The sequence below is a fragment of the Pseudomonas wadenswilerensis genome (assembly GCF_024749185.1).
Taxonomy (GTDB): Bacteria; Pseudomonadota; Gammaproteobacteria; order Pseudomonadales; family Pseudomonadaceae; genus Aquipseudomonas; species Aquipseudomonas wadenswilerensis.
Map to the genome: position 1 here is coordinate 2,989,487 of NZ_CP087191.1, position 56,458 is coordinate 3,045,944.

The following is a 56,458-nucleotide window of genomic DNA, read 5'->3' on the forward strand; positions in this document are numbered from 1 at the left end:
TCGTAGAAGCCCAGGTCCAGGGCGATGGCACTTAACGGCTGGCCGGCCAGCACCCTGGGCAAGGCCCGTTCCAGGCGCAGTTGGGTCAGCCATTGCTGCGGTGGCAGGCCGCAATGGTTGCGAAAGCGGCGCAGCAACTGCCAGGGGCTGAGGTCGGCGAAAGCGGCCATCTCTTCCAGGCTTGGCGGCAGGTCCAGGCGCGACTCCAGCCATTCGCGCAGTTGCCGCCAAAGCAGCGGATCGAAGCCCTGCCCGTGTTCGCTGACCTTGAGGGTCGAGCCCAGCCCGAGCAACAGCGCCAGGGTTTCCCACAATTGGCTCTGGAACGCCAGCGGGTCGCGTTGCCGGTGCAGGCCATCGAGCAACTGCTGCAACTGCGGATGGCGCAGCTGCAGGGCATTGAGGTTGGGCAAACCTTGTCGGCCGTCGCTCAGATCGCGACTCACCTCGGCCAGCCAGGCCGGGTCGAGGGTCAGGATGCGGATGCCGTAGCCCTGGTCATCGGCACTGGCACCGTCGTGCACATGCTCCGGGGCCATCAGCAGGATGTCCCCGGCCCCGGCCAGCTGGCGCGTGCCACCGGCGGCGTAGCGCTGCTGGCCGGTGACGATCAGGCCGATGTGGTACTCCAGGTGAAAATGCCGGGGAAAGGCAAATTGCTGGTAGCGGGCATCGATCAGGCGCACGCCTGGATGCCCGGGGGCCTGATGGACGACGCTATCCAACTAGCAGGCCGCCCGCCATTGGCGGATCTGGTCGAGGGTTGCGGTCACGCCACCACATACGATCACCAGCACTTTCTGGTGGCGCTTGAGTTCGGCCGTCGGTGCGTAAGCCAGGGCCAAAGCCGCACCACAGGCGGGCTCAACCAGGATGCGCTGGTCCAGCAGGAACTGCTCGCAGGCATCCAGCGCCGCCTGATCACTGACCACATGGCTGTACACCGGCCGCTGCTGACTCCACTCGAAGGCCCGCTGGCACACCTGTTTGGCCGCCAGCGAAGTAGCCACGGTGTTGACGCCGTCCAGCGCCACCAACTGCTTTTTCGCCATGGAAGCTGCCAGCGACGCGGCGCCGGCGGTCTCGACGGCGAATACCGGCACCTGGCCCCAGCCATTGCGCGCCAAGCCTTCGCAAACCCCGGACAACAAACCACCGCCACCGACCGCGACCACCACCGCATCAGGCTTGAAACCCGTGGCGGCGACTTCATCGATCATGGTCGCGTGGCCCTGCCACAGCAGCGGGTCATCGAAGGGATGGATATAGGCGTCGTCCTCGCCCATCAGCGACAGCGCCAGGGCGTTGGCCTCGTGCCAGGCCTTGCCATGCACGATTACCTCGGCCTGTTCCTGACGGATCAGCTGCTTGGCCCGCTCGGTGGTGGTCTCTGGCACCACCACGGTTACCGGCAGGCCCAGAATGCGCCCGGCAACGGCCACGGCAATCCCGGCATTACCGCCAGACGAGGAGACGAAACGGCGCTTGCCCTGCCTGGCATAGGCTTCACAGGCGGCCCCGATGCCGCGCAGCTTGAACGAACCGGACGGCTGCAGCGCGTCGAGTTTGAGCCAGATGTCCAGGCCACTGGCCAGGCTCAACGGGCGTGACGCCACCAGCGGGGTTTCGATGTGCAGGCTCATAAGGTTTCTCCACTGGTCAATTCAACGATCAGTTCTATTTCGACACAGGCGCCCAGCGGGATCTGGCTGGCACCGAAAGCGCTACGGGCATGCTTGCCACGCTCGCCGAAGACTTCTTCGAACAGTTCCGAGCAGCCGTTGGCGACCAGGTGCTGTTCGGTGTACTCACTGCTGCTGTTGACCAGGCACAGCAGCTTGACCACTTTGGCGATGCGGTTCAAGTCACCCGTGGCCGCAAGCAAGGTGCCGAGCAAGTCGAGGCCGACCCTGCGCGCGGCCATGTGCCCGGTGGCGGTGTCCAGTTCGCGGCCGAGCTGGCCGACCCAGGGGGCACCGTTGTGCTTGGCGATATGGCCGGAGATGAACAACAGATTGCCGCTCTGCACCCAGGGCAGATAGGCGGCGGCCGGTGGGCTGGGCGGCGTGAGGGTGATGCCCAGTTGTTCGAGGCGCTGATGAGGGGATACGGACATGGCAGGTGGCCTTGAGAAGGGAACCTGGCCAGCCTACTGCTACTGGGCTGTGGGAATCTTGTATGAAATTGCGCTCGATCGCTGGCAGGTCCGGCGTGCACAGATCCCCTGTGGGAGCCGGCCTTGCCGGCGAAAATCTCAGCCGCGCTGCCGCGCCCGCAGCTGCTGCTTCAACCTGCGCAGCGGCGGCGCGTAGAGAAAGCCGAACGACACGTTGTTGTCCCGCCCCTTCAACGCATGGTGGAGCATATGCGCGCGGTACAGACGCTTGAGGTAGCGGTTGCGCGGCCGTGGCCGGAACGGCCAGTGCCGGTGGACGATGCCGTCATGGACGATCACGTAGATCACCCCGAACGCCGCCACTCCCGCCCCCACCCACTGCAACGGCGCATGCCCGGCCCGGCCCAGCGCCACCAGGGCCAAGGCGATCAGGGCCAAGGCCAGCAGGTAGACATCGTTGGTTTCCAGCGCCCCCAGGTGCGGCTCATGGTGCGAGCGATGCAGGAACCAGCCCCAGCCGTGCATGATGTAACGATGCGCCAGGTAGCCGATGCCCTCCATGGCCGTCAGGGTGCAGAGAAATACAGCGAGGTTGAGGATCATGCGTCGAGGTTCGCGTGGCTGGGCAGAAACGCCACAAAGCCTACCACCTCGCCCCTATTCGCGCACCGTCACCGTGGCCGTGGTACCGGCACGCAGGTTGGCCTTGCCGGCATAGTCCGGGTCGATCTCGATGCGCACCGGGATGCGCTGGGCCAGTTTTACCCAGGTGTAACTGGGGTTGATATTGGCCAGCAGGCGGTTGCCGGGGGCGTTTTCGCGGTCGGTAATGGCATAGGCGATGCTCTGCACCGTGCCCTGGAAGCGTTCGCCGCTCATCAGGGCGATATCCACCTTGCCGCCGGGGTGAATGCGCGGCAGCTTGGTTTCCTCGAAATAACCGCTGATATGGAACGAGCCGCTATCGACCAGCGCCAGCAGCGGCCCGCCGGCAGTGGCGTAATCCCCCTGACGGGTCAGCAGATTGGTCACATATCCGCTGACCGGCGCGTAGATCCGCGTGCGTTGCAGGTCCAGCTCGGCCTGGGTCAAGGCGGCGCTGGCCAGTTGCACGTTTGCCGTTGCCAGGCTCAGGTTGGCCTGGCCGCGCATCAATTCGGCCTGGGCCACGGCAACGTCGGTGCTGGATTTCTCCCATTCTTCACCGGAGATGGCAAAGCCCTGCTTCAAGGTACGCCGCCGTTGCTCTTCGCTCTGGCGCTGCTTGAGCAGGGCCTGGCTGGAGATGATCGCAGCCTGGGCCAGGCCTTCGCTGGCCCGCGCCACCTCGATGGCGCGGCGCGCATGCTCGACCGCCAGGGCGTAACGTTCGGGGTCGATCTCCAGCAGCAGCTCGCCCTTGTCCACGTGCTGGTTGTCCGCCACCTTGAGGCTGACGATGCGCCCGGCGACATCTGCCGACAGCGTCACTACATCGGCGCGCACCCGCGCATCGCGGGTCCACGGCGCACGGGTGTAATGCTCCCAGGCAAACCAGCCGAGCACCAGCGCCAGCACCACCACAACCAGGGTCGAGACCTGGGCTACACGTTCGTTCAAGGTTCAGCTCCCCATGTACAGGATGATCAACGCGCACAGGCAGGCGTACAGCGCGCCTTCAAACAGGGCCGGATGCCAGACCCGCTGTATGACCCCCAGCTTTTGCAGCAGCCAAAGCACGGCAATCAACAGCGGCACCGCCAGCAACAAGGCCTGGGCAATAGGCGGCAGGTAGACGCCGCCAATCTCGAAATCAATGGGCAAGGGCCGGGGCTCCTTCTGCAGCAGGTTCAAGATAGGGGCTGTAGTGGCGCAAGAAGCCGGCAATCACCAGCAAGGCGACACGGATACGGAACAGCGAGCGTAGCTGCTCGGCAGGCGCCTGCAGCTGTTCTCCGTGCAGGTTGTCGAGGCTTTCACCCAGCGCCTGCAGGGTCTGCAGCAAGCTCGGCAGCACCACCGAGGTGCGCCCGGCGATGTATCGGCCGGCATTGCGCAGCACCTGCTCAAGCTGCACGCGCAATGCCTCTGGCAGCAACGGGTTGGCCCTGCCCTGCTCCTGCAACTGGCGCATGGCAACGCCCAGGGCCATGCAACCCAGGTTGACCTCGAACAGTGCCCGCGAGCGTTCGTCGCGGGTCGCCGGCAGCAGGCCGATAATCAGGGTCAGGCGGTCGACCATGCGGCTTTCAAAGGCGAACTGGCGTTCATCCGACGCCGGGCCCTTGAGCAAGGCATACACCTGTTCACGGGTTTCGCGAAACAGGCGCTCGATGCGTAATTGTGGGTTAAACGGGAAAATCCAGGCATACACCATCAGCGACAGCGCCGCGCCACAGACATACGCGCCAGCGAACTCGAACCACTGGATGGCGGTGTTTTGCCAGGCGCCGATGTTCTGCGGGCCGAACAGCAAAAAGCTCGACAGCCCCAGGCCCATGCCGATCCCTGCGGTCATCGGCCCCGACAACCCCACCGCCACCACATACAGCAAAGGCAACAACAGCAGTGCGAGCATTTCGAAGTCGACTACCTGGGGGATCAGCCAGAACTGGTACAGCGCCGACACCACCAATGCCAACCCCAGGCCGCGGGCATAGTTCTGCGCGGCCATCAGCGGGCGCGGAAAGGTCGCCATCAGCGAGCACAGAATCCCCACCAGGATCATTCCGGCGCGGGCACCGTCCCAGGCGGTCTCTATCCAGATCAGCCCGGCAGCGACCAGGGCGATAAAGGCGCGGCTGGCGTTCATTGCCGCCAGACGCCAGTCCAGGTGCAAGGGATTGGTGCGCCCTTGGCGGTACAGGCAGTCTCCGGGCCGGCCTTCCTGGATGGCATCGCTGAGCTCGAGCATTTCGCCCAGCTGTTCAAGCAGGCGCGCCTGCTCCCAGCGCAAGGCCCAGGCCAGCGAGCGCAGCGGGGTTGGCAGGTCGCTTTGCAGTTGCTCGGCTTGCAGCGCGGCCTGGTCGAAGCGCCGCTGCAAGGCGCTGAAGTGCTCGCGGGCCTCCGCTGGCAAGGCCCGGCCCTGTTGCGCCAGCAGGTCAAGGAAGGCCAGCTCATCGGCCAGCAGGCGGCGGATGAACTGCGGGTAATCACCTTGCCAGCGCTCGGCGATCATCAGCTTCTGGTTACGCAGCACCGTCAGCCGCGAGCTGAGCAGCACCAGCTGGTTGCCCAGCAGTTGCACCAGGCCATTGGCCCCGCGCAAATGCGGCGCGTCGAAGTACAGGTGCCGACGCAAGCCTTCCAGGGCGCTGATCTCGCCGAGGATCTGCATCTGCCGCTGGCTGAACTCGGCAGCGCTCTCTTCGCCGCGAATCGCCGCCGCGGCATGGCTGGCCATGAGCTTGATCAGGTTGTCGACCTTGGCAAAGTACCCGCTGGCCACCGCCTGCGGCCGCGCACTGAGCAGGCTGACCGCACATACGCAGGCCACTGCCAGCAGGGTTTCAGTGACCCGGGTAATCGCCAGCATCAGGGTGTTGTCCTGTTCCGGGATCGCCAGCATCGCGACCACTACGGCGGTAAAACCGCTGAGCACGAAGGCATGCGAACTGGTGTAGCGCAGCAAGGTGCCGCCGGCGGTACACAGGGCCAGCCACAGCGCCAGGGTAATGATGAACGGCAACGGCGCCTGCGGGAACAACGCCATGATCAGCACCGCCACCGCCGCCCCCAGGGTAGTGCCGACCACCTGGGCGAAGCTGCGCTGCAAGGTCATGCCGCCCAGGGGCTGACTGACGATGAACACCGCCATGATCGACCACTTGGGTTGGTCCAGGTCAAAGATGAACGCCAGGTACAGGGTCAACAGGCAGGCGACGATGGTCCGCAGGGCGAAGCGCAAGGTGTCTGCGCCTGGGTGCAGCACCAGTCGCCAGTAATTGATCAAAGGTTGCACACAGGTCTCTCGAAAGTCCTTTGAGGGAAACAGTAGCTATTGAAGCCCATCAGGGAAAGACAACGAGATGACCCTCAGCGTTGCATATCTGGAACGATCCGCTGCGGATGCAAAAATTGTCATGCTTTTAACCTTGACCCTGCGCTGCCCGAGAGTTAGTTTCTCGCCCGCATTTTTGCATGCCTACACAGGAGTCCTGCATTGGACAGTAGCTCTAGTCGATTGCGACAGGTCCACACGGCGCGCTAGTTCAGCAGGTTCCTTCTGCCACTGGCACGCCGAACACGGCGGTTAGTGGCGATTCGCATCCCTTGCGGATGACAAATCCTCATTCTCCCTCCCGCACACCTTGCACCTTCAATGGTGATGAAGGTTCGTGGCCCTGCGCATTCTCTTTTTTCACGTGCATCACCCCCGGGGTTCGGTGCCAAAGCGGCGTATTGCCGTGGATTCGAGGTTTGCTATGGATTGGAAAGTATTTCTGCTGCGCGTCACCGTCGCGCTGGTACTCGGGGCGCTGATCGGCGCCGAACGTCAACTGCGCCAGCGCCTGACCGGCCTGCGCACCAACGCCCTGGTCAGCACCGGCGCCTGCCTGTTCGTGCTGATGACCCAGGCGGTGCCGGGCATGGCCGCGACCGACGCCTCGCGCGTCGCTGCCTATGTGGTCTCGGGCATCGGCTTTCTCGGTGGCGGCGTGATCATGCGCGACGGCCTCAACGTGCGCGGCCTGAACACCGCCGCCACCCTCTGGTGCACCGCCGCCATCGGCGTGCTGTGCAGCCTGGGGCTGCTGCTGGAGGCGGCGCTGGGCAGCTGCGTGGTGCTGTGCGCCAACATCCTGCTGCGCGACATCGCCCAGCGCCTGAATCATCAGGACGTGCTGCCGGCCAACGAGGCCGAGCAACGTTTCGAAGTGCGTATTACCTGCCGTGCCGAGGACGAGATCCAGGTGCGCAGCCTGATGCTGCACAGCTTCGGCAACGACGGCCTGCGCCTGCAGTCGTTGCACAGCGAAGACCTGGCCAACCCGGCCAAGCTGGAAGTGCGCGCCGAGCTGATGGGCAGCCCCGATGCACCCACCCAGCTGGAACGCCTGGTCAGCCGGGTGAGCCTGGAGAAAGGTGTCAGCTCGGTGCGCTGGCAAGTGCAGGAGCTGACGGCGGACTAACGGCGTTCGTCCGACAGCGGCGTGGGCTGATCCGGCTCGGGCAAGCGGCCATCCTGGTCCGGAGCATCGGGCAGGCGCTCGATGTCCTGGGGCTGGTCGCGCCGCTGCGGCTCGCCGGGAACATTCGGGTCGGTGACCGGATCATGTTCACGTTGCGGGTTGTTAAGCGGATCTTTCCAGAGCGGATCATCTTCGGGACGTGGCTGACTCATGACAACTACCTCGCAAAAGCGGCGCAAGCAAATGCGCGCCGTACAGTTTCGAGGTTTGGCACTGGCCCGCAGTGCCTTCCAGGCGATCAACGGTACACCCGCGAAAATATGCTCAATGGCCAGCAAAATCCGCTGCAGCACCCAGCCGCTCAAGGGGTATCGTGTAGCAAAATAATCAGCCAGAGGTGCACTGTGGCGTCCTATACCTTGCGACAACTGAAGTATTTCGTCACCACCGTAGAATGCGGCAGCGTCGCCGAGGCATCGCGCAAGCTGTACATTGCCCAGCCGTCGATTTCCACGGCGATCAAAGGCCTGGAAGACAGCTTCGGCGTACAGCTGTTCATCCGCCATCACGCCCAGGGCGTGTCGCTGACACCCGGTGGCGCGCGTTTTTACCGCAAGGCCCAGGAGCTGCTGCGCATGGCCCGCGAGTTCGAGCAGAACGCCCTGGCCGACAACGACGTGGTCTGCGGCCAGATCGACATCGGCTGCTTCGAAACCGTCGCCCCGCTCTACCTGCCGCGCCTGATCGCCGGCTTTCGCGAGCGCTTCCCGGGCGTGGAGATCCGCCTGCAGGACGGCGAGCAGCAGGAACTGGTGCAAGGCCTTACGGGTGGGCGTTTTGACCTGGCGATCTTCTACGAACACGACCTCGACAGCACCATCGAGACCGAAGCCCTGACCGCACCGCAGCGCCCCTATGCGCTGGTGCCGGCCGGCCATCGCTTTGCCGGACAGGCCCAGGTGTCGATCCGTGACCTGGCCCTGGAGCCGATGATCCTGCTGGATGTGCAGCCGAGCCGGACGTATTTCGTGAGTATTTTCGAAGAGCTGCAACTGAGCCCGAACATCGTCTTCAGCTCGCCATCGATCGAGATGGTGCGCGGCATGGTGGGTCAGGGCTTTGGCTTTGCCCTGCTGGTGACCAAGCCCCATGGCCACAGCACCTATGACGGCCAGGAAGTGGTCTGTGTGGAGATTGCCGAGGATGTCACCGGATCGGCACTGGTGGCCGGCTGGCTCAAGCGTGCGCAGCTGACCAAGCCTGCGCAGCTGTTTGTCGATTACTGCAAGGAGCAGTTTGCCGCCTGGCTGGCTTAGGGTTCAACAGCATCGCGGGGCAAGCCCGCTCCCACAAGGGATCGGTGTACACCTGACCTGTGGGAGCTGGCTTTGCCGGCGATGCAAGGCAAAGCCTTGCCAATCAGCCTCAGCGCGCAGCCCAGGCGTTAAAGCGCTGCTCCAGCTCCTCGCCATGGTCCACCCAGAACCCGGCATCCACCGCCCGCGCCCCGGCCAGGTTGGCTTCGGCGGTCGGCAACTGCTGCTGGACAGTCGCCGGTAGCAGCTTCAATGCCTCGCGGTGTACCGGCCCGTAGGGGATCTGCTCGGAGAACACCTTCTGGGTCTGTGGCTGGCTGGCAAAGGCGATGAAGTCCTCGGCCAGGGCCTTGTTCGGCGTGCCCTTGACCACCGCCCAGTATTCCGGATCGTACAGGCTCTGCGGCCAGACGATACTGAGCTTCATGCCCTCCTTCTGCGCCGAGGCAATCCGGCCGTTGTAGGCCGCGCTCATGACCACGTCTCCGGCGATCAGCCACTGCGCCGGTTGTGCGCCGGCCTCCCACCACTGGATATTGCCCTTGATCTGGTCCAGCTTGGCAAAGGCGCGGCTGACGCCCTCGGCGGTGCCCAGCACTTCATACAACTGCTCGGGTTTGACGCCGTCGGCGAGCAAGGCGATTTCCAGGGTGTACTTGGCGCCCTTGCGCAAGCCGCGCTTGCCGGGGAAGTCGGCGACGTTCCAGAAGTCCGCCCAGGAACTCGGCGCCCTGGCCAGCTTGCCGTTGTCATACGCCATGACCATCGACCACACGTAGGTGGCCACCCCGCACTCGCTGAGGGTGCCCGGGACGAACTGCGCCGGGTCGCCGAAGCGCGCCGGATCGAGGCGCTCGAACAGACCCTCGTCACAGCCGCGCAGCAGCTCCGGGCTTTCGACTTCGACCACGTCCCAACTGGTATGGCCGACATCGACCATGGCCTTGATTTTCGACAGTTCACCGTTGTACTCGCCGGCAACCACGCGTCCTGCGCCGCTGGCGTTGAAAGGTTGGAAGTAGGCCTTGTCCTGGGCCTGCTTGGTGGCACCGCCAAAGGAGATGACAGTGAGGTTCTGCGGCGCAGCCGACACCGCGCTGCACAGCAAAACCAGGGCAAAGGGAACACAGCAACGCAAGGATCTGGACATGAAGCGGTTCCTCTAATAGGCCGGCACGCCCGCGCGCGCCGGCCGCTTTTGGGCTTACAGGCGACCGAATTCGCGGGCGGTACGGTCTACGGCGGTACGGGTCTTGTCGACCAGTTCATCGATGTCGGCGTGGCTGGCCACCAGGGCCGGGGCCATGATCATTCGGCCCAGGGTCGAGCGGATGATCAGGCCTTCTTCAAAGCCGAGGGTGCGGCAACGCCAGGCCATGTCGTTCTCGTTGGCAAAACGCTTGCGGCTGGCCTTGTCTTCGGCGAACTGCAAGGCGGCAACCAGGCCGGTGCCCTGCACCTCGCCAATCAACGGATGGTTGCCGAACACTTCGCGCAGGCAGCGCTGCAGGTACGGGCCGGTCTCGTGCTTGACCCGGCTGACGATGCCTTCGTCGCGCAAGGCCTTGAGGTTGGCAATCGCCACCGCCGCCGCCACCGGGTGGCCGGAATAGGTCAGGCCGTGGGCGAACACCCCGCCCTGCTCCACCAGCACTTGCGCCATGCGTTTGGACAGGATCAGGCCGCCCATGGGGATGTAGCCGCTGGTCAGGCCCTTGGCGATCGACAGGGTGTCGGGCTCGAAACCGAAGTGCTGGTGGGCGAACCACTCGCCGGTACGGCCAAAGCCTCCGATCACTTCATCAGCGCACAGCAGCACGTCGTACTGGCGGCAGATACGCTGGATTTCCGGCCAGTAGCTTTCTGGCGGGAAGATCATGCCGCCAGCGCCCTGGAATGGTTCGGCAACGAAAGCAGCAACGTTCTCGGCGCCAAGTTCGAGGATCTTTTCTTCCAGCTGGCGCGCCGCGCGCAGGCCAAACTCGGCCGGGGTCAGGTCGCCTTCGTGGGCGAACCAGTACGGCTCGTCGATGTGCGCGACATCGGGGATCACCCCGCCCATGTCGTGCATGAATTTCATCCCGCCCAGCGCCGTGGCGCCCAGGGTCGAGCCGTGGTAGCCGTTCCAGCGGCCGATCATGATCTTCTTCTGCGGCTTGCCGAGGATCTGCCAGTAGCGGCGCACGGTACGGATCAGCACCTCGTTGGCTTCGGAGCCGGAGTTGGTGTAGATCGCGTGGCTGTAGTGCGCGGGCAACAGGCTGAACAGCAGCTCGGACAGCTCGACCACCGCCGGGTGGGTGGTGTGGAAGAACATGTTGTAGTACGGCAGCTGCTCAAGCTGCTGGCTGGCAGCCGCGGCCAGGTCCTTGCGGCCATAGCCGAGGTTGGTGCACCACAGCCCCGACATGCCGTCCAGGTAGCGCTTGCCGTCGTTGTCCCACAAGGCCAGGCCTTCGCCACGGACGATCACCCGCGGGCCTTCGGCGTTCAGCGCTTTCTGGTCGAGGAAGGCATGAATGTGGTGCGCGGCATCCGCTGCCTGGTAATCGCCGGTGCTACGGACAGGTTTCACTTGAGCGGTCATTGCGAGTCTCCTTGCGGGTTTTTATCGTTTTGAGTGCCCAGCACGCTTTCCAGCGGCTCGGGCTTGAACAGCGGCTTGCCCATCACGCCCTTGATCCACAGCACGGCGATGATCGAGACGATCAGCAGCACCAGGCCGGCGTAGGCAAAAATCGAAAAGGTCATGTCCGGGCTGGGCGAGACGTTCCAGATCGCAAACAGCATGCCGGCGATGCCGAACAGCTGCGGCAACGGGTAGAACGGCGTACGGAACGGCCGCGCCACCTGCGGGTAACGCCGGCGCAGGGCAATGACGTTGACATGGGTGATGATGTACGCCAGCAACCAGGCCAGGGCGGCGGACAGCAGCAGCTGGTTGATCGCATCGGCATGGTCGTGCATCAGCAGCAACGGCAGGCCGGTGACCGCAGCGATGAACAGCACCGCCACCCACGGCGCGCCGGTGCGCTTGCCCTGACGCTTGAAGATGCCGAAGGCCTGGCCGTTGCGCGCCATGCCGAAGAGCATGCGCGGGATGGCGGCCAGCGAGCTGTTGAGGGTGCTGCAGGTGGCGGTAATCGCGGCGGTGACCAGGAACACCTTGCCGGCCTCACCGAAAACGGTGGTGGCGAACAGGTAATGTGGCAGGCCGTTACTGGCCAGTTCCGCCTGCGGCACGGTGAGCAAGGCGCCCAGCCCGTACAGGCTGATGATCACGAAGATGATGGTCAGGCCGAGCATCATCGAGCCCGGGATGTTGCGCTCCGGACGGCGGGTTTCTTCTACCAGCGGGCAGACGAACTCGGCGCCGACAAAACCCCACACCGCCATCGCCGTCAGGGCAATCACCCCCAGGCCCAACGGGTTCCAGTGGGCACTGTCGAACAGGGCCGGGTTGGGCGCGACAATATCGCTGTTCATCGCGCTCAGGCCCATCACCAGCAACACCACGGTCATCACCACCGCCAGCACCGTTTGCAGGCGGGCGAAGATGTCGATGTTGAACAGGTTGAGCACCGTGAACAGCGCCAGTACCGCCAAGGCCACGGTCAACGGCGGCATCGAGTGCGGGTAGACCTTGTCGATGATGAACTCCATCAGCAACAGTTCGGCCGACAGCGCGAACATCGCCACCACGATGTAGCCGGAAAAGGTCGCGAGGATCGCCGGGAACTGGCCGATGGCAACTTCGGTGTAGGTGCTCAGGCTGCCGGCGCGGGGGATCATCAGCGCCAGTTCCGAGAACGAACAGGCGTAACTCAGGGCCAGCAGGTAGGCCAGGCCCAGGGGCACGATAAAGCCCAGGCCGGCGATGCCGACGCCCTGCAGCATCAGCACCATCACGCCCTGGGACACCACCAGGCCGATGGCCACCGCCAACAGCGCAGTGAGGCCGAGTTTCTTGCGACTTGCAGGCGGCGCCAGGGCGCCGGTTTGCACGCTTGCATTGCTGTTCATCGGTTGCTCCGAGTTGTTGTTATTGGAAGAACAGAGTTGTTGCCTGTGCTGGCCTCATCGCGGGTCAAGCCCGCTCCCACAGGCCCTCAGCCACGCAACTGAATCCAGGTCGTCTTCAACTGCGTGTACTTGTCGAACGAATGCAGCGACAGATCCCGCCCAAAGCCCGACTGCTTGCCGCCGCCAAAGGGCACGGTCACATCCAGGGCATCGACGGTATTCACCGACACCGTGCCAGCATTCAGCCGCCGGGCGACGCGGTGGGCGCGGTTGAGGTCGTCGCTCCACAGCGAAGCCGCCAAGCCATAGATATGGTCATTGGCCATGGCCACCGCCTGGTCTTCGTCATCGAACACGCTGACCGCCAGCACCGGGCCGAATACCTCTTCGCGGGCCAGGGTCATGTCGGCTGTGACACCAGTAAAAATCGTCGGCTCGATGAAGTTGCTCGAGCCGTCGAAGCTCAGTTGCCGTCCGCCACAGACCAATTGGGCGCCCTCGGCCTGGGCCTGCGCGATGTAGTGCATGATCCGCTGCGCCTGGCGAGAGTCGACAATGGCCCCGGCCCGGCTCGCCGGGTTCAGCGGATTGCCCGGTAGCCACTGGCGCGCCTTGTCGATCAGGCGCTGAATGAACTCATCGGCAATCGAGCGCTGCACCAGCAGGCGCGAGTTGGCCGAGCAGACTTCGCCCTGGTTGAAGAAGATGCCGAACGCGGCTTTCTCGGCCGCCAGGTCCAGGTCCTGGCAATCGGCGAACACCAGGTTCGGGCTCTTGCCGCCGCATTCCAGCCACACCTGCTTGAGGTTCGACTGCGCGGCGTACTGCATGAAGTACTTGCCAACCTCGGTGGAGCCGGTAAACACCAGGGCATCGACGTCCATGTGCAGGCCCAGGGCGCGACCGGCCTCTTCACCCAGGCCCGGCACGACGTTGAGCACGCCCTTGGGAATGCCCGCTTCAATCGCCAGCTCGGCCAGGCGCAGCGCCGAGAACGGCGATTGCTCGGCGGGCTTGAGCACCACGCTATTGCCCGCAGCCAATGCCGGGGCGAGCTTCCAGGCGGCCATGTCCAGCGGGAAATTCCACGGCACCACCGCACCGATCACCCCCAGCGGCACCCGGGTGATGGTCGCCAGGGCATTGCTGGCGGTCGGCGCCACCTGGTCGTAGAGCTTGTCGAGGCTTTCGCCGTACCAGGCAAACACATGGGCGGCGCCCGGCACGTCGATGTTCCAGGCATCCATCACCGGCTTGCCCATGCTCAGCGAGTCGAGCAAGGCCAGCTCGTCGCGGTGCTCCAGCATCAGTTGCGCCAGGCGCAGCAGCACGGCCTTGCGCTCGGCCGGTGCCCGCTTCGCCCAGGAGCCTTGCTCGAACGCCTGGCGAGCACTGTGCACGGCCTGGTCGACCTCGATCTGGCCGCAGGCGGCGACCTGGGCCAGCAGCTTGCCGGTGGCCGGGTTGATGACATCGAATCGCGCCCCGCTTGCGGCCTGACAGGCCTCGCCTTCGATAAACGCGCTGTCGATCAGGCGCTGCTGTTGCGCCAGGGTTGTCCACTCGTTGAAATGCTTCACCGCAGACTCCTTGTTGTTATCCGTTGTTGGAGAGGTATTCGGCCAGGCGGTCCATCAAGCGGTCACAGGCCGCCATCTGCTCGACGCTGACAAATTCATCCGGCTTGTGGCCCTGGTCCATGCTGCCCGGCCCGCACACCACGGCCGGAATCCCGGCCTGGTCGAACAAGCCGCCTTCGGTACCAAAGGCCACGGTGCTGAAGGCGTCGCTGCCGCACAGCTGCGCCACCAGTCGCGCCGCCGCGCTTTCAGGCGCGGTGGCCAGGCCCGGATAGGCCGAAATCGCTTCGAAGCGAATCGCCGTGTCGGCCTTGACCGCTTGCATGGCCGGCAGCAGCGTTTGCTCTGCGTAGGCTTGCAGCTCGTCCACCACCGCCTGCGGCGCGAAGGCCGGCAAGGCACGCACTTCAAAGTCGAAGCGGCAATCGGCCGGGACAATGTTCAGCGCCGTGCCGCCGTGGATCACCCCGACCTGCACGGTCGAGAACGCCGGATCAAAGCGCGCATCGTGATGCTCCGGCGCCGCCAGGCGCTGGCCGATCTCGCCCAGGCGCCCGATCAGCCGCGCCGCCTGCTCGATGGCGTTGACGCCATAAGGCGCATAGGCCGAATGGCACGGCGCACCGTGCACATGGCAACGCATGGCCAGCTTGCCCTTGTGGCCGAGCACCGGTTTGAGCTCGGTGGGTTCGCCGATCAGGCACAGCGCCGGTTGCGGGATGCGCTGGGGCAGCACGTCCAGCAGGCTGCGCACGCCCAGGCAACCGACCTCCTCGTCATAGGAGAACGCCAGGTGCACCGGCCGGCGCAGGGGGCTGGCGAGAAACACCGGCACTGCCGCCAGCACCGAGGCCAGGTAGCCTTTCATGTCGGCGGCGCCACGGCCGTACAGCTTGCCGTCGTGCTCGGTGAGGCTGAACGGCTCGAGCGTCCACGGCTGACCGTCGACCGGCACCACGTCGGTATGCCCCGACAACACCACACCGCCCACCACTGCCGGGCCAATGCTGGCCAGCAGGTTGGCCTTGGTCCGCTCCGTGTTGTAGATCAGCTCGCAGCTCACGCCCAGGCCGTGCAGGTAGTCGCGGACGAACTCGATCAGGGCCAGGTTCGAATCGCGGCTGACCGTGGCAAAGCCAATCAGCCTGGCCAGCAATGCACGGCTGCGCAGCTCACTCATCGCCCGGCACTCCGTAGCTCGGCGCCAGGGTCGGGTTGAGGGCGCGGGTCAGGTAGTCCTGCAACTGCGGCTGATAAGCGGCCCAGAGTTTGTTCAGCTCGCCAATGGGGTTTTCCTCGGCCCAGTCCACGCGCAGGTCAACGATCGGCCAGATCAGCTCGCCGACCACCGACAGCGCCGCCGAATGCACCGCCCCGGCTTCGCCGCCGGCGTCCTGGCCGGCCTGCAGCGCGCTCAGCAAGCGGGCGGCCAGGCAGCCCTCGCTGTTTTCGAAGGCCTCGACCATGCGCTCGATCACCGCGCTGTTGGCCAGCAGGTTGCCCGCGGCCACGCATTGCTCACCGGCCACGGCGTTATTGATGCCCAGCGCATGGTTGCCGCTGAACAGCGCCGTGCGGCCCTGGGCATCGACCACCGCCACCTGGCGGTACTGGCTGTAGCCGTTGCGCGTCAAAGCGCGGTCCAGGGCCTGGTGTGGCGCCAGGCCTTCGTCGAGGCCGTCGAGTATTTGCGGGCCGAGGGCCGGCAAGGTGATGTTCTGACTCGACACCGCACCCACGCCGGTGCGCAGCCACGGGCAGCGGGCGCCGACGGCGATGCTGGATGAGCTGATGGCAATGCCCAGCTGGCCGGTTTCGGCGCAGCGCCCAACGATGGAGAAGGTCATGGCACGCTCCTTATTCGGGGATGACCGCAATCACGTCGATTTCCATCAACCACTGCGGCTGGCCGAGAGCGCTGACCACCAATCCCGTAGAGATCGGGAACACGCCCTTGAGCCATTTGCCGACCTCCTGGTACACCGGCTCGCGGTAGCGCGGGTCGATCAGGTAGGTGGTGGTCTTGACGATATGACTGAGGTCGCTGCCAGCTTCCTCCAGCAGTTGCTTGACATTGCGCATGGCCTGCTCGGCCTGGGCCCGTGGGTCGCCGAGGCCGACCAGTTGGCCGTTGAAATCGGTGCCCACCTGACCCCGTACATACACGGTGTTGCCGGCACGCACGGCCTGGCACAGGTCGTTGTCCAGGGTCTGGTTGGGGTAGGTGTCTTTAGTGTTGAACATGCGAATACGGGTATGAGTAGGCATCAACGGGCTCCCATGAGGCTGACAGGTTGGCTGGACGCTTGGTGCTCGGCTTGGCGCTGCGAAGCGTCGCGATAATTGAGGTAGGTGCGCTGTTTTACGATGTGGTCGGCGATGTGCTTGGCGTCGTGCCACACCCCCCAGATAAAGGCCGAGCCGCGTCGCGACAGCCAAGGCAGGCCGACGAAATAGACCCCTGGCTCGCTGGACACGCCGCGCTGGTGCTTGGGTTTGCCGTTGTCCTTGAAGGCGTCGACCTGCAGCCAGCTGTAGTCCACCGAATAGCCGGTGGCCCAGATGATGGTGCTGACGCCGGCCTTGGCCAGGTCGAGTTCCAGCAGCGGCTGGGTCAGGCACTGCGGGTCGGGAAGAATCTCCCGTGCCTGCGGTTCTTCCGGCAGGTTCAGGCCATTGCGGGCGATGTAAGCGTCGGCCGCATCGAGCAACGCCAGGTAGTTTTCGTCACCGCGGGCGATGTTCTCGGCCAGGTTGGCCTCGAAGCTGACCACCCCGTTGTCGAAGCCCTTGGTCAGGCCGACCAGGGTCATGCCCTGCTGGGCCAGCTTGCGAAAATCGACGGTGTGGCCGCCACGGGCGCCGCTGACGGCGATGGTCACATGCTCCTTGCCCGGCTGCATGGTCTCGGCATCCCACTCGCCGAGCACGCCCAGCCACCAGCAGAAATCACGGTTGCGATAAGCCCGTGGCGGCCGGTCGTGGGCACCGACCGAGAGGTATACCTGCTTGCCGGCGCGCTGCAGTTCATCGGCGATCTGCACGCCCGAGGAACCGGCACCCACCACCAGCACCGCGCCTTCAGGCAGCTGCTGCGGGTTGCGGTAAGCGGCCGAGTGCATCTGTTGCACGCTCGACGCTTGCACGGCAATCGGCGGGATCACCGGGCGCTGGAACGGGCCGGTGGCGACCACCACCTGCTGCGCTTCGATCACCCCGTCGCTGGTTTGCACAGTGAAACCCGGGCGATCGCTGTTGCGCACCACCTGGGTGACATCGACGCCGGTGCGGATCGGCGCATTGAACTTACGGGCGTAGGCTTCGAAGTAGTCGGCGACCTGGTCCTTGCCAGCGAAGGCGTCCGGGTCCAGGCCCTCGAATTCCAGGCCCGGGAAGCGGTCGTGCCAGGCCGGGCCGTTGGCCACCAGCGAATCCCAGCGGCCGGTGCGCCAGGCTTCGGCAATGCGCTTGCGCTCCAGCACCAGGTGCGGCACGCCCAGGCGGCTCAGGTGTTCACTCATGGCCACACCGGCTTGCCCGGCGCCAACTACAAGCGTATCGATTTTGGTTTTATTGGTTGTCATGTCTGCGCCCTACTGAGTTGTCCCACGCGGGTGGCCGTGGGAGGGTGTAGGTCGCATTCTGGGAGCGCGCGGGAAAACGCGAAATTATGATTTTTATGGTTGTTAGAGAGTAAAAAACTGGGGCGGCTTTGCAGCCCATCGCTGGCAAGCCAGCTCCCACAGAGATGTTGCACACCACAACTCCTGTGGGAGCTGGCTTGCCAGCGATCGAGCGCGGTTGCGGACCGGCCGACGATTGACGACACTGCAGCTTTACCCTGCACAGTTGCCGTCATGTCCCTGAACATCCGCCTTTCCCGCGCTGAAGACGCACCTTTACTACCCGCAGTCGAACGTTCGGCAGCGCAGGCCTTTGCCTGTCATCCAGGACTGGAATGGATTGCCGAAGGACCGCTGCTCAGTAGCGCCGAGCACATGCCATTCATCACCTCAAACCAGGAGTGGGTGGTGGTCGATCAACAGGATGAGCCCCAAGGATTCATTTGTACGAAAGCCATGGGGCACAACCTGCACATCGTTGAATTGTCAGTGGCTCAGGCTTATCAAGGGTTGGGCTACGGTCGGCGACTGATCGCTGCCGTGGGCGACTGGGCCGGCACTCAAGGCTTTGTTGCACTGACGCTCACGACCTTTACCGACGTCCCTTGGAACGCCCCCTTTTATGCACGCTTAGGCTTTACGCGCCTCGCTGATGGCGACCTGGACGGCGCGCTTGCGCAGCTACTGGAAGTGGAAGTCGCTCAGCATTCGAGTGCGCGCTGCGCCATGTCGCTTGCCCTTCGCTAATACCGAGCCAGACTAGCGTGGCATCGGGATATCGGGAACATTGACAGCGATGATATCCAGCACCAAGTCGACTGTTTGCCCTCGGCCAACGCTGGCATAAAGATTATGCGTGTTGTGAACCGCAGGGCCTTTTTGTTGTTTGTCTACCCTAATGGCTTTTTTTCCTTCCGGCACAAGGCTGACGGGCGATAGTGCTCCGCGTTGAGCCTCGACCTCTTTGCCATTGCTGAGCAAGCTCCAGAATTGCCCTTTGCCATAGGCTAATGGCGTGCGGTAAAGCCCCAGATAGTCATTGGTGCTGATATCTACTGACCAGCCGTGGAAGGCGCTTGCAGGATTGTCAACGCAGATCTGGTAGAGAAGTTTTTGTTCTTCAGGGTTAAAAAAGCACGCAAAGAGAAAGCCCATGGGGGCCGCAGCGTCCCGTGGCAGATTGAAGGTCAGCCAACCGTCACTTTGCTTGAGGCGCTTTTCGGGATTTACATTGCGGTAATCCTCCTGATATTCCCAAGTGTCCAATGTGCCCGCGTGCCCCTCTGTAGTGGAACGGACATAGGCAACAAATGAGCGCTCGGGTTGGTAATCATACGTCGGCATTGGCAATTTCCTCTGTTCTTCAGTTTGATCTAAGCGCAAAGCGCGCCCCATCAAGCTAATCTCAGGTTCCAATCGCTGAGAATGAGGAAAAGTCCCCACCGCGCACCTGCCTGGCGGGTGAAACTCATCCAGCGTCCCGATGTTGCTCAATTTTTTTCTCTAACTGGCGCAGCTGCGCTTCCTGCTTGCCGATCAGCTGCAACTGGCGGCGCAGTTCCGAGACTCGCTCGGCCAGGCTCAAGGCCAGGTCCTTGTTCTGTTTCTCCAGTTCGTCACGTGATCCGCTGAGCTGCGCAAGCTTCACCTCCAATCCGTGGATTTGCGCCTGCTGACGTTCGCCCTGGGTCTTGAAGCCGCGCTGGGCATCCTTGAGCGCGCGGATCTGTACCAGCAAGCCTTCGTTGTCGCGGTTGAGCCGGGTCAGCTCGTCCTGTTTGACGATCAGGGTCTGCTGCAACTGGCGCACTTCCACTTGCAGCAGCTGCACCTGCGCCTCATGGCGACGCTGATCCTGATCGCGCTGTTCGCGACTGGCGTTGCGGTAATGCTCCAGGGCGTCACGGGCATGCTGATGCTTGTCTTCCAGCGAGCGGATCTGCTCGTCCTTGTCCGCCAGGCGCAGGTTCAGCTCGCCCACGGCCTGGTTGAGCGTGGCGTTACGTGTCTGCTCGCTTTGCAGGGTGCTGCGAGTAGTGGCCAAAGCTTCTGATTCGCTGGCCAGTGCCGCGGCCTGGATCTCATGCTGCTGTTGCAGCGCCGCCAATGCCTGCTGGCTGATCTGTACCTGGGCCAGCAGCGTCTGGCGCTCGTGTTCGAAGGCGCTACGGGCTTGCTCGATGCGCGCCTCGCCCTCCTGCTGCAGCTGCTCAGCCAGTTGCTCGACCAGCGTCGCCAGAGCCTCGCTGAGGTTTGGCGCGGTGGTAGGCGCGGCTGGCTGCAGGCTTTCCAGTTCTTTCAGATAGCGGTGAATGGTGGTTTTCGAGCCGGTATTGCCCAGTTCGATACGTACCGCATCGATACTTGGATGCTCGCCACGGGCCAGCAGCGCCTGCCGCGCCTTGTGCACTAATGCTTTATTGATACCGCCACGGGCCATGTGAGCTCCTACTATTTCATACTGTGTTACGTACCATGTATTTACATACTATCTCATTCATTGATTCTGTGATCGATGAACCTGCTGCTAAGATGAAATAATCACGGCTTATCGCATGTTAAGGGTTAAAATGTCGGCCTGAAGTGCCGAGGTCGGTACGTTTGGCCAGGAGCACCGCCATGAACCCCATCGAACGCTATCTGCAGGCCGCCACCCGGGAGAACACCCGGCGCAGTTATCAGGCCGCCGTTGAGCACTTCGAAGTGAGCTGGGGAGGCTTTTTGCCGGCGACAGCAGACAGCATCGCCCGCTACCTCGCCGACCACGCCCAGACCCACTCGATCAGCACCCTCAAGCAGCGCCTGGCAGCGCTCGGGCAATGGCATGTCAGCCAGGGCTTTCCCGACCCGACCAAGGCGCCGATGGTGCGCCAACTGCTGAAGGGCATCCGCACGCTCCACCCTGGCGAACCGAAGCAGGCAGCGCCGCTGCTGATACAGCATCTGCAAACAGCCGTTGCGGCAATTGAGCATGACGCTGTCCAGGCCCGCGCCCGGCACGACCTGCCTGCGCTGCTGCGCGCCAGTCGTGACAAGGCCTTGCTGTTGATCGGTTTCTGGCGTGGGTTCCGCGGCGATGAGCTGGCGCGTCTGCAGGTCGAGCATATCCAGGCGCAGGCAGGCGTCGGCATGACGATCTACCTGCCCCGCAGCAAGGGCGACCGCCAGGCGCTGGGCGTGCGTCACCGGGCGCCGGCGCTGAAGGTGCTGTGCCCGGTACAGGCTTACCTGCAATGGCTAGAGGTGGCGGGCATTGCCCATGGGCCGGTGTTTCGCAAGCTCGACCGCTGGGGCAACCTGAGCGAACAGGCGCTCAACAGCAACAGCCTGATCGGCCTGTTGCGGCGCATCCTTGAGCGCGCGGGTGTACCGGCGGCTTTATATACCGGTCACTCACTGCGCCGCGGTTTTGCTACCTGGGCGACCAGCAATGGCTGGGAGCTCAAGGCCCTGATGAGTTATGTCGGCTGGAAGGATGCCAAGTCGGCACTGCGCTATATCGATGCGTCGGTGTCGTTTGGCGAACTGGCGCTGCTCGAAGGTGGCAGCAGCGCTGGGCTACTGACGGATCAGGCTTGACACAAATAGTGAAGGTGCTGGCCTCATCGCGGGGCAAGCCCGCTCCCACAGGTCTGGCGGGCGCAATTCCACAGGCGGGCAATGTCGCGAGCACGCGCCTGGAGCAAGGCTGGTGCGTTGGCACAGGCCGATTCCAGGCTCATCGGGCCGCTGGTCAAGGCAAACGCGGCGTCGATGCCATGGGCATACAGCTGCTCATAGCCCTCGCCCAGGGTGCCGGCAATCACTACCACGGGTACGGCGTGACGCCGCGCTACCCGGGCCACGCCGAACGGCGTCTTGCCGCGCAGGGTCTGGGCATCGAAGCGGCCTTCGCCGGTAATCACCAGGTCAGCGCCCTGCACCGCCGCCTCGAGACCGGCCAGTTCGGCCACGACCTCAATCCCGGGACGGAAGGCGGCCTGCAGGAAGGCTTTGGCGGCGAACCCCATACCGCCCGCCGCGCCACATCCGGGAAAATCACGCACATCAGTGCCCAACAGTTGCGCGCAGTGATCGGCAAAGTGACCCAGGGCCTGGTCGAGGGCTTGTACCTGCTCGGGGCTGGCGCCTTTTTGCGGACCGAAGATGGCCGAGGCCCCATTGCTGCCACACAGGGGGTTGTCGACATCGGCGGCGACTTCCAGCTGCACCTCTGCCAGGCGCGAGTCCAGCGCGCTGGCATCGATGCGGGCTAGCCGGGACAACGCCAGCCCGCCTTCAGCCAGCGGCTGATTCTCAGCATCAAACAACTGCAGGCCAAGCGCACGCAGCATACCGCTGCCCGCATCATTGGTCGCACTGCCGCCAATGGCCAGAATGATCCGCCGGGCGCCGGCGTCCAGCGCCGCGCTGATCAGTTGCCCGGTCCCGTAGGTGCTGCTGCGGCAGGCATCGCGCTGGCCCAGCGTGAGCAACTGCAGGCCACTGGCAGTGGCCATTTCGATAATCGCCGTGTGACTGTCGCCCAGCCACCCCCAACCGGCCTCGACCGCCTCCCCCAGTGGCCCGCGCACGCGCTGGCTGCGCAGCTCGCCAGCACAGGCGGCAACGATGGCCTCCATGGTGCCCTCGCCACCGTCGGCCATCGGGCACTTGACCAGTTGCGCCTGCGGCAACACCTGGGCAAAACCTGCAGCAATGGCGTCGGCGACGCCTTCGGCGCTGAGGCTGTCCTTGAACGAGTCGGGGGCGATGACGATTTTCATGGGGATTCTCCTGATCCAGATGCCTGCATGCTGACAGTTGGGCCTTGATTGTTCGTCAGTCGAATGCACAAAAACCGGCGGCCTTTGTTTGGCACTTGGCCAAAGTCGAGTCAGCTACCGGCCGGCAGCAATTGCAACCCCAGGTACAGGCTGAGCATCCCCTCCAGCCGCAGCGGGTCGACTTCGCTCAGTTCGGCGATGCGCTCCAGGCGGTAGCGCAGGCTGTTGCGATGAATGCCCAGGGCATCGGCGCAGGCCTGGCTCTGGCCATCATGGGCGCACCAGGCACGCAGGGTTGCCAGTAACTGGCCGCTGTTGTCCTTGGCGCGAATCCGCTGCAGCGGCTCGAGCAGCTCATCCAGGGCGTCATCGTTGCGGTGGCGCCACAGCAAGGCCGGTAGCCGATAGCGGCTCAGGGTCAGCAGGCGCTCGGCTGGCAGCACTTCACGCCCATAAGCCAGAAGGTCGCGAACCCGGCGATAACCGCGGCGCAGCTGCTCCAGGCCTTGCGCCGCCGACCCTGCGGCCAGGCGCTGGACCTGCCAGCCGTGACGCTGCAGCCGATCCAGCAACTTCGATTCATCGAGCACCACCGTGGCGGGCCGGCACCAGAGCAGTGATTGCCGCGCCGGGCTGACGCACCAGCTGTCCGGATAACGACTCATCAACCAGCTGGCCAGCGCTTCGGCTGCGGGCCCGGCATCCAGTTCGAACAGGCAGGGAATGCGCGGCAGCTGTGGCTTGAGCCCCAGTTGCCGGGCCTCGTCGACCAGGCGCGGTGAATCGCCGGAGCCACCCAGCAGCAACGCCAGCAAGTCATCGCAGCGCTGGCGCCGCCATTGCTGCTCGACCTGCAGGTGACGCTGGGCCAGGAGCATTTCGGCGGTCATGCGCACCAGCTCGCCATAGGTGCGCAACTGCTGGGGATCGCCGGTCAGGCCGAGCACACCGATCAGCCGACCGTCGAGCAGCAGCGGCAGGTTGACCCCGGGCTGCACGCCCTTGAGGCACTTGGCTGCTTCCACATCCAGTTCGACGATACGACCATTGGCCAATACCAGTTGCGCGCCTTCGTGGCGGGTGTTGATGCGCTCCGGCTCGCCACTGCCGAGGATCAGGCCCTGGCTGTCCATGACGTTGACGTTGCACGGCAAAATCGCCATCGCCCGCTCGACGATGTCTTGTGCCAGGTCATGGTCCAGTTCGAACATGGGAGGATCCTTGTTGTCGCAATGATTGGTCCGGGGCACAGCAGGCCAGGCAAAATGCTGTGCAAAAGCACAAAGACAGCCACGGCCCGCTCACCGAGACTCGCAGCAGCAGCCGCCTCGATGCAGGCTGCGGCGATAAACATAACAACAGAGAGAGAATCATGTCATACAGCCCTGCCCCTGACCAAGGCCAAGACGCCACCCGCAATGCGCTGTATCGGCGCATTACCCTGCGGCTGATTCCATTCATCTTCATCTGCTACCTGTTCAACTACCTGGACCGGGTCAACGTCGGCTTCGCCAAGTTGCAGATGCTCGATGCGCTCAAGTTCAGCGAAACCATCTACGGCCTGGGTGCCGGGATTTTCTTCATCGGCTATGTGCTCTGCGGGCTGCCCAGCAACCTGGCGCTCAACCGCTTCGGCCCGCGGCGCTGGATCGCGCTGATGATGATCGCCTGGGGCACGCTGTCGACCTGCCTGCTGTTCGTCACCACGCCCATGGAGTTCTACGTGCTGCGCCTGTTCACCGGCGCCGCCGAAGCGGGCTTCTTCCCCGGCATCGTGCTGTACCTTTCGCGCTGGTTCCCGGCGACCCGGCGCGGGCGGATCATGGCCCTGTTCATGTCGGCGATCCCGGTGTCCGGCTTGCTCGGCGGGCCGTTCTCGGGCTGGATTCTCAATCACTTCGCCGCCGGCCAGCATGGCCTGGCCGGCTGGCAGTGGATGTTCCTGATCCAGGGCCTGCCCACCGTACTGCTCGGCTTTCTGGCAATTTTCCTGCTCAGTGACGGCTACGCCAAAGCCAAGTGGCTGAGCCCTGCTGAACGGCAGATGATCGAGGCCGACCTCAAGGCCGATGCCGCCAGCAAACCGCCGACCACCAGCGACAGCGTACTGTCGGTGTTCGCCAACCCGCTGATCTGGACCTTCGGTTTCGTCTACTTCTGTATCCAGAGCGGGGTTTACGCGATCAACTTCTGGCTGCCGTCGATCATCAAGAACCTGGGCTTCAACGATGCCCTGCTGATCGGCTGGCTGAGCGCGATCCCCTACCTGCTGGCCGGGGTGTTCATGCTGCTGGTCGGGCGCTCGGCGGACCTGCGCAACGAGCGCCGCTGGCATTTGGTGGTACCGATGCTGATGGGTGCCCTGGGCCTGCTGATTGCGGTCAACTTCGCCCACAGCCCGGTGATCGCTATCATCGGCCTGAGCATCGCCACCATGGGCGCCCTCACCGGCCTGCCGATGTTCTGGCCCATGCCCACCGCGCTGCTGAGCGCCGGCACCGCAGTCGCGGGCCTGGCGATCATCAACTCGGTCGGGCAGATGGCGGGCTTTCTCAGCCCGTACCTGGTCGGGTTCATCAAGGACCAGACCGGCTCGACCGATGCGGCGTTGTATTCGCTGGCGGGCTTGATTGTGTTTGGCAGCCTGGTGGCGTTGCGGGTTTCGCGAGTGCGGGCTGCCGGGGCGGTGGCTGAACCGGTGAACTGAGGCACCCCCATCGCGGGGCAAGCCCGCTCCTGCAATAGGTGGGAGCGGGCTTGCCCCGCGATGCTTTAAATCGGAGGTGGAACTGTGTAAAACAGATCGAATTCCAACCGCGAAGGGACTTTCGATCATGATCTACCGTCCTCTGGGCCAAAGCGGCCTGCAGGTGTCTGCACTGACCCTGGGCAGCATGATGTTCGGCGAGCAGACCAGCACCGAAGACTCGCTGCGCATCATCGACAAGGCCTGGGATCAGGGCATCAATTTCATCGACACTGCCGACGTGTACAACGCCGGGCGCAGCGAAGAAATCGTCGGCGAGGCCATCGCCCGCAACCGCCAGGACTGGATCCTCGCCTCCAAGGTCGGTTTCGGCCCTGCCGAGGGCCTGCCCAACCGCAGCGGCCTGAGCCGCAAGCATATTTTCAACGCCATCGAAGCCAGCCTGACCCGCCTGGGTAGCGACTACCTGGACATCTACTACCTGCACCGCGAAGACCACAACACCCCGCTTGAGGTCACCGTCAGCGCCATTGGCGACCTGCTGCGCCAGGGCAAGATCCGCCACTGGGGGGTGTCCAACTTCCGTGGCTGGCGCATCGCCGAGATCTGCAACCTGGCCGAGCGCCTGGGCGTGGCCAAGCCGGTGGTCAGCCAGCCGCTGTACAACATCGTCAACCGCCAGGCTGAACCCGAGCAGTTCACTGCCGCCGCCTACCACGGCCTGGGTATCGTGCCGTTCAGCCCACTGGCCCGGGGCGTGCTCAGCGGCAAGTACGCGCCCAATGCCAGCCCCGACGCCAACAGCCGCGCCGGGCGCCAGGACAAGCGCATCCTGGAAACCGAATGGCGCCCTGAATCCCTGGAAATCGCCCAGAAGATCCACGCCTATACCCAGGCCAAGGGCGTTGGCATGGTCGAGTTCGCGATTGCCTGGGTACTCAATAACACGCTGATCAGCTCGGCGATTGTCGGCCCGCGCACCGAGGCCCAGTGGGACACCTACAGCGGCGCCCTTGAGGTGAAAATCAGCGCTGAAGACGAAGCCTTCATCGATTCGCTGGTCACCCCCGGCCACGCCTCGACTCACGGCTACAACGACAGCGCGCACTTCGTCAGCGGGCGCTTGCCACGCTGAGTTCGGTCCCCAGCAGGTGGCTGATCGCGGCCTTGAGCCTCATCGGCCGCACCGGCTTGTGCATCAGGGTGTGGCCCAGTTCGCGCACCTGCTGCTTGAGCTCGTTGCTATAGTTGGCGGTGATCATCAGCGCCGCTAGCGGTGTACGCCGTTGGGCGTTGATCGCCGCCACTGCGTCGACGCCATTGCGGCCGTTGTCCAGATGATAATCGGCAATCAGCAGGTCGGCCTCGGCGCTGTCGGTTGCCACCTGTCGCGCCAGGTCCTGCTCGCTCAGGGCCGTCACCACTTCGCAGCCCCACTGCTCAAGCAGCGTACGCATACCTGTGCAGATCGCCGCATCGTTATCCAGCACCCAGATACGTGCGCCTTCCAGGCGTTCGCGCAGCGGCTCGCTCAGGTCAGGCTCCGCCACCCGCTTCGGCGCTTGCCGGCTGCGCGGCACTTCAATGGCAAACATCGAGCCCTTGCCGGGCACTGAACGCAACTGCAGGCGATGGCCGAGGATCCCGGCGATCTTGTCGACGATGGCCAGCCCGAGCCCCAGGCCGCGATCCTGATCCGGACGCTGGACGTCACCGCGCTTGAACTCCTGGAAGACTTCCTCGCGGCGGTCTTCGGCGATGCCGATGCCGGTGTCCCAGACTTCGATCCACAGTGCCTTGCCACGTCGCCGGCAGCCGAGCAACACGCGGCCACCAGGGGTGTAGCGTATGGCATTGCTGAGCAGGTTGCGCAGGATCCGCGCCAACAGCTGGATATCGCTGTGCACGCTCAGGCCGCACGGCACGTACGCCATCCGCAAGCCCTCACTGGCGGCGGCATGGGCATATTCGGCGGCAAGATTGTCGAGCAGGTCGCTGACGGCGAAGCTGGCCAGGTCTGCCTTGATCACCCCGGCATCGAGCTTGGAGATGTCCACCAGGGTGCCGAGCAGGTTCTCGACGTCATCCAGCGAGTTGCTGACGTTGCGCACCAGCGCCGGGTTGGCGCTGCTCTGTTCGAGCAAGGCACTGGTGAACAGCCGCGCCGCATTCAAGGGTTGCAACAGGTCATGGCTGACGGCAGCGAGGAACTTGGTCTTCGACAGGTTGGCCTGCTCGGCCTCCTGCTTGGCCTGGCTCAGTTCGGCGGTGCGTTCGCGCACCCGCACTTCGAGGTTCTGGTAGGCCTGGTGCAGAGCCTCCGCAGTGCGCCGGCGTTCGGTGATGTCGCGGATCAGCACGAAGATCCCCACCACCTCGCCACTGGCCAGGCGGTTGGGCACGTAGGAGCGCAGCATGTAGCGCTGCTGGCCGTTGACGTGAGTTTCGGCGCACTCGAAGGTCACGCTCTCGCCGGCCAGCGCCCGCTCGATGTAGCCCTCCAGGCGCTGGTAGTGCTCGGGGCTGTGCACCTCGCGCAGTTTTTGCCCGAGCATCACCCCCGGCGGCCAGCAGTACCACTGCTCGTAGACTTTGTTGGTGAACTCGTAGACCAGTTCGGCATTGAGGTAGGCGATCAGTGCCGGTACATGGTCGGTGATCAGTCGGATCCAGCGTTCGCTTTCGCTCAGGGCCTCGGCGTGCTGGTAGCGTTCGGTGATGTCGGTGAAGGTATTGACGAAGCCGCCGGTAGGCAGCGGGTGGGTGCGAATCTCCAACATGCGGCCATCGAACAGACGTTGTTCCAGCTCATGCACGCAGCGGCCGTTGCCGTCGCGGCTGGCCGGGGTCAGCAGCGCCAGTTCGCTGTCGGCGATCACCTCGGTAAAACTGCGGTGCGCGGCGATCGGCGCCAGGCCGCTGAGTTCGAGAAAGCGCCGGTTCCACAACTCCAGCACGCCATCGGCATTGACCATGGCCACGCCTTGGGACAGGTTGTCGACCGCCCGTTGCAGCAAGTAGGACTTCTGCGCCACCGCCTGCTCGCGGCGGCGGGTTTCGCTGTGCTTGACCTCGGTGATATCGGTGAACAGCATCACCCGCCCGCCGTCCTGGGTCGGCCGTTCGCTGACCTGCAGCCAGCGTCCACCTTGCAGGCGATACAGCAGGTGCTCGTCGCTGGCACCGCGCTGCTCTTCGCGGAACAGGCCGCTGCTGTGCATCAGGCGCTTGACCTCGGCCAGGCGCATGCCGCTGATGATGCGGATGCGACTGTTGGCCCAGAACGCTTTGAAGCGGCTGTTGAACAGCACGATGCGCAAGTCCGGATCGAACAGTACGAACGCGTCGGAGATACTCTCGATGGCATCGACCAGGTGCTGGTGAGCGGTTTCCGCACGCAAGCGGGCATCGCTGAGCAGGTGGTTGCTGGCCTTGAGCTCGACCAGGGTCTGGTTCAGCGCATCGGTACGCTCACGCACCTGCTCGGCCAGCACCACCGAGTGCTGGAACGCCGCATAGGAGTCGTCCGGCCGCGCCGCGCCGGACTCCAGGCGTTCGATCAGTGCGGCGTTGATCCGTAGCAGCTTGTGGTTGGCCCTTTGCAGCTCGGCCAGCCGCTGGTCACTGTTCAAGCTGGCCACGGGGCCGTCCGATGGCAACGCCGGTGAAGGTCTGGTTGATGTGCATGCCATTGAACTGTTCTCCGTAGGAGTTGAAACCCAGCACCCGCTGTTGGCGCAGGAAGCTGCCGACCTCGGCCAGGCTGTCGCTGCCCTCCAGTTCCAGGCGGCGCAGGAAACAGTCGCAACCGATGGTCAGCAGCAAGGGGCCAAGGCGCTGTTGCAGCCCTTCGAACAGGTTTTCCAGATTGGGCAGCAAGGGCCCTGGGCGCATGGCGGTAAGGACGATGCCATTCTCTACTGCGCAGTAAAAACTCAGGCTCAGGTCCTCGTGCACCTGCTGGATGGCGCGCACGTAATAACGTTCGTTGATGCGCACCGCCAGCGGGTGGGCGGCAAAGGTGCGGTGGTTGATCTGGCTGACCGGCACATTGATCAGTTGTGCGTATTCCAGCGCCGCCGGCTCGGCATTGAGTTCGTAGACCCGGCGCAGGTTGCGGTCGGCGCGGGTGACCACCAGTTTTTCGCTGCGCGGCTCGATGTGATGGGTGGTGAACACCTCGAACTCCAGCCAGGTATTGACCAGCAGCACCACGGCGGCGCCCGTGCGGAAGGCGCCGTCGAAGTAAACGTGGGTGTGGTTGAGGTAGTTGTCATCACCCGCCGAGCCGCCAAAATGCGGGATGTCGCCCAGCGCCGCGCTGAGCGCTGCCAGCACGGTTTCTTCGCGACTCGACAGGCCATCGAGCAGGGTCAGGGCAAAGCTGTGGCCCTTGATCGGCGCCAGGGTGTTGCTGCGGCACTCGCCCACCAGCCGCTCGACCGTGGCTTGGGCCTGGATTAGGCTGAACTGCGGCATGGCGTCGATCAGTTCGGCGGCGATGGAAAACTGCCGGTGATCGAAACCCAGGGCGGTAATGCAGCCCCGGCCATAGCCGTCGGGGGTCAGTTCACCGGCACTGGTGCAACCGGCCAGGCGGATGCCCCCGAAGCTCTGTTGCAGGGCCTGGGCCAGGGCTGGCAGGTCGTACTCGGCGGAGCAGAAGAACAGCACAAAGCCCAGGTGCGGGTGCAGCAGCTGGCTGGCCAGCTCCTGGGCGGCGAGCTCGGCGGCGCTGGCCCGCGACACGGCACTGATCACCCCCTCGGCTTGAAACTGCTGCATGGCTGCCTCCTGGGTGGGCATTGATGGATGCAGGCAGTTTATGGAGGCTCGGGAGCGGGCCGAATGCTACTTGGGTACTGGGTGTGGGTGGCATTGGTTGTAGAACGGAACCTGTGGGAGCTGGCTTGCCATGCACATAACGCGTCGCCTGGATTACGACCGCTGCGCGCTCGATCGCCGGCAAGTCCGGCTCCCACAGGATTGGCTGTGGTCCCAGGGGCAGTGCAAGACCTGTGGGAGCTGGCTTGCCAGCGATGAGGCCAGTACAGCCAGCACATCATGCGGCGCCTGGATTACGACCGCTGCGCGCTCGATCGCCGGCAAGTCCGGCTCCCACAGGATTGGCAGTGCTCCCAGGGGCGGTGCAAGACCTGTGGGAGCTGGCTTGCCAGCGATGGGGCCAGTACAACCAACACATCATGCGGCGCCTGGATTGCGACCGCTGCGCGCTCGATCGCCGGCAAGTCCGGCTCCCACAGGATTGGCTGTGCTCCCAGGGGCAGTGCAAGACCTGTGGGAGCTGGCTTGCCAGCGATGAGGCCAGTACAGCCAACCCATCATGCGTCGCCTGGATTACGACCGCTGCGCGCTCGATCGCCGGCAAGTCCGGCTCCCACAGGATTGGCTGTGCTCCCAGGGGCAGTGCAAAACCTGTGGGAGCTGGCTTGCCAGCGATGAGGCCAGTACAGCCAACACATCATGCGTCGCCTGGATTACGACCGCTGCGCGCTCGATCGCCGGCAAGTCCGGCTCCCACAGGATTGGCTGTGGTCCCAGGGGCAGTGCAAGACCTGTGGGAGCTGGCTTGCCAGCGATGGGGCCAGTACAGCCAACCCATCATGCGTCGCCTGGATTACGACCGCTGCGCGCTCGATCGCCGGCAAGTCCGGCTCCCACAGGATTGGCTGTGGTCCCAGGGGCAGTGCAAGACCTGTGGGAGCTGGCTTGCCAGCGATGAGGCCAGTACAGCCAGCACATCATGCGGCGCCTGGATTACGACCGCTGCGCGCTCGATCGCCGGCAAGTCCGGCTCCCACAGGATTGGCTGTGCGCTCAGGTCTGGTGTTTACCAGGTCAGCACTGCCCCCACGGCAAAGGTATCGGTGTCTTCATTCTGCGCATCGCCCTCATGCCCGTCGATCTCGAACTGGTTGTACTCGGCCACCAGCTTGAGGTTGTCGTTGATGTCATGAAACAACGCAATACCACGGGTTTCGTAGTCGGCGCCGGTGTTCACCGCGCCATTGCCGTCATCCTTGGTCTTGCCATACGACAGCGCCAGGCGGTTCTTGCCGACCTTGTACGAGCCCTGCAGCAGGTAACCCTTGCTGTCCACTTCGCGCAAGGTCGCCTCGCCGGCATTGTTGGTGAAGAACGGGTTGATGCCCTTGGCGGTAAAACCCGAACCGGTCAGCGAGAACCCGCCCATCTTTGCCTGCACGCCATAGCCGAGACCTTTGGAGGTGACCGAGTCGACACTGCTGTCGGTATTGTCCGAAGTCTGGTAGGTGCCGTTGAGCCAGCTGTAGACCTGCGCCCCGCCCAGGTCGAACTGGTAGGTGATCTCGCTCTCGGTGCGCGGGTTTTCCTGATAGGCCTTGCCCACCGCGCTGTCGTCGTTGGTGTCGACCGGGTCCATGATCCCCACGGCGATGCGCAGGCCTTCCATTAGCGGTGTGCGGTAGGTGATCTGCGAGGTCGGGAACGGGTACGGGTAGCCACTGCCGATATTGCCGAACGACACGCCGCCGCCATCCACCAGGCCCAGGGTGTCACTGACCTGGCCATAGCCTGCCAGCAGCTCGTCGAGGAGGATGTTGGAGCGGGCGAACAGGCCGAAGTCTTTGCCGATCAGCACCTCGCCCCACTCCGGGTTGGCGACGGTGCCGTAGAACTGCCGCACGTCGATGGCGGTGTCGGTGCCGTTGGTTTCGCTGTCGTTGATGGTCACCCAGAACGAGGCGCGGCCACCGAGCTTGAGGTCATCCACCTGGCGGGTCATGTTGAAGCCCAGGTAGTTGGGCAGAAAGCCCATCTTCACCCGCGACTGGCGACGATCGTACTGCTCCCCTGCCCGATCGACGTCGCTGTTGACGTAGAAGGCGTTGATGTAGCCGTCGGTGGAAAAGGTCGTCTGCTCCTTGTCGTAGAGCATGATTTCGGCATCGGCCAAGGGGCTCAGGCCCAGGGCCACGAGGCTGGTCAGCAAAGGCAGGAAACGGCGATTGGCGTTTTTATTGTTGTGCATGGCGCTCTCCGCAAACGGGGGGACGAATGTCGGAGGGGATTATCGAAATGCGCGCCAGGCAGCCATACGCTGCCTTGGAACGTACAGAGTGCTGCTTTGGCGCCGCGGGCCTGGCTCCCCGCAGGCGGAACTAATACCTTGTTCGCCGGTGGCACAAGGCTAAAGTGGCAAGACCCGGTGCGTTAGGCGCGCCTACCCATGCAAAAATGCAGATTCAGCCTGCAGATTTACGGATTGTATTGGGCAAATTTGCACTGATACGATCCTTCGATCCTCTAGCGCCTATCCAGACCGTGTTAAAACACGTGGAAAATCAATAACAAAGCAGGGAGACAGCGATGACCGCGCACGCTCAAGCGCCAACCGAAGCCCATGTACTGGCCGAGGTTCGCAATCATATCGGTCACTTGACCCTCAACCGCCCCGCCGGCCTCAACGCCCTGACCCTGGACATGGTCCGCAGCCTGCAGCGCCAACTGGACGCCTGGGCCGCCGATACCCAGGTGCACGCCGTGGTGCTGCGTGGCGAAGGCCCGAAAGGCTTCTGCGCCGGTGGCGACATCCGTTCGCTGTACGACAGCTACAAGGCCGGCGACAGCCTGCACCGGGATTTCTTCGTCGAGGAATACGCCCTCGACCTGTGCATCCACCATTACCCCAAGCCGATCCTCGCCCTGATGGACGGCTTCACCCTCGGCGGCGGCATGGGCCTGGCCCAGGGCGCCGACCTGCGGGTGGTCACCGAGCGCAGCCGCCTGGCCATGCCGGAAACCGCCATCGGCTACTTCCCTGATGTGGGCGGCAGCTATTTTCTCTCGCGCATTCCCGGCGAGCTGGGCACCTACCTGGGGGTCAGCGGCGTGCAGGTGCAGGCGGCCGATGCGCTGTACTGCGGCCTGGCCGACTGGTACCTGGACAGCAGCAAGCTCGCCAGCCTCGATGAACGCCTGAACACCCTGAGCTTTGGTGAACACCCGCTCAAGGACCTGCAAGGGGCGCTGGCCAAACTCGGCACCCAGGTGCTCGAAGACGCGCCGCTGGCCAAGCTGCGTCCGGCCATCGATCACTTCTTCGCCCTGCCCGATGTTGGCAGTATCGTGGAGCAGTTGCGGGCAGTCACCGTGGCCGACAGCCACGACTGGGCGGTGAAAACCGCCGACCTGCTGGACAGCCGCTCGCCGCTGGCTGTGGCCGTGACCCTGGAGATGCTCCGCCGTGGCCGCCACCTGAGCCTGGAAGACTGCTTTGCCATGGAGCTGCATCTGGACCGCCAGTGGTTCGAGCATGGCGACCTGATCGAAGGCGTGCGTGCGCTGATCATCGACAAGGACAAGCAGCCACGCTGGAACCCCGCCACCCTCGCCGGCCTCAGCCGCCAGCGCGTGGATCAATTCTTCGAAGGCCTCTGAGGCCTGGAGTACGCAGATGCAAGACCTGGAACTGACTGAAGAACAGATCATGATCCGCGACATGGCCCGGGATTTCGCCCGCGGCGAAATCGCCCCCCATGCCCAGGCCTGGGAAAAGGCCGGCTGGATCGATGACGGCGTGGTGCAGAAGATGGGCGAGCTGGGCCTGCTCGGCATGGTCGTGCCCGAGCAATGGGGCGGCAGCTACACCGACTATGTCGCCTATGCCCTGGCGGTCGAGGAGATCGCCGCCGGCGATGGCGCCACCGGCGCGCTGATGAGCATCCACAATTCGGTGGGCTGCGGCCCCCTGCTCGCCTATGGCAACGCCGAGCAGCAACAGACCTGGCTCGAACGCCTGGCCAGCGGGCAAGTGATTGGCTGCTTCTGCCTGACCGAGCCGCAGGCCGGCTCCGAAGCCCACAACCTGCGCACCCGCGCCGAGCTGCAGGGCGAGCACTGGGTGATCAACGGCGCCAAGCAGTTCGTCAGCAATGCCCGGCGTGCCGGGCTGGCCATCGTCTTCGCCGTCACCGACCCGGAGCTGGGCAAAAAAGGCATCTCGGCCTTTCTGGTGCCCACCGATAACGAAGGCTTCGTGGTCGATCGCAGCGAACACAAGATGGGCATCCGCGCCTCCGACACCTGCGCGGTGACCCTGAACAATTGCCGCATCCCCGCCGCCAACATGCTCGGCGAACGCGGCAAGGGCCTGGCCATTGCCCTGTCCAACCTCGAAGGCGGGCGTATCGGCATCGCCGCCCAGGCCCTGGGCATTGCCCGCGCGGCGTTCGAGGCGGCGCTGGTGTATTCGCGTGACCGCATCCAGTTCGGCAAGCCGATCAACGAGCACCAGAGCATCGCCAACCTGCTGGCCGACATGCAGGTGCAGATCAACGCCGCGCGGCTGTTGATCCTCCACGCCGCGCGCCTGCGCAGCGCCGGCAAGCCATGCCTGAGTGAAGCCTCACAGGCCAAGCTGTTCGCCTCGGAAATGGCCGAACGGGTGTGCTCCAAGGCGATTCAGGTGCATGGCGGTTATGGGTATCTGGAGGACTACCCGGTCGAGCGCTACTACCGGGATGCGCGCATTACCCAGATCTACGAAGGCTCCAGCGAGATCCAGCGCATGCTGATTGCCCGGGAGTTGAAGCACTACACTTTGTAAACACGGCCTACTGTAGGAGCGGGCTTGCCCCGCGATAGCGATTCAACCGTGATATCGCATCGCGGGACAAGCCCGCTCCTACAGTCACTCCTCGACGTGCACGCTGTCGAGGTAGCTGCGCACTGCCCATAACGCCTCCTGGCTGAGGTAGTCGGCCATCTTCGGCATGTACACCCGGCCATCGCGTACCGCGCCATTGCGCACCCGCTCAACGAACCACTCATCACCGGCGGCGCCTTCATCGAGCAGGCGCAGGTCCGGCGCGATGCCACCGGACTTGGCCTCCAGGCCGTGGCAGGCGGCGCAGTTCTGGTTGTAGGCCGAAGCGCCGATCGACACCGCCTCGTCGTGGTCCTTGCTGTTGCGGTAAGGGTTTTCTGCGCGCCACTGATCACCGAGCTTTTCCAGGTTGCCGGTGTTGACCGCGGTCGGCGTGACGTTGCCATGGGCGAAAGCCCCGGCGCTGCTCATCAGGCCGACACCGACGATCAGGCTCAACCAGGCGTGTTTTGCTGTTTTCATTGTTCTGCCCTCGACTGCTGTTTGCACGCAAGAACCTCTCGGCTGAAAGGTTGTGCCGGCATCTTAGGAAGGCCCTGGCAAGGGCCCCATGCTGCTTTGGTGGTCGCAGCCTCCTCCCTTGGTAGTAGCGCTTGTGGGGCAGTGCCAAATCATGTCCGGCTTGGGAAATTCTCCCGTGAAAGCCGGGAGATTTTCCGTATCGATCCCACCCTTGGCGTTCCAGGCTATGCAGGCCAAAACCTTCATTGGGAACTCCAACCATGACAATAAGATCGTTACCCGCCGCCCTTTCTCCGCTGTCTGCCGCCGTGCACACCGTCCTCCTGCTCGGCAGCCTGGCCCTGGCCCCGCATGCCCTGGCAAAACCGGTGAGCTGGGAAGACATCGCCGACGACCACAAGAGCACCGGCAACGTGCTGCAGTACGGCATGGGCACCAATGCCCAGCGCTGGAGCCCGCTGGCCCAGGTCAACGACCAGAACGTGTTCAAGCTGACCCCGGCCTGGTCGTACTCCTTTGGTGATGAGAAGCAGCGCGGCCAGGAGTCCCAGGCCATCGTCAATGACGGGGTGATCTACGTCACCGGCTCCTACTCGCGGGTATTTGCCCTCGACGCCAAGACCGGCAAGCGCCTGTGGACCTACAACCATCGCCTGCCGGACAACATTCGCCCGTGCTGCGACGTGGTCAACCGCGGCGCCGCCATCTATGGCGACAAGATCTACTTCGGCACCCTCGATGCCCAGGTCATTGCCCTGAACAAGGACACCGGCAAGGTGGTGTGGAAGAAGAAGTTCGGCGACCACAGCGCCGGCTACACCATGACCGGCGCCCCGACCCTGATCAAGGACCAGAAGAGTGGCAAGGTGCTGCTGATTCACGGCAGCTCCGGCGATGAGTTCGGCGTGGTCGGCCAGCTGTATGCCCGCGACCCGGAGACCGGTGACGAGGTATGGATGCGGCCCTTCGTCGAAGGCCATATGGGCCGCCTGAACGGCAAGGACAGTACCCCCACCGGCGACGTCAAGGCGCCATCCTGGCCCAACGACCCGACCACCGAGACCGGCAAGGTCGAGGCCTGGAGCCATGGCGGCGGTGCCCCGTGGCAAAGCGCAAGTTTCGATGCCGAGACCAACACCATCATCGTCGGCGCCGGCAACCCCGGCCCCTGGAACACCTGGGCGCGCACGTCCAAAGACGGCAACCCGCACGACTACGACAGCCTTTACACCTCCGGCCAGGTCGGTGTCGACCCGAGCACCGGCGAGGTCAAGTGGTTCTACCAGCACACCCCCAATGACGCCTGGGACTTCTCCGGCAACAACGAGTTGGTGCTGTTCGACTACAAGGACAAGGACGGCAAGCAGTACAAGGCCACCGCCCATGCCGACCGCAACGGCTTCTTCTACGTCGTCGACCGCACCGACGGCAAGCTGAAGAACGCCTTCCCGTTCGCCGACAACATCACCTGGGCCAGCCATATCGACCTCAAGACCGGCCGCCCGGTAGAAAACCCCGGCCAGCGCCCGGCCAAGCCCGAGCCAGGGCAGACCAAGGGCAAGCCAGTGGAAGTGTCGCCGCCGTTCCTCGGTGGCAAGAACTGGAACCCCATGGCCTACAGCCAGGACACCGGCCTGTTCTACGTGCCGTCGAACCAGTGGAAAGAGGAATACTGGACCGAAGAGGTCAACTACAAGAAAGGTTCGGCCTACCTGGGCATGGGTTTTCGCATCAAGCGCATGTACGAGGATCACGTCGGCTCGCTGCGGGCCATGGACCCGACCACCGGCAAGATGATCTGGGAGCACAAGGAGCGCCTGCCGCTGTGGGCCGGGGTGCTGGCGACCAAGGGCAACCTGGTGTTCACCGGCACCGGTGACGGCTACTTCAAGGCCTTCAACGCCAAGACGGGCGAAGAGCTGTGGAAATTCCAGACCGGCAGCGGCATCGTCTCGCCGCCGATCACCTGGGAACAGGACGGTGAGCAGTACATCGGCGTGACGGTCGGCTATGGCGGCGCGGTACCGCTGTGGGGTGGCGACATGGCCGAGCTGACCAAGCCGGTGGCTCAGGGTGGCTCGTTCTGGGTGTTCAAGATCCCGGCCTGGGACACCAAGACAGCCCAGCGCTGATTTGACGCCCTCTCGCCGGCAAGGCCGGCTCCCACAGTGGATCGGTGCATACCAAACCCTGTGGGAGCTGGCTTGCCAGCGATTGCTATCGCCCAGCCCCAGGAGATCCCCATGAAATACCTCCCGCTACTGCTCACCCTGGCCTGCACCCCCGCCCTCGCCGATGACGACGCCTCATTGACCATCAACGGCTGCACCATCGCCCAAGAGAGTCAGTGCCCCAACGCCAACCTGCGCAACGCCGACCTGAGCAACCAGGACCTGCGCAAGATGAACCTGGCCGGTGCCGACTTGCGCGGGGCGAATTTGCGTCATGCGCGCCTGGACCTGGCCAACCTGGAAAAGGCCCAGCTGCAAGGCGCCAACCTCACCCGTGCCAGCCTGCAGCAAAGCAACCTGCGCCTGGCCGACCTGCGTGACGCCAAGCTGGTTGCCGTACAAGCCTGGGGCATGTTCGCCCAGGGCGCCAACTTCGAGAACGCCGACTTGAGCGCCGCCTACCTGGAGTTCGCCCGCCTCTCCGGGGCCAAACTGCACAACAGCAAATTGCAGGCCGCCGACCTGGAAATGACCTGGTTGAGCAAGGCCGACCTCAAGGGCGCCAACCTTGCCGACGCCAACCTGCAGGAAGCCAAGTTCGGCGAAAGCAACCTGGAACAGGCCGACCTGCGCGGCAGCCGTCAGCACTACGCCAACTTTCAGGACAGCAACATGGAAGGCTGCCAGGGTTGCCCGAAAACCTGGGATTAAGCGGCAATGCGCAACAGGCCCGCCTCGATCGCCAGGTGCACCATCTCGGCCTGGGAGGCGACCTGCAGTTTGCTCTTGAGCAGGGTCAGGCAGTTGGACACAGTCTTGGCGCTGATGCACAACTGCTCGGCGATCAGCCGGGTCGGCGTACCCTTGGCCAGCATCAGGAAGATTTCGGTTTCGCGCGGGGTCAGGCCTTGCACACGGGTATGACGCCCTTGGCAGGCCAGGTCGGTGGCCAATGCCTGTTCGATGTAGGCATGCCCGGACAGCACCCGGCGCACGGCTTCCAGCAACACCGCAGGCCCCGCGGCCTTGGACAGAAAGCCACAGGCGCCCGCCTCCATGGCCTGGCGCACCAGGCCCAGGTCAGTGTGCTCGCTGAAAAACAGCACACGCAGTTGCGGCAGGCGCTGGCGCAGGCGCCGGGTGGTTTCCAGGCCGCTGATCCCGGGCAGGTCGAAGTCCATGATCACCAGCCCCGGCAACTGCTCGCCGACCTTGTGCAGGGCCTCTTCGCCGCTGGCCGCCTCAATGATCGCCATGCCCTCCAGGCCCTGTTGCAGCGCAGCGGCCAGGCCCAGACGCAGCATGGGGTGATCATCGACCAGTAAAATGGCCATCTCAACGTGCTCCTGCGGGTTTTCCCCATGCTAGATCGCCCATCTGGGCGCCCGACTACTACTTTGGTACTGTTTTGCTTGTCGATGGTCGCATTCCCAAAGCGTTGCACCTGGCCTGTAATACAGGGGTGCAGCACAACCACAACAATAAGGTGCAAAGCCATGTACAAGATCCTGATCGCCGACGACCACCCGTTGTTTCGCGAGGCCATCCACAATGTCATCAGCGACGGCTTTCCCGGCAGCGAGGTGATGGAAACCGCCGACCTCGACAGCGCCCTGGCGATCACCGGCGATCACGATGACCTCGACCTGATCCTGCTCGACCTGAACATGCCCGGCATGCACGGCCTGGGCGGGCTGATCAACCTGCGCAACGAGGCGCCGACCATCCCGGTGGTGATCGTTTCGGCCGAACAGGACAAGCAGGTGGTACTGCAGGCCATCACTTACGGCGCCGTCGGCTTTATCACCAAGTCCTCGCCGCGCTCGCAGATGACCGAGGCCATCGAGCAGATCCTCAACGGCAACGTCTACCTGCCACCGGACATCATCCGCACCCAGAAAAGTAGCAGCCGGCGCAGCCATGGCGAACACCAGGGCTTTGCCCCGGAACTGCTGCAAGCCCTGACCCGCAAGCAATTGCTGGTGCTCGAACGCATGACCAAGGGTGAATCGAACAAGCAGATCGCCTACAACCTCGACATCGCCGAAACCACGGTCAAGGCTCACGTGTCGGCGATTCTGCGCAAGCTCAATGTGCACAACCGCGTGCAGGCGATCCTCAGTGCCGGCGACATCGACTTCACCGCCTACCTGCGGCGATAGCCCTGGCATATCGCATTCATGCAAATTAGCCATTGAAACCACGGTAACGCCTGAAGTAAGCTCGGGAACATCAACTGGAGAGTCACATGTCGCACACACCCCTCACTCACGCATGCAGCACCGGTCGCCTGTCGCGCCCTGTGGCGGCTGTCGAGTGCGCGACCGCCTCCCCGGCAGCGTTTTATTTTGGGTATTGGTTTAGCCACAGGCGCCGCTGATACCCACACCGGCGCCCACTTTCAAGGGGCCGCCGAACACGAGAATACTCAACCCCCGGTCGGCCCCCCGACCGGGGGTTTTGCGTTTCAAGGCCCCGGCAATTACCGAATTACATTGAGGAACAGAACATGAACTACGCCACCTACCACCGTTACCAACGCTTCAGCTTCTGGCGATTTAGCCAATCCCGTTCGGGCCAGCCTGCCGCCTCCGATCGGTCACTTGTTGGTGGCACGCACACACATGACGTCAATCCGGCCAACTGTCGAACACCTCGATAGGGCCGACAGCGCGGGCCAGACCCCGCCAGCCGCCCAGGAATCCAGAACATGCAATCGTCCACCCTCGCTCTGCCACTGTCCGAACCTTGCGCTGCCAACAGCGCTGTCAGCCAACGTCTGCCGAGCCCGTTGCTGCTCAAGCAGCAAATGCCGCTGTCCCCCGCCCTCGCCGCCCAGGTCGAAGCCCATCGCCAGGCCGTACGCGCCATTCTCGACGACAAAGATAAGCGCCTGCTGCTGATCGTCGGCCCTTGCTCGCTGCACGACCCCCGCTCGGCCCGCGAGTACGCCCAGCGTCTGGCGCGCCTGGCCGCTGAGGTCAGTGACAAGATGCTCCTGGTGATGCGCGCCTACGTGGAAAAACCGCGCACCACCGTCGGCTGGAAAGGCCTGGCCTACGATCCGCACCTGGATGGCAGCGACGACATGCACGGCGGCATCGCGCTGTCCCGCGGGCTGATGCTGGCCATGCTCGAATACGGCCTGCCGGTAGCCACCGAGCTGCTGCAGCCGATGGCGGCCGGCTACTTCGATGACCTGCTGAGCTGGGCGGCGATTGGTGCGCGCACCACCGAATCGCAGATTCACCGCGAGATGGTCAGCGGCCTGGGCCTGCCGGTCGGTTTCAAGAACGGCACCGACGGCGGCGTTGGCATCGCCTGCGACGCGATCCGCAGCGCCGCCCACAGTCATCGGCATTTCGGCATGGACGTGCAAGGCTACCCGGCGATTGTCGAAACCCTGGGCAACGCCGACACCCACCTGGTGCTGCGCGGCGGCAACAAGGGGCCGAACTACGACCCGCAAAGTATCGCCCTGGCTCGCCAGGGCCTGGCCAAGGCCGGGGTCGCGGCGCGCATCATGGTCGATTGCAGCCACGCCAACAGCGGCAAGGACCCGTTGCGCCAACCGGCGGTGTTCAACGACGTGCTCGAGCAGCGCCTGCAGGGCGACACCTCGCTGGTCGGCATGATGCTTGAGAGCCACCTGTTCGACGGCTGCCAGGCGCTGGGCGCGCAGCCGCTGAAATACGGTGTGTCGATTACCGATGGTTGCCTGGGCTGGGATTCGACCGAACGTTTGCTGCGTGAGGCGGCTGAGCGGTTGTGAGCCTTATCGCGGGGGCAAGTCGGGTCGCCGCACCGCCCCTCCCACTTGCCCCGCGATTACTATCAGCCAACCCTCATTTGCGTTAGGCTTGGGGTTTTACCCCAAGGAGCCACTCCCATGGCCAAAGCCACTGCCCGTCACATCCTGGTTGCCACTGAAGACAAGTGCAACGAACTGAAAGCCCAGATCGAAGCTGGCGCCGATTTCGCCGAAATCGCCAAGGCCAACTCCACCTGCCCATCGAGCCGCCAGGGCGGCGACCTGGGCTCGTTCGGCCCGGGCCAGATGGTCAAAGAGTTCGATACCGTGGTGTTCAGCGCACCGGTCAACACCGTGCAAGGCCCGGTGAAAACCCAGTTCGGTTATCACCTGCTGGAAGTGACCAGCCGTCAGGATTGATCGCTGGCTGACAAGCCGGCCCTCAGGGCCGGTTTGTTCACCCGAGTGACCTGCTAAGCTTCAGCCACAGTCGTGGTTCAGGTGGTCAGGCGCTTGCGAATTGCTCCCTTCCCCTTCCTGTTGTTCGTCTTCGGCCTGGCACTTGCCTGGTCATGCGCCGCCACGTCAGCACCCGTTCACGCCCTGACCGTCTACGGTGAAGCGCCGCGTTACCCGGCCGGCTTCCAGCACTTCACTTACGCCAATCCCAACGCGTCGAAAGGCGGAACGTTGCGCCGCTCGGCCATCGAGATCGGCCAGTTCGACCACCTCATTCCCTATATCGACAAGGGCATCGGCGTTGCCGAGGTCGATGGCTGGCTGTACTCGCCGCTGGCCGTGCGCTCGCAGGACGAGCCCTACACGGTGTATGGGCTGGTGGCGCAAAAGCTTGAACGCGATCCCGACGGGCACTGGCTGCGCTTCTATCTTGACCCTCGAGCACGCTTTGCCGATGGCCAGCCGATCCGCGCCGAGGATGTGCGCTACACCTTCGAGCTGTTCATGCGTGCGGGCAATCTCAGGTACCGCACTCAATTCGCCGATGTTGATGAGGTCACGGTAGAGAACCCGCGGCAGATCATCTTCCACTTCAAAAGCAACCAGAACCGCACGCTGCCCCTGGACCTGGCGACCTTGCCGGTACTGCCCGAGCACTGGTGGAAGGACCGCGACTTTGCCAATGGCGCAGGCTTCGAAGCACCGCTGGGCAGCGGCCCGTACAAGGTCGGCCGGGTCGACAACGGCCGCAGCATCACTTTCGAGCGCGACAAAAGCTGGTGGGGCCGCGACCTGCCGGTCAACCGTGGCCGCTACAACTTCGACCAATTGCGCATCGAATACTTCGGCGACACCGAGGTGGCGCGCCAGGTGCTGCGCGGCGGCGGCTTCGACTACAACCGCGAGTTCTCCGCCACCGCCTATACCCTCGGCTATGCCAGCCCGGCCCTGGACGATGGCCGCCTGCAACGCGCGCACCTGGCCAAGGATGCGCCGCAGACCGCCCAGGGTTTTGTCTTCAACCTGCAGCGCCCGGTGTTCAAGGACCGCCGGGTACGCCAGGCGCTGGCGCTGCTGTGGGACTTCGAGTGGAGCAACCGGCAGATGATGCGCAACCTGTACATTCGCCAGCAGAGCTTTTTCGCCAACAGTGACCTGGCTGCGCGCAGCGTGCCCGATGTGCAGGAGCTCAAGTTGCTCGAACCGTTGCGCGGCCAGGTGCCCGACGAGGTCTTCAACCAGGTGTTCGAAGCGCCGCGCACCGACGGTTCGGGGCTGATTCGCGACAAGCAACTGCAAGCGCTGGCACTGCTCGAGGCGGCTGGCTGGAAACCCCGGGGCGATCAGCTGGTCAACGCCCAGGGGGAACCGCTGACCTTCACCTTCCTCAATGGCCAGGCCGGTTTCGAACGCCTGCTGTTGCCGTGGAAGCGCAACCTGGCGCAGATCGGCATCACCCTGGAGATCCGCCGCATCGACGCCTCGCAGTACGTCAACCGGCTGATGGCCCGCGACTATGACCTGATCGTCACCGGCTACCCGGTGTCGCCGTCGCCGGGGCTTGAGCTGTACAACTATTTTGGCTCGGCGGCAGCCAACGACCCCGGCTCGAACAACTACATGGTGCTGCAGGACCCGGCGGTGGACCGCCTGCTCGACGGCCTGGTCAAGGCGGCGAGCAAGGCCGACATGCTCCACCATGCCCATGCCCTGGACCGGGTGCTGAGCTGGAACTACTACTGGATCCCCAACTATTACCCGCCTGGCTCATCCACCGTCTGGTGGAACCGCTTCGGCCTGCCCAAGGTGCAGCCGAGCTACGACGAAGGCCTGGACAGCTGGTGGGAAGTCAGCCCGACGCCGCTGACCAACGCGCAGATGGCCGAGCGCCTGGGGAGCCCGCCATGATCGGCTACATCCTGCGCCGTCTGCTGCTGATCATCCCGACCTTGTTGATCATCCTGTTGGTCAATTTCGTCATCGTCCAGGCCGCGCCGGGCGGCCCGGTCGAGCAGGCGGTTGCGCGCCTGCAGGGCATTGGCGGCGGTGCGCCCGGGGCCAGCGCCGAAACCCTGCACGCCAGCTCGCGCGCCAGCCGCGGCCTGGACCCCAAGTTGCTGGAAGACATCAAGCGCCAGTACGGCTTCGACAAGTCCGCGCCCGAACGCCTGTGGCTGATGCTCAGCCAATATGCCCGGCTGGACTTCGGTTCCAGCTTCTTTCGTGGCGCCAAGGTTACCGACCTGATCCTGGAGAAGATGCCGGTGACCCTGTCGCTCGGCTTCTGGGCCACGTTGATCACCTACCTGGTGTCGATTCCTTTGGGGATCCGCAAGGCGGTGCGCCACGGCACGGCGTTCGATGCCTGGAGCAGCAGCCTGATCGTCATTGGCTATGCCCTGCCTTCGTTCCTGTTCGCCCTGCTGCTGATCGTGTTGTTTGCCGGCGGTACCTCGTTGAACTGGTTTCCGGTGCGCGGGCTGGTTTCGGAAGACTTCGGCCAGCTCAGCCTGCTGGGCAAGATCGCCGACTACTTCTGGCACCTGGTGCTGCCGGTGGGTGCGCTGGTGATCGGCGGTTTTGCCACGCTGACCCTGCTGACCAAAAACGCCTTTCTCAACGAGATCACCCGCCAGTACGTGATCACCGCCCGGGCCAAGGGGCTGAGCGAGCAGCGGGTGCTGTATGGGCATGTGTTTCGCAATGCCATCCTGCTGGTGGTGGCCGGCATTCCCCAGGCGCTGATCAGCGTGTTCTTCGCCGGCTCCCTGCTGATCGAGGTGATTTTCTCCCTCGACGGCCTGGGGCGCATGAGCTACGAGGCGGCAGTGTCGCGGGATTATCCGGTGGTGTTCGGCTCGCTGTTCATCTTCACCCTGTTCGGCCTGCTGGTGAGGCTGATCGGTGACCTGTGCTACACCCTGGTCGACCCGCGCATCGACTTTGCCACGAGGGCGCACTGATGTTCAGCCTGTCGCCGGTTTCGCGCAGGCGCCTGCAGCGCTTTCGGCGCAATCGCCGGGGCTGGGTTTCGCTGTGGCTGTTTGCCTTGTTGCTGCTGGTGAGCCTGGGCGCGGAACTGGTGGCCAACGACAAGCCGTTGCTGCTGGGCTATCAGGGCCAGCTGTATCTCCCTGCATTCAAGCGCTACAGCGAACAGCAATTCGGCGGCCAGCTACCGTTTCAGCCGGACTATCGCAGCCAGTACGTACGCCAGCTAATCGAGGGTCAGGGCGGCTGGATGCTGTTTGCACCGGTGCCCTTCAGCGCCGATACGCCGAATTACGATTTGTTGGTACCCGCACCCAGCCCGCCGTCTGCGGTCAACTGGCTGGGCACCGACGACCAGGCCCGGGATGTGCTGGCGCGGGTACTGTATGGCACCCGGGTATCGATACTGTTTGCCCTGGCGCTGACGGCGATCAGCACGCTGATCGGCATCGCCGCCGGCGCCTTGCAGGGCTACCACGGCGGTTGGGTCGATCTGATCGGGCAGCGTCTGCTGGAAGTCTGGTCGGGCCTGCCGGTGTTGTATCTGCTGATCATCCTCAGCGGCTTTGTCGAGCCGAATTTCTGGTGGCTGCTGGGGATCATGGCGCTGTTTTCCTGGCTGGCGCTGGTGGATGTGGTGCGCGCCGAGTTCCTCCGTGGACGCAACCTCGAATACGTGCTGGCCGCCCGCGCCCTGGGCCTGCCGGACCGTTGGGTGATCCTGCGGCACATCCTGCCCAACGCCATGAACGCCACCCTGACCTACCTGCCGTTCATCCTTACCGGCGCGATCACCACCCTCACCGCCCTGGATTTTCTCGGCTTCGGCATGCCGGCCGGCAGCGCGTCGCTGGGTGAGCTGGTGACCCAGGGCAAGCAGCATTTGCAGGCTCCGTGGCTGGGCTTTACCGCGTTCTTTGCCCTGGCATTGATATTGTCGCTGTTGGTGTTCATAGGCGATGCCTTGCGCGAAGCCTTCGATCCACGGGCATAATCGCAGCCTTTACCCCGGCGGAGCGGCCCATGCAGGACAGTGACAGCCTCAAGGACTATCAGCAGGTGCGCCTGCTGGCGATTCGTTCGCTGTTCGAGATCATCGAGCAGTCCAGCGAAGGCACGATCATCGTCGACCGTGATGCGCGCATCGTCTGGATGAACGAGCGCTATGCCCGGCGCTTTGGCCTTGAAGACGCCAGCAGCGCCATCGGCCAACCGTGCGAAAGTGTCATCCCCGGCAGCCTGATGCGCGACGTGGTGAACAACGGCCGACCGATCCTGTTGGACATGCTCGACACCCCCAAGGAGCCGCTGGTGGTGATGCGCCTGCCGGTGCACGACGCTGCCGGCAAGCTGATCGGCGCCATCGGTTTTGCCCTGTTCGACGAGCTGCGCAGCCTCTCGCCGCTGCTAAAGCGCTACGCCAGCATGCAGCAGGAACTGGCCTCGACCCGCTCGTTGCTGCGCGCCCGCCAGGCCAAATACAGCTTCGCCCAGTTCATCGGCACCAGCGCCGCCAGCCTTGAGGTCAAGCGCCGCGCCCGGCGTGGCGCCAGCAGTGATTCCCCGGTGTTGCTGCTGGGCGAGACCGGCACCGGCAAGGAGCTGCTGGCCCACGCCATCCATGCTGCCTCGCCGCGGGCGCACAAGGCGTTTGTCAGCATCAACAGTGCGGCGATTCCCGAAACCCTGCTCGAAGCCGAGTTCTTCGGTACCGCCCCGGGTGCCTTTACCGGTGCCGAGCGCAAGGGCCGCCCGGGCAAATTGCAGATTGCCGAGGGCGGTACCTTGTTCCTCGATGAGATCGGCGACATGCCCTTGCCCCTGCAAAGCAAGTTGCTGCGGGTGCTGCAGGAAAAGGAATACGAGCCGGTGGGTTCCAACCAGATGATCCAGAGCGATGTGCGGATCATCGCCGCGACCTCCACCGACCTGCAGGCGGCCATGGCCCGTGGCGAGTTCCGTGCCGACCTGTACTACCGGCTCAATGTGCTGCCGATCCAGGTGCCGCCGTTGCGTGAGCGGCTGGACGATTTGCCGGCACTGAGCGAAGCCATTCTTGAAGAGCTGGGCAGCCAGCACGAGCTGGAAGATGAAGCCCAGGCGCTGCTGGCCCGGCATGCCTGGCCGGGCAATATCCGTGAGCTGCGCAATGTGCTGGAACGAACGACCTTGCTGACGGATCAATTGCGTTTGGGGGTGCGGGATGTGCAGGCGGCGCTGGGCAACCTGGCGCCGCTGCAGGTCCAGGCGCCGCAAGTGAACTATAAACAGGCCTGTGCCGAGTTTGAGCGGCAGTTACTCGAAAACACCCTGGCGCGCTGTGCCGGGAATGTACCGGAAGCGGCGCGGCAGCTGGGGTTGGGGCGGTCGACGCTGTACAAGAAACTGGTGGCGCTGGGAATCAAGTCCCAATAACTGGAATCAAGTCTCTTATTAGAGACTTATGCCTATCCCTATGGGAGCCGGCCTTGCCAGGCTTGGGGCTGCTTTGCAGCCCATCGCCGGCAAGGCCGGCTCCCACAGGGCTTGTCTCAACATAGAGACAAATTCAATTAAATTCATTAAAGAATTCACTTTTTACCTTTAAATTCAATAGCTTATAAACATGGCACGATTCCCGCTATCTCCTCCTAACCAACAAAAACAAGATGCACCCAAGGAGACACTCGATGAGTGTGATCATCGCCCTGGCAGCCCTGGCAGCCCTGGCAGCCCTGGCAGCCCTGGCGCTGCTGATGCTGGCTGCCTACCGTGGTTATAGCGTTATCCTCTTCGCCCCCATTGCCGCCCTTGGCGCGGTGCTGTTGACTGACCCTTCCGCAGTCGCCCCGGCCTTTACCGGGGTGTTCATGGAAAAGATGGTCGGTTTCATCAAACTGTACTTTCCGGTGTTCCTGCTCGGCGCCGTGTTCGGCAAGCTGATCGAGCTGTCGGGCTTCTCGCGTTCGATCGTCGCCGCCGCCATCCGCCTGCTCGGCACCCGTCAGGCGATGCTGGTGATCGTGCTGGTCTGCGCCCTGCTCACCTACGGCGGTGTGTCGCTGTTCGTGGTGGTGTTTGCGGTGTACCCGTTTGCCGCCGAGATGTTCCGCCAGAGCAATATCCCCAAGCGCCTGATCCCGGCCACCATCGCCCTGGGGGCGTTTTCCTTCACCATGGATGCGCTGCCCGGCACCCCGCAGATCCAGAACATCATCCCCAGCACCTTCTTCAACACCACCGCCTGGGCCGCGCCCTGGCTGGGCCTGATCGGCACCCTGTTCGTGTTCTGCACCGGCATGCTCTACCTGCAGCGCCAGCGCAACAAGGCCCAGCGCGCCGGTGAAGGCTATGGCAGCGAGCTGCGCAACGAGCCGGAAACCGCCGCCGACCTCACCCTGCCCAACCCGCTGCTGGCGTTGTCGCCGCTGCTGCTGGTGGGGGTGATGAACCTGCTGTTCACCCACTGGATTCCGGCCTGGTACGGCAAGACCCATAGCCTCAGCCTGCCGGGCATGAGCACGCCGGTGCAGACCGATATCGCCAAGCTCACGGCGATCTGGGCGGTGGAAGCGGCGTTGCTGCTGGGCATCCTGCTGGTGCTGGTGGCAGGCTTCGGCGCGATCAAGAACCGCCTGGCCGAGGGCAGCAAAAGCGCGGTGAGCGGCGCCTTGCTGGCAGCGATGAACACGGCCTCCGAATATGGCTTTGGCGCGGTGATCGCCTCGCTGCCGGGGTTTCTGGTGCTGGCCGATGCACTGCGGGCCATCCCTAACCCGCTGGTCAACGAAGCGATTACCGTGACCTTGCTGGCCGGTATCACCGGCTCCGCTTCCGGCGGCATGAGCATCGCCCTGGCGGCGATGTCCGACAGTTTTATTGCCGCCGCCAACGCCGCCAACATTCCCCTTGAAGTGCTGCACCGGGTCGCAGCCATGGCCAGCGGCGGCATGGACACCCTGCCGCACAACGGCGCGGTGATCACCCTGCTGGCGGTCACCGGCCTGACCCACCGCGAGGCCTACAAGGATATTTTCGGCATTACCCTGATCAAGACCCTGGCGGTGTTCGTGGTGATTGCTACGTTCTATGCCACCGGTATCGTTTAAGGAGCACCCTATGAGTCTCATCGGCAAGACAGCAGTCGTCACCGGCTCTACCAGCGGCATCGGCCTGGGCATCGCCCAGGTATTGGCCAAGGCCGGCGCCAACCTGATCCTCAATGGCTTTGGCGATGCCAGCGCGGCGATTGCCGAAGTCGCCCGCCACGGTACCCGGGTCGGCCATCACCCGGCAGACCTCAGCGACGTGGCGCAAATCCAGGACCTGTTCACCTACGCGATGCGCGAGTTCGGCGGCGTCGACATTCTCGTCAACAATGCCGGCATCCAGCATGTGGCGGCGGTCGAAGACTTCCCGGTGGAGCGCTGGGATTCGATCATCGCCGTCAACCTGTCGGCCGTGTTCCATGGTACCCGCCTGGTGCTGCCGGGCATGCGCGCGCGCAACTGGGGGCGGATCGTCAACATCGCGTCGGTGCATGGCCAGGTCGGCTCCACCGGCAAGGCTGCGTATGTGGCGGCCAAGCACGGGGTGGTGGGCCTGACCAAGGTGGTCGGGCTGGAAACCGCCACCAGCAACATTACCTGCAACGCGATTTGCCCGGGTTGGGTGCTGACGCCGCTGGTGCAGAAACAGATCGATGACCGTGCCGCCAACGGTGTCGATCCGCAGCAGGCCCAGCACGATCTGCTGGCCGAGAAGCAGCCGTCTTTGGCCTTCGTCACTCCCGAACACCTGGGTGAGCTGGTATTGTTCCTCTGTAGCGAGGCTGGCAGTCAGGTTCGTGGCGCTGCCTGGAACATCGATGGCGGCTGGCTGGCCCAGTGACGGGCAGCCTGGCAACCTGGCTGCGGCATCGTGTTTTTTGACCTGCAAGGAGGCCTTATGCGCCCACTCTCCCTCACCGCGTTGTTCACCCTGACCCTGGCAGTCGGTACTTCGGTACAGGCCGCCAGCCTCAAGGACGTGGCGCCCTACCCCGAGGCCGAAAAAGGCTTTACCCGCCAGGTGATCCACCTGCCAAAGCAGGCTGACGAGTCGGCCTACAAACTCGAAGTGCTGGCTGGCAAGCAACTGGAAGTCGACTGCAACCGCCAGCACCTGGGCGGCAACCTCGAAGAGCAGACCCTGCAAGGTTGGGGTTACAACTACTACCGTCTGGAAAAAGTCATGGGCCCGGCATCGACCTTGATGGCCTGCCCGGACGGCAAGAAAAAACAGGCATTCGTGCCGGTGGTCGGCGAAGGTTTTATGCTGCGTTACAACAGCAAGTTACCGGTGGTGGTGTACGTGCCGGAAGGCGTTGAAGTACGTTACCGCGTCTGGTCGGCCTCGAACAAAGTGAAAAAAGCTACAGTGGAATAAAGCACTGCTGATCGCTGGCAATGCCAGCTCCCACAGGAATCGAGTGAACCCAGATCTTGTGGGAGCCGGCGTTGCCGGCGATGGGGTGCGAGCAGCCCTGGCCAACCGCAAAAAGGAACGCCCATGAACGAAGTGCTCTGGCGCCCGAGCAAGGCGCGTATTCAGGCCAGTCGGATGGATGCCTTTCGCCGGCAGGTCAATCAGCAGTTTGGCCTTGCGCTCAGCAACTACGCCGACCTGCACCGCTGGAGCATCGAACAGCGTCCCGCGTTCTGGCAAACCCTTGCCGACTACTTCCAGGTGCGCTGGCAGCAGCCGGCCACCCAGGTGCTCGACGAAGGCCCGCAGATGCCCGATGCGCGCTGGTTCCCCGGCGCCACTCTGAACTTTGCCGAACACCTGCTGCGCCGTCGCGATACTCATCCGGCATTGATCGTCGTGCGTGAAGACGGTGAGCAACGGGTCATCAGCCATGCCGAGCTGGCCGCACAGGTGGCCGGCCTGCAACGCAGTTTCAAGGCTGCAGGCATCGGCGTTGGCGACCGGGTTGCCGCCTGCATGCCGAACACCTGGCAAACCCTGGTGGCAATGCTGGCCTGCACCAGCCTTGGGGCGATCTGGTCGTGCTCGTCGCCCGAGTTCGGCACCCACGGCATCATCGACCGCTTCGGCCAGATCGAGCCAAAGCTGCTGATGATCTGCGCCGGTTACCAATACGCCGGCAAACAGATCGATCAAGTCGACAAGATCAACCAGGTACTGGCACAACTGCCGACCCTGCAACACCTGCTGGTGGTGCCCTACACCCGCGCGCACACCCGCACCGATGAATTCAACAGTCAGGCCCGGGTCAGCCTCTGGGACGACTTCTACCAATCCGGCGGCGAACCCCAGTTCACCCCGCTACCGTTCAATCACCCGCTGTACATCCTCTATTCCAGCGGCACCACCGGCGTGCCCAAGTGCATTGTCCACAGCGCCGGCGGCGTGTTGCTGCAGCACCTCAAGGAGCACGGCCTGCACAACGACCTGGGCAATGATGACGTGCTGTTCTACTACACCACCTGCGGCTGGATGATGTGGAACTGGCTGGTCAGCGGCCTGGCCGTGGGGGCAACCCTGGTGCTGTACGACGGCTCGCCTTTTCATCCGGGCCCCGAACGCCTGCTCGACCTGATCGACAGCGAGCGCATCAGCGCATTCGGCACCAGCGCCAAGTACCTGGCGGCCCTGGAACAAGCCGGCCTGCAGCCACGCCTGAGTCATCGCCTGGACTCGCTGAAGTTGCTGCTGTCGACCGGCTCGCCGTTGTCGCCGGAAAGCTACGACTACGTCTACCGCGAATTCAAGCGCGACCTGTGCCTGGCGTCGATGTCGGGCGGTACCGATATTGTCTCTTGCTTCGTTATCGGCAACCCGCTGTTGCCGGTGCGCCGCGGCCAGATCCAGTGCAAGAGCCTGGGCATGGCGGTTGAGGTCTGGGATGACGCGGGTCATGCGCTGATTGGTGAAAAAGGCGAACTGGTCTGCACCCGGCACTTCCCGGCCATCCCCCTGGGTTTCTGGAATGACCCGCAAGGCGAACGCTTCCATGCCGCTTACTTCAGCCAGTTCCCCGGGGTCTGGGCCCAGGGCGATTATGCCGAGGAGCTGGCCGATGGCGGCATGTTGATCCATGGCCGCTCGGACGCGGTGTTGAATCCAGGCGGCGTGCGCATCGGCACGGCGGAAATCTACCGCCAGGTCGAGAAGATCCATGAGGTGGTCGAAAGCGTCGCCATCGGCCAGCGCTGGCATAACGATGTGCGCGTGGTACTGTTCGTGCGCCTGCGCGACGGCCTGCAACTGGATGACGCCTTGCAGGCACGCATCCGTCAGGTGATTCGCAGCAACACCACGCCGCGCCATGTGCCGGCAGTGATCGCGGCCGTGACGGACATCCCCCGTACTATCAGCGGCAAGATCGTTGAACTGGCGATACGCAACGTGGTGCACGGCGAGCCGGTGAAGAACACCGATGCCCTGGCCAACCCCGAGGCCCTGGGGCAATTTCGTGACCGCGAAGAATTGCGCGATCAGGCATAATGCGCGGTTTTTACCCTTTGCGAAGGTAGGTTGAGATGAAAGCACAGGCCCGGCATATTCTGGTCAAGACCGCTGAAGAGGCCGAACAGCTCAAGCAACGCATCGCCAAGGGCGAGGCATTCGATGTGCTGGCCAAGAAGTACTCCACGTGCCCGTCAGGCAAGCGCGGCGGCGACCTGGGCGAAGTGCGGCCGGGGCAGATGGTCGGCGCCATCGACCAGGTCATTTTCAAGAAACCGCTGCGTACCGTGCACGGCCCGATCAAGAGCAAGTTCGGCTATCACCTGGTGCAGGTGTTCTACCGCGATTAAAGGCTGTCGCGGCGCCGCTGCGAGCGTTGATTACGCTGATCTTCAAGGTCATTGCGCAGGCCGACGATCAGGTTGGAAATCGCCCGGCTGCTGGTCAGTTGCTCGGCACTGATGCCGGTGACCAACAGGTCGACCCGCTCGCAGCTGCGGTCGAACACCCGCACGGTCAGTGAACGGTCGGCGGCCAGGGTGCACTGGCAGCGGGTGGGTAAAAAACTGCTTTCTATGATGTTGCGCAACTCCAGGGTCGAGAGCATCGGTACGTCTCCTTGGCAGGTGGCGGACAGCGGTTCCGTGTTGCCCGGTCCAGCTGCAAGACTAGGTCATATTTCCCAATCGAATCAGACCCTTTCACTATAAGCACCTGAGGCTTTTGCCGGCTGCGGGGCAGTAGCGGCCATTCGCCACCTAGCATTTTTGCCAGTTGTCGATATTTCTGTTTGCTCTATACATCAACGCAGACCCCGTCCAGCGCTCACAGGGAAGCTGGATCTGCAGTGGTCAGCGCCCTGTATGGAAATGGAGCCTGCCTGATGCGAGCCTCGCTTATCGTGGTACTTAGCGCCCTGCCTTTGACTGCCTTGGCACAAAACCTTGTTGTCGGCCAAGGCCAGACTCTAGGCGCCCAGGTCCAGACATCGGGAATCGATGACTTTCGCATGACCGGCGGGACTATCCAGTCGCTGGCTCAAGGCGACGGTCTTGATACCTTTTTCATGTCTCAGGGATGGATCATCAATTTCTTCGAAGACGGTGACTTTGCAATCTTCACGGGCGGACGTATTGGCCGCGTCAACATGAAGCTGGACGACAACACCTTCGACATGTCCGGCGGCACCATCGACGGTAATCTGGTCACCGGCTTTGGCAACGACACCATTATCCTCAGCGGCGGCACCATCGGCGGCAACATCAGCACCAGTGGCGGCACCGACACGTTCACCATCACCGGCGGCGAGCTGCTGGGCAACCTGCTCGCCAGTGTCGGCAACGACGTGCTTACCTGGCAAGGCGGCGGGGTGATTCACGGCACGGTGGACATGGGCGGTGACAATGACCAGGCCACGTTGAGCGGCCTGGATGCCAGCGTCCTGAACATCACGGTCAACGGTGGCGCCGGCCAGGACACCCTGACCTTCGACAACAGCAAGCCTGCCGGTGGCGCCCTCTATACCAACTGGGAAACGTTCAACCTCAACAACGGCAGTGCCTTCACCCTCAATGACTCCCTGACTCTTGGCGACGCCGCCAGTGCTAGCGGCGTGGTGAACATCGATGCCAGCAGCAGCCTGGTATCGCAAACGGGTGTTATCAGCCCGTTCACCGCCGGACAGCCTGTCACCGTGACCAACGCCGGGCTGATCGACCTCAGCAGTGGCGGCAATGCCCAAGGCAGCCTGACTATCAACGGCAACTACACCGGCAACGGCGGCACGCTTGCACTCAACACGGTGCTGGCCGGCGATGACGCGCCTTCCGATCACCTGGTGGTAAACGGTGGGCTGATTTCCGGCTCGACCAATCTGCTGATCAATAACTTTGGAGGTACCGGGGCCGCCACTAACGTCAACGGTATTCCCGTGGTGATCGCCGCCAATGGCGCTACCAGTACCAATGGAGCATTTGTTCAGACCCAGGTACTGTCAGCTGGTGCCTTCGATTATCGCCTGGTCAAGGGCGGCTCCACTGCCGGTAGTGAGCAGAGCTGGTTTCTGGTCTCGAGTATCACCGCCCCGCCCGCGCCGCCGCCGGTGGATCAACCTCCTCCGGTCGACCAGCCGCCACCGGTAGTGCCACCGGCAGTTACCCCGCCGGTATTGGCTCCCGCACCCAATCAACCCGTCCTGTCCATTCCTCCGGCTGGCCAGAGCCTGGTGATCTACCGCCCGGCAGTACCGGTATATGCTGTCGCGCCGCGGGCCGCCGCGCTGGTATCGCGATTCAACCTGGGCACCTTCCACCAGCGCCACGGCGACCAGACGTCGCTCCGGGAGCAAGGTGCTTTCTCAGCCAGTTGGGGCCAGGCATATGGCTATAACTTTCACCAGCGCTGGTCCGGCACGGTAAGCCCGAGCCTGGATGGCAATCTCTACGGCTTCAAGGTCGGGCAGGACCTCTACGCGCAGGTCAGCGAAAGCGGCTACCGCCAGCATATCGGCTTTTACGTCAGCCACAGCCGCCTGGACGGCGACGTCAAGGGCTATGCCCAGGGCATCCAGGACCGCTCGGTTGGCGACCTGAAGCTGGACGGCGACAGTGTCGGTGCCTACTGGACCCTGATCGCTCCCCTGCAGTGGTATGTTGATGCAGTGGTGCAATACACCGACCTTGATGGCCGCGCCCGCACCGATCGAGGCGATAAGCTCGACCTGGACGGCGATGCCTGGACCGGCTCGCTCGAATTCGGCTACCCCTTCCTGCTGTCGACGGCCTGGACACTGGAGCCCCAGGCACAGTTGATTGCCCAGAAAGTGTCACTCAAAGGCCAACGTGATCAGGTATCCAAGGTTGACTTTGACAGTGATACCGAGCTGACCGGTCGCCTCGGGCTGCGCCTGGAGGGTGACTTCAAGGCGCAAACCGCAGACTGGCGTCCTTTCCTGCAAGCCAACATCTGGCACGTTGACGGTGGCCAGGACACTGTGACCTTTGATGATAGCGACAAGATCGAGACCGATTTCAAAGGCACTTCACTGGAAATCGAAGCTGGTCTCGTCGCCCAACTGACCAGTAATTTCGCGGTTCAGTTCAGCCTCAACCATCGTCGCAACCTCGATAGCTCGCAACTGGAAGGCACTGGCGCTAACGCCGGTGTGCGCTTCAGTTTCTAAGCCCGCCGCGCTGCCAGCAAGCCAATCCCGGCGCAGCTGAGCAGCGTGGCACTGACCCGATTGAACAGCCGCCGCGGCCCGGGCTGGTTGAACCAGCGCTGCAGGTAGGCGCCCAGCCAGGCGTAGATGGCGATGGCCAGCCACTCCAGCAGCAGGAACATACCGCCCAGCCAGGTGAACTGTTCGGCCACCGGCAGCGGGCTGCCGACGCTGATGAACTGCGGCAAAAAGGCAGTGAAGATCAGAATCGCCTTGGGGTTGCCGGCCGCCACCCAGAACTCCTGGCGCGCCAGGCGCAGCGTACCGCGGCGGCGTTCGCTGACCAGCGCCGCCTCGCCCACAGGTGCCCGCCATAACTGCCAGGCGATGTAGAACAGGTACGCAGCGCCCAGCACCTTGATGGCCAGGAACAGGTACTCGCTGGTATGCAGCACCACCGCCAGGCCCATGGCCGCCAGCACGATCATCCCGGCAAAGGCGAACAACCGGCCAATCCCCGCCACACAGGCCGTTCGCAGGCCATACCGGCTGGCATTGTTCAGCGACAACAGGTTGTTCGGCCCGGGGGCCATGTTCAGGGCAAAGCAGGCCGGGATGAACAGGGCCAGGGTGGTCAGGTCCATGGGGGCGCTCCGGTGGCAAAGAACACAAGGTTCCGCTCGCCGCTGTACCCGCGTCAAGGTACAGCTGGACGGCAAAACTGTGCAGCCCCTGGCGGGCCATGCAGTGATAGACTTCTGGCCACGTTTTCATCGGCTCCTGCACATGCCCCAGCCAACTGACGCCGCCCGTACAGCGTTCTGGCGCGACCCGGCCTTGCCCTATATCGAAAGCCGCCGCGCCTGCGACAGCCGTGCCTGCTACAAGGCGCACAGCCATCCAACGTTCTCCATTGGCGCGGTCGATCAGGGCAGCAGTGTGTTTAGCGGCGCGAACAAAGCGCAAACACGCCTTCACCCTGGCACGCTGGTGTTCGTTCCGGCGCACTGCGTGCATGCCTGCAACCCCGAACCCGGGCTGAGCTGGAGTTACCAGATGATCCATCTGGACGCCGCCTGGCTGCAGACCTTGCGCCTGGA

At 63.8% G+C, this 56,458-nt stretch carries 51 protein-coding genes (2 of these 51 cut by a window edge); 24 read left to right on the forward strand and 27 right to left on the reverse strand.

What is annotated here, in order from left to right; all coding sequences use genetic code 11:
• From LOY45_RS13655 to LOY45_RS13685, 7 genes are all read right to left on the reverse strand, one after another.
• On the reverse strand, positions 1-725 hold the 5' portion of the coding sequence (locus tag LOY45_RS13655; RefSeq protein ID WP_166675737.1) for an AraC family transcriptional regulator. Its footprint begins 103 nt before the window's first position; the window shows 725 of its 828 coding nt (coding positions 1-725); the start codon lies at positions 723-725; its stop codon lies beyond the left edge, outside the window.
• Positions 726-1,643: a pyridoxal-phosphate dependent enzyme gene (locus tag LOY45_RS13660; RefSeq protein WP_115086685.1), complete on the reverse strand. Its 918-nt coding sequence runs from the start codon at positions 1,641-1,643 to the stop codon at positions 726-728.
• Positions 1,640-2,116, reverse strand: a complete 477-nt coding sequence (locus LOY45_RS13665; protein WP_115086686.1) for a RidA family protein — start codon at positions 2,114-2,116, stop codon at positions 1,640-1,642. Before LOY45_RS13665 ends, LOY45_RS13660 begins: the two co-directional genes overlap by 4 nt.
• 138 nt (positions 2,117-2,254) lie before the next feature.
• Positions 2,255-2,719, reverse strand: coding sequence for a sterol desaturase family protein (locus tag LOY45_RS13670; RefSeq protein ID WP_115086687.1), 465 nt, complete (start codon positions 2,717-2,719; stop codon positions 2,255-2,257).
• 54 nt (positions 2,720-2,773) lie between these two features.
• Positions 2,774-3,715 (reverse strand): HlyD family secretion protein, encoded by a 942-nt coding sequence (locus tag LOY45_RS13675; protein WP_258577823.1) that lies wholly within the window; start codon positions 3,713-3,715, stop codon positions 2,774-2,776.
• A gap of 3 nt (positions 3,716-3,718) precedes the next feature.
• Positions 3,719-3,919: a DUF1656 domain-containing protein gene (locus tag LOY45_RS13680; RefSeq protein WP_258577824.1), complete on the reverse strand. Its 201-nt coding sequence runs from the start codon at positions 3,917-3,919 to the stop codon at positions 3,719-3,721.
• Complete coding sequence (locus tag LOY45_RS13685; RefSeq protein ID WP_258577825.1) at positions 3,909-6,056, reverse strand: FUSC family protein; 2,148 nt, start codon at positions 6,054-6,056, stop codon at positions 3,909-3,911. The genes LOY45_RS13680 and LOY45_RS13685 overlap by 11 nt, the downstream gene beginning before the upstream one ends.
• A 463-nt stretch (positions 6,057-6,519) precedes the next feature.
• Here LOY45_RS13685 and LOY45_RS13690 point away from each other — a divergent pair, with 463 nt between their 5' ends.
• On the forward strand, positions 6,520-7,227 hold the full coding sequence (locus LOY45_RS13690; protein ID WP_038995292.1) for an MgtC/SapB family protein: 708 nt from the start codon (positions 6,520-6,522) through the stop codon (positions 7,225-7,227).
• On the opposite strand, the gene LOY45_RS13695 is transcribed toward LOY45_RS13690, so the two are convergent.
• Positions 7,224-7,439, reverse strand: coding sequence for a hypothetical protein (locus LOY45_RS13695; protein WP_134064644.1), 216 nt, complete (start codon positions 7,437-7,439; stop codon positions 7,224-7,226). The genes LOY45_RS13690 and LOY45_RS13695 overlap by 4 nt on opposite strands.
• A 192-nt stretch (positions 7,440-7,631) precedes the next feature.
• Between LOY45_RS13695 and LOY45_RS13700 the strand changes: the two genes are divergently transcribed.
• Positions 7,632-8,543: a LysR substrate-binding domain-containing protein gene (locus LOY45_RS13700; RefSeq protein ID WP_233674683.1), complete on the forward strand. Its 912-nt coding sequence runs from the start codon at positions 7,632-7,634 to the stop codon at positions 8,541-8,543.
• Positions 8,544-8,652: 109 nt separating this feature from the next.
• On the opposite strand, the gene LOY45_RS13705 is transcribed toward LOY45_RS13700, so the two are convergent.
• From LOY45_RS13705 to LOY45_RS13740, 8 genes are all read right to left on the reverse strand, one after another.
• Complete coding sequence (locus LOY45_RS13705) at positions 8,653-9,693, reverse strand: ABC transporter substrate-binding protein (RefSeq protein ID WP_258577826.1); 1,041 nt, start codon at positions 9,691-9,693, stop codon at positions 8,653-8,655.
• A 54-nt stretch (positions 9,694-9,747) separates the two neighbouring features.
• Entirely contained in the window at positions 9,748-11,130 is a 1,383-nt protein-coding gene (locus LOY45_RS13710; RefSeq protein WP_115086693.1) for an aspartate aminotransferase family protein, read from the reverse strand.
• Positions 11,127-12,566, reverse strand: coding sequence for an APC family permease (locus LOY45_RS13715; RefSeq protein WP_115086694.1), 1,440 nt, complete (start codon positions 12,564-12,566; stop codon positions 11,127-11,129). Before LOY45_RS13715 ends, LOY45_RS13710 begins: the two co-directional genes overlap by 4 nt.
• Positions 12,567-12,652: 86 nt before the next feature.
• A complete protein-coding gene (locus LOY45_RS13720; RefSeq protein WP_134064638.1) occupies positions 12,653-14,146 on the reverse strand; it encodes an aldehyde dehydrogenase in 1,494 nt (497 codons plus the stop codon).
• 16 nt (positions 14,147-14,162) lie between these two features.
• Positions 14,163-15,326 (reverse strand): acetylornithine deacetylase, encoded by a 1,164-nt coding sequence (gene argE, locus LOY45_RS13725; RefSeq protein WP_258577828.1) that lies wholly within the window; start codon positions 15,324-15,326, stop codon positions 14,163-14,165.
• The gene (locus LOY45_RS13730) at positions 15,319-15,993 is read right to left on the reverse strand and encodes a DUF1028 domain-containing protein (protein WP_134064634.1); all 675 of its coding nucleotides are present in this window, start codon (positions 15,991-15,993) and stop codon (positions 15,319-15,321) included. Before LOY45_RS13730 ends, argE begins: the two co-directional genes overlap by 8 nt.
• 10 nt (positions 15,994-16,003) lie before the next feature.
• Positions 16,004-16,414, reverse strand: a complete 411-nt coding sequence (locus LOY45_RS13735) for a RidA family protein (RefSeq protein ID WP_003201555.1) — start codon at positions 16,412-16,414, stop codon at positions 16,004-16,006.
• Complete coding sequence (locus LOY45_RS13740) at positions 16,414-17,730, reverse strand: flavin-containing monooxygenase (RefSeq protein WP_134064632.1); 1,317 nt, start codon at positions 17,728-17,730, stop codon at positions 16,414-16,416. Before LOY45_RS13740 ends, LOY45_RS13735 begins: the two co-directional genes overlap by 1 nt.
• A 273-nt stretch (positions 17,731-18,003) precedes the next feature.
• Here LOY45_RS13740 and LOY45_RS13745 point away from each other — a divergent pair, with 273 nt between their 5' ends.
• Positions 18,004-18,516, forward strand: a complete 513-nt coding sequence (locus LOY45_RS13745) for a GNAT family N-acetyltransferase (RefSeq protein ID WP_258577829.1) — start codon at positions 18,004-18,006, stop codon at positions 18,514-18,516.
• A gap of 12 nt (positions 18,517-18,528) precedes the next feature.
• On the opposite strand, the gene LOY45_RS13750 is transcribed toward LOY45_RS13745, so the two are convergent.
• Complete coding sequence (locus LOY45_RS13750) at positions 18,529-19,113, reverse strand: hypothetical protein (protein WP_258577830.1); 585 nt, start codon at positions 19,111-19,113, stop codon at positions 18,529-18,531.
• Positions 19,114-19,237: 124 nt separating this feature from the next.
• Positions 19,238-20,209 carry a DNA-binding protein gene (locus tag LOY45_RS13755; protein WP_115086701.1) on the reverse strand — a complete coding sequence of 324 codons (972 nt, stop codon included), beginning with the start codon at positions 20,207-20,209 and terminating at the stop codon, positions 19,238-19,240.
• A 179-nt stretch (positions 20,210-20,388) separates the two neighbouring features.
• Between LOY45_RS13755 and LOY45_RS13760 the strand changes: the two genes are divergently transcribed.
• Positions 20,389-21,348 carry a site-specific integrase gene (locus LOY45_RS13760; protein ID WP_258577831.1) on the forward strand — a complete coding sequence of 320 codons (960 nt, stop codon included), beginning with the start codon at positions 20,389-20,391 and terminating at the stop codon, positions 21,346-21,348.
• A 23-nt stretch (positions 21,349-21,371) separates the two neighbouring features.
• On the opposite strand, the gene LOY45_RS13765 is transcribed toward LOY45_RS13760, so the two are convergent.
• Together LOY45_RS13765 and LOY45_RS13770 are read right to left on the reverse strand one after the other, a co-directional pair.
• The gene (locus LOY45_RS13765) at positions 21,372-22,535 is read right to left on the reverse strand and encodes a glycerate kinase (protein ID WP_258577832.1); all 1,164 of its coding nucleotides are present in this window, start codon (positions 22,533-22,535) and stop codon (positions 21,372-21,374) included.
• Between the two features lie 110 nt (positions 22,536-22,645).
• Entirely contained in the window at positions 22,646-23,746 is a 1,101-nt protein-coding gene (locus LOY45_RS13770) for a sugar diacid recognition domain-containing protein (protein WP_115086704.1), read from the reverse strand.
• 161 nt (positions 23,747-23,907) lie between these two features.
• On the opposite strand from LOY45_RS13770, the gene LOY45_RS13775 reads away from it, so the two are divergent.
• Positions 23,908-25,242, forward strand: coding sequence for an MFS transporter (locus LOY45_RS13775; RefSeq protein WP_233674689.1), 1,335 nt, complete (start codon positions 23,908-23,910; stop codon positions 25,240-25,242).
• A 127-nt stretch (positions 25,243-25,369) separates the two neighbouring features.
• On the forward strand, positions 25,370-26,377 hold the full coding sequence (locus LOY45_RS13780; RefSeq protein ID WP_115086705.1) for an aldo/keto reductase: 1,008 nt from the start codon (positions 25,370-25,372) through the stop codon (positions 26,375-26,377).
• Here LOY45_RS13780 and LOY45_RS13785 read toward each other — a convergent pair.
• The 3 genes from LOY45_RS13785 to LOY45_RS13795 form a co-directional block, all read right to left on the reverse strand.
• Positions 26,355-28,934: a hybrid sensor histidine kinase/response regulator gene (locus tag LOY45_RS13785; protein WP_420832688.1), complete on the reverse strand. Its 2,580-nt coding sequence runs from the start codon at positions 28,932-28,934 to the stop codon at positions 26,355-26,357. The genes LOY45_RS13780 and LOY45_RS13785 overlap by 23 nt on opposite strands.
• Positions 28,864-30,027 (reverse strand): nitric oxide-sensing protein NosP, encoded by a 1,164-nt coding sequence (gene nosP / locus LOY45_RS13790; protein ID WP_115086707.1) that lies wholly within the window; start codon positions 30,025-30,027, stop codon positions 28,864-28,866. The genes LOY45_RS13785 and nosP overlap by 71 nt, the downstream gene beginning before the upstream one ends.
• Before the next feature lie 1,066 nt (positions 30,028-31,093).
• Entirely contained in the window at positions 31,094-32,275 is a 1,182-nt protein-coding gene (locus LOY45_RS13795) for a porin (RefSeq protein WP_115086708.1), read from the reverse strand.
• A 338-nt stretch (positions 32,276-32,613) separates the two neighbouring features.
• On the opposite strand from LOY45_RS13795, the gene LOY45_RS13800 reads away from it, so the two are divergent.
• A complete protein-coding gene (locus LOY45_RS13800; RefSeq protein WP_258577833.1) occupies positions 32,614-33,684 on the forward strand; it encodes an enoyl-CoA hydratase/isomerase family protein in 1,071 nt (356 codons plus the stop codon).
• 16 nt (positions 33,685-33,700) lie between these two features.
• Positions 33,701-34,852, forward strand: a complete 1,152-nt coding sequence (locus LOY45_RS13805) for an acyl-CoA dehydrogenase family protein (protein ID WP_115086710.1) — start codon at positions 33,701-33,703, stop codon at positions 34,850-34,852.
• A gap of 84 nt (positions 34,853-34,936) precedes the next feature.
• Here LOY45_RS13805 and pedF read toward each other — a convergent pair whose 3' ends face one another.
• A complete protein-coding gene (pedF, locus tag LOY45_RS13810; protein WP_010226528.1) occupies positions 34,937-35,374 on the reverse strand; it encodes a cytochrome c-550 PedF in 438 nt (145 codons plus the stop codon).
• Positions 35,375-35,634: 260 nt separating this feature from the next.
• Between pedF and exaA the strand changes: the two genes are divergently transcribed.
• Both exaA and LOY45_RS13820 read left to right on the forward strand, forming a co-directional pair.
• Positions 35,635-37,506 (forward strand): quinoprotein ethanol dehydrogenase, encoded by a 1,872-nt coding sequence (exaA, locus tag LOY45_RS13815; RefSeq protein ID WP_258577834.1) that lies wholly within the window; start codon positions 35,635-35,637, stop codon positions 37,504-37,506.
• Positions 37,507-37,617: 111 nt separating this feature from the next.
• A complete protein-coding gene (locus tag LOY45_RS13820) occupies positions 37,618-38,256 on the forward strand; it encodes a pentapeptide repeat-containing protein (RefSeq protein ID WP_115086712.1) in 639 nt (212 codons plus the stop codon).
• Here the strand turns inward: LOY45_RS13820 and LOY45_RS13825 are convergent.
• Complete coding sequence (locus tag LOY45_RS13825) at positions 38,253-38,879, reverse strand: response regulator transcription factor (protein WP_115086713.1); 627 nt, start codon at positions 38,877-38,879, stop codon at positions 38,253-38,255. The genes LOY45_RS13820 and LOY45_RS13825 overlap by 4 nt on opposite strands.
• A 162-nt stretch (positions 38,880-39,041) precedes the next feature.
• Between LOY45_RS13825 and LOY45_RS13830 the strand changes: the two genes are divergently transcribed.
• The 12 genes from LOY45_RS13830 (at position 39,042) to LOY45_RS13885 (ending at position 52,548) form a co-directional block, all read left to right on the forward strand.
• A complete protein-coding gene (locus LOY45_RS13830) occupies positions 39,042-39,707 on the forward strand; it encodes a response regulator transcription factor (protein ID WP_115086714.1) in 666 nt (221 codons plus the stop codon).
• Positions 39,708-40,255: 548 nt separating this feature from the next.
• Complete coding sequence (locus LOY45_RS13835; RefSeq protein ID WP_258577835.1) at positions 40,256-41,317, forward strand: 3-deoxy-7-phosphoheptulonate synthase; 1,062 nt, start codon at positions 40,256-40,258, stop codon at positions 41,315-41,317.
• 117 nt (positions 41,318-41,434) lie between these two features.
• Entirely contained in the window at positions 41,435-41,716 is a 282-nt protein-coding gene (locus LOY45_RS13840) for a peptidylprolyl isomerase (protein ID WP_010226518.1), read from the forward strand.
• A gap of 93 nt (positions 41,717-41,809) precedes the next feature.
• On the forward strand, positions 41,810-43,663 hold the full coding sequence (locus LOY45_RS13845; protein ID WP_115086716.1) for an extracellular solute-binding protein: 1,854 nt from the start codon (positions 41,810-41,812) through the stop codon (positions 43,661-43,663).
• Positions 43,660-44,718, forward strand: coding sequence for a microcin C ABC transporter permease YejB (locus tag LOY45_RS13850; RefSeq protein WP_115086717.1), 1,059 nt, complete (start codon positions 43,660-43,662; stop codon positions 44,716-44,718). The genes LOY45_RS13845 and LOY45_RS13850 overlap by 4 nt, the downstream gene beginning before the upstream one ends.
• Positions 44,718-45,740, forward strand: a complete 1,023-nt coding sequence (locus LOY45_RS13855; RefSeq protein ID WP_115086718.1) for an ABC transporter permease — start codon at positions 44,718-44,720, stop codon at positions 45,738-45,740. The genes LOY45_RS13850 and LOY45_RS13855 overlap by 1 nt, the downstream gene beginning before the upstream one ends.
• A gap of 29 nt (positions 45,741-45,769) precedes the next feature.
• Positions 45,770-47,161: a sigma-54 interaction domain-containing protein gene (locus tag LOY45_RS13860; protein ID WP_115086719.1), complete on the forward strand. Its 1,392-nt coding sequence runs from the start codon at positions 45,770-45,772 to the stop codon at positions 47,159-47,161.
• A 254-nt stretch (positions 47,162-47,415) separates the two neighbouring features.
• Positions 47,416-48,834: a GntP family permease gene (locus LOY45_RS13865; RefSeq protein ID WP_420832689.1), complete on the forward strand. Its 1,419-nt coding sequence runs from the start codon at positions 47,416-47,418 to the stop codon at positions 48,832-48,834.
• A gap of 10 nt (positions 48,835-48,844) precedes the next feature.
• Entirely contained in the window at positions 48,845-49,615 is a 771-nt protein-coding gene (gene hbdH / locus LOY45_RS13870) for a 3-hydroxybutyrate dehydrogenase (RefSeq protein WP_115086721.1), read from the forward strand.
• A 57-nt stretch (positions 49,616-49,672) separates the two neighbouring features.
• The gene (eco, locus tag LOY45_RS13875; protein ID WP_115086722.1) at positions 49,673-50,152 is read left to right on the forward strand and encodes a serine protease inhibitor ecotin; all 480 of its coding nucleotides are present in this window, start codon (positions 49,673-49,675) and stop codon (positions 50,150-50,152) included.
• A 123-nt stretch (positions 50,153-50,275) separates the two neighbouring features.
• Positions 50,276-52,237 carry an acetoacetate--CoA ligase gene (locus LOY45_RS13880; protein ID WP_258577836.1) on the forward strand — a complete coding sequence of 654 codons (1,962 nt, stop codon included), beginning with the start codon at positions 50,276-50,278 and terminating at the stop codon, positions 52,235-52,237.
• A gap of 35 nt (positions 52,238-52,272) precedes the next feature.
• Entirely contained in the window at positions 52,273-52,548 is a 276-nt protein-coding gene (locus LOY45_RS13885) for a peptidylprolyl isomerase (protein WP_007932676.1), read from the forward strand.
• Here the strand turns inward: LOY45_RS13885 and LOY45_RS13890 are convergent.
• Complete coding sequence (locus tag LOY45_RS13890; RefSeq protein ID WP_115086724.1) at positions 52,545-52,805, reverse strand: DUF1652 domain-containing protein; 261 nt, start codon at positions 52,803-52,805, stop codon at positions 52,545-52,547. The genes LOY45_RS13885 and LOY45_RS13890 overlap by 4 nt on opposite strands.
• A gap of 276 nt (positions 52,806-53,081) precedes the next feature.
• Here LOY45_RS13890 and LOY45_RS13895 point away from each other — a divergent pair, with 276 nt between their 5' ends.
• Positions 53,082-55,379 (forward strand): autotransporter family protein, encoded by a 2,298-nt coding sequence (locus tag LOY45_RS13895; protein ID WP_258577837.1) that lies wholly within the window; start codon positions 53,082-53,084, stop codon positions 55,377-55,379.
• On the opposite strand, the gene LOY45_RS13900 is transcribed toward LOY45_RS13895, so the two are convergent.
• Entirely contained in the window at positions 55,376-56,002 is a 627-nt protein-coding gene (locus LOY45_RS13900; RefSeq protein WP_115086726.1) for a LysE family translocator, read from the reverse strand. The two genes, LOY45_RS13895 and LOY45_RS13900, sit on opposite strands and share 4 nt — an antisense overlap.
• Before the next feature lie 142 nt (positions 56,003-56,144).
• Between LOY45_RS13900 and LOY45_RS13905 the strand changes: the two genes are divergently transcribed.
• A protein-coding gene (locus LOY45_RS13905) for an AraC family transcriptional regulator (protein WP_258577838.1) crosses the window boundary here: on the forward strand, positions 56,145-56,458 show its 5' end (the start). It continues 505 nt past the right edge of the window; the window shows 314 of its 819 coding nt (coding positions 1-314); it begins with the start codon at positions 56,145-56,147; its stop codon lies off the right edge, out of view.

What these genes read in the sequence shown, in the direction of transcription:
- LOY45_RS13730 (WP_134064634.1), bottom strand. Translation starts at nt 15,993, where the DNA reads ATGACCTTCTCCATCGTTGGGCGCTGCGCCGAAACCGGCCAGCTGGGC.
- LOY45_RS13890 (WP_115086724.1), bottom strand. Translation starts at nt 52,805, where the DNA reads ATGCTCTCGACCCTGGAGTTGCGCAACATCATAGAAAGCAGTTTTTTA.
- LOY45_RS13885 (WP_007932676.1), top strand. Translation starts at nt 52,273, where the DNA reads ATGAAAGCACAGGCCCGGCATATTCTGGTCAAGACCGCTGAAGAGGCC.
- LOY45_RS13840 (WP_010226518.1), top strand. Translation starts at nt 41,435, where the DNA reads ATGGCCAAAGCCACTGCCCGTCACATCCTGGTTGCCACTGAAGACAAG.
- LOY45_RS13785 (WP_420832688.1), bottom strand. Translation starts at nt 28,934, where the DNA reads ATGGCATGCACATCAACCAGACCTTCACCGGCGTTGCCATCGGACGGC.
- LOY45_RS13750 (WP_258577830.1), bottom strand. Translation starts at nt 19,113, where the DNA reads ATGCCGACGTATGATTACCAACCCGAGCGCTCATTTGTTGCCTATGTC.
- LOY45_RS13775 (WP_233674689.1), top strand. Translation starts at nt 23,908, where the DNA reads ATGTCATACAGCCCTGCCCCTGACCAAGGCCAAGACGCCACCCGCAAT.
- LOY45_RS13735 (WP_003201555.1), bottom strand. Translation starts at nt 16,414, where the DNA reads ATGCCTACTCATACCCGTATTCGCATGTTCAACACTAAAGACACCTAC.
- LOY45_RS13820 (WP_115086712.1), top strand. Translation starts at nt 37,618, where the DNA reads ATGAAATACCTCCCGCTACTGCTCACCCTGGCCTGCACCCCCGCCCTC.
- LOY45_RS13895 (WP_258577837.1), top strand. Translation starts at nt 53,082, where the DNA reads ATGCGAGCCTCGCTTATCGTGGTACTTAGCGCCCTGCCTTTGACTGCC.
- LOY45_RS13765 (WP_258577832.1), bottom strand. Translation starts at nt 22,535, where the DNA reads ATGAAAATCGTCATCGCCCCCGACTCGTTCAAGGACAGCCTCAGCGCC.
- LOY45_RS13715 (WP_115086694.1), bottom strand. Translation starts at nt 12,566, where the DNA reads ATGAACAGCAATGCAAGCGTGCAAACCGGCGCCCTGGCGCCGCCTGCA.
- LOY45_RS13705 (WP_258577826.1), bottom strand. Translation starts at nt 9,693, where the DNA reads ATGTCCAGATCCTTGCGTTGCTGTGTTCCCTTTGCCCTGGTTTTGCTG.
- LOY45_RS13830 (WP_115086714.1), top strand. Translation starts at nt 39,042, where the DNA reads ATGTACAAGATCCTGATCGCCGACGACCACCCGTTGTTTCGCGAGGCC.
- LOY45_RS13690 (WP_038995292.1), top strand. Translation starts at nt 6,520, where the DNA reads ATGGATTGGAAAGTATTTCTGCTGCGCGTCACCGTCGCGCTGGTACTC.
- LOY45_RS13770 (WP_115086704.1), bottom strand. Translation starts at nt 23,746, where the DNA reads ATGTTCGAACTGGACCATGACCTGGCACAAGACATCGTCGAGCGGGCG.
- LOY45_RS13695 (WP_134064644.1), bottom strand. Translation starts at nt 7,439, where the DNA reads ATGAGTCAGCCACGTCCCGAAGATGATCCGCTCTGGAAAGATCCGCTT.
- argE (WP_258577828.1), bottom strand. Translation starts at nt 15,326, where the DNA reads ATGAGTGAGCTGCGCAGCCGTGCATTGCTGGCCAGGCTGATTGGCTTT.
- LOY45_RS13780 (WP_115086705.1), top strand. Translation starts at nt 25,370, where the DNA reads ATGATCTACCGTCCTCTGGGCCAAAGCGGCCTGCAGGTGTCTGCACTG.
- LOY45_RS13880 (WP_258577836.1), top strand. Translation starts at nt 50,276, where the DNA reads ATGAACGAAGTGCTCTGGCGCCCGAGCAAGGCGCGTATTCAGGCCAGT.
- hbdH (WP_115086721.1), top strand. Translation starts at nt 48,845, where the DNA reads ATGAGTCTCATCGGCAAGACAGCAGTCGTCACCGGCTCTACCAGCGGC.
- LOY45_RS13755 (WP_115086701.1), bottom strand. Translation starts at nt 20,209, where the DNA reads ATGGCCCGTGGCGGTATCAATAAAGCATTAGTGCACAAGGCGCGGCAG.
- LOY45_RS13670 (WP_115086687.1), bottom strand. Translation starts at nt 2,719, where the DNA reads ATGATCCTCAACCTCGCTGTATTTCTCTGCACCCTGACGGCCATGGAG.
- LOY45_RS13710 (WP_115086693.1), bottom strand. Translation starts at nt 11,130, where the DNA reads ATGACCGCTCAAGTGAAACCTGTCCGTAGCACCGGCGATTACCAGGCA.
- LOY45_RS13850 (WP_115086717.1), top strand. Translation starts at nt 43,660, where the DNA reads ATGATCGGCTACATCCTGCGCCGTCTGCTGCTGATCATCCCGACCTTG.
- LOY45_RS13835 (WP_258577835.1), top strand. Translation starts at nt 40,256, where the DNA reads ATGCAATCGTCCACCCTCGCTCTGCCACTGTCCGAACCTTGCGCTGCC.
- LOY45_RS13740 (WP_134064632.1), bottom strand. Translation starts at nt 17,730, where the DNA reads ATGACAACCAATAAAACCAAAATCGATACGCTTGTAGTTGGCGCCGGG.
- LOY45_RS13795 (WP_115086708.1), bottom strand. Translation starts at nt 32,275, where the DNA reads ATGCACAACAATAAAAACGCCAATCGCCGTTTCCTGCCTTTGCTGACC.
- exaA (WP_258577834.1), top strand. Translation starts at nt 35,635, where the DNA reads ATGACAATAAGATCGTTACCCGCCGCCCTTTCTCCGCTGTCTGCCGCC.
- LOY45_RS13745 (WP_258577829.1), top strand. Translation starts at nt 18,004, where the DNA reads ATGTCCCTGAACATCCGCCTTTCCCGCGCTGAAGACGCACCTTTACTA.
- LOY45_RS13800 (WP_258577833.1), top strand. Translation starts at nt 32,614, where the DNA reads ATGACCGCGCACGCTCAAGCGCCAACCGAAGCCCATGTACTGGCCGAG.
- pedF (WP_010226528.1), bottom strand. Translation starts at nt 35,374, where the DNA reads ATGAAAACAGCAAAACACGCCTGGTTGAGCCTGATCGTCGGTGTCGGC.
- LOY45_RS13865 (WP_420832689.1), top strand. Translation starts at nt 47,416, where the DNA reads ATGAGTGTGATCATCGCCCTGGCAGCCCTGGCAGCCCTGGCAGCCCTG.
- LOY45_RS13805 (WP_115086710.1), top strand. Translation starts at nt 33,701, where the DNA reads ATGCAAGACCTGGAACTGACTGAAGAACAGATCATGATCCGCGACATG.
- LOY45_RS13665 (WP_115086686.1), bottom strand. Translation starts at nt 2,116, where the DNA reads ATGTCCGTATCCCCTCATCAGCGCCTCGAACAACTGGGCATCACCCTC.
- nosP (WP_115086707.1), bottom strand. Translation starts at nt 30,027, where the DNA reads ATGCAGCAGTTTCAAGCCGAGGGGGTGATCAGTGCCGTGTCGCGGGCC.
- LOY45_RS13855 (WP_115086718.1), top strand. Translation starts at nt 44,718, where the DNA reads ATGTTCAGCCTGTCGCCGGTTTCGCGCAGGCGCCTGCAGCGCTTTCGG.
- LOY45_RS13760 (WP_258577831.1), top strand. Translation starts at nt 20,389, where the DNA reads ATGAACCCCATCGAACGCTATCTGCAGGCCGCCACCCGGGAGAACACC.
- LOY45_RS13660 (WP_115086685.1), bottom strand. Translation starts at nt 1,643, where the DNA reads ATGAGCCTGCACATCGAAACCCCGCTGGTGGCGTCACGCCCGTTGAGC.
- LOY45_RS13860 (WP_115086719.1), top strand. Translation starts at nt 45,770, where the DNA reads ATGCAGGACAGTGACAGCCTCAAGGACTATCAGCAGGTGCGCCTGCTG.
- LOY45_RS13900 (WP_115086726.1), bottom strand. Translation starts at nt 56,002, where the DNA reads ATGGACCTGACCACCCTGGCCCTGTTCATCCCGGCCTGCTTTGCCCTG.
- eco (WP_115086722.1), top strand. Translation starts at nt 49,673, where the DNA reads ATGCGCCCACTCTCCCTCACCGCGTTGTTCACCCTGACCCTGGCAGTC.
- LOY45_RS13825 (WP_115086713.1), bottom strand. Translation starts at nt 38,879, where the DNA reads ATGGCCATTTTACTGGTCGATGATCACCCCATGCTGCGTCTGGGCCTG.